Below are 57,671 nucleotides of genomic sequence, written 5' to 3' on the forward strand. Positions count from 1 at the left end.
GGTCGGGATGAGTTGTGCCTAGGGGTGAAAGGCCAATCAAACTCGGAGATAGCTGGTTCTCTGCGAAATCTATTTAGGTAGAGCGTCATCCGAATACCCCGGGGGGTAGAGCACTGGATGGGTAATGGGGCCCCACAGGCTTACTGATCCTAACCAAACTCCGAATACCCGGGAGTACTAGATGGCAGACACACTGCGGATGCTAACGTCCGTAGTGGAGAGGGAAACAACCCTGACCTACAGCTAAGGCCCCCAATTCATGGCTAAGTGGGAAAGCAGGTGGGACGACCAAAACAACCAGGAGGTTGGCTTAGAAGCAGCCATCCTTTAAAGATAGCGTAACAGCTCACTGGTCTAAATAAGTTGTCCTGCGGCGAAGATGTAACGGGGCTCAAGCCATGAGCCGAAGCTTAGGATGCCGTAAGGCATGGTAGCAGAGCGTAGTGTGACATAGTTTCATTCCTCCTTAGCGGCCTCGGCCGCATTGGAGGAGAGAAGCTTTCTGTGAAGCCGGCGCGTGAGCGATCCGGTGGAGAGATCACTAGCGAGAATGATGACATGAGTAGCGACAAACAGTGTGAGAGACACTGTCGCCGAAAGTCCAAGGGTTCCTGTTTAAAGCTAATCTGAACAGGGTAAGCCGACCCCTAAGGCGAGGCCGAAAGGCGTAGTCGATGGGAACCAGGTTAATATTCCTGGGCCAGATGGAAGTGACGGATCATGAAGGTTGTTCACCCTTACTGGATTGGGTGGGCCGCTAATTGGTTCCTGGAAATAGCTCCATCATTAGATCGTACCCTAAACCGACACAGGTGGACTGGTAGAGAATACCAAGGCGCTTGAGAGAACGATGTTGAAGGAACTCGGCAAAATACCTCCGTAAGTTCGCGAGAAGGAGGCCCGGTTCCTAGGCAACTAGGGGCTGGGGGCACAAACCAGGGGGTGGCGACTGTTTACTAAAAACACAGGGCTCTGCGAAGTCGCAAGACGACGTATAGGGTCTGACGCCTGCCCGGTGCCTGAAGGTTAAAAGGAGGGGTGCAAGCTCTGAATTGAAGCCCAGGTAAACGGCGGCCGTAACTATAACGGTCCTAAGGTAGCGAAATTCCTTGTCGGGTAAGTTCCGACCTGCACGAATGGCGTAACGACTTCCCCGCTGTCTCCAACATCGACTCAGCGAAATTGAATTGCCTGTCAAGATGCAGGCTTCCCGCGGTTAGACGGAAAGACCCCGTGCACCTTCACTACAGCTTCGCACTGGCATCAGGCACAACATGTGCAGGATAGGTGGTAGGCTTTGAACCAGAGACGCCAGTTTCTGGGGAGCCATCCTTGAGATACCACCCTTGTTCTGCTTGATGTCTAACCGCGGTCCGTTATCCGGATCCGGGACCCTGCGTGGCGGGTAGTTTGACTGGGGCGGTCGCCTCCTAAAGCGTAACGGAGGCGCGCGAAGGTTGGCTCAGAGCGGTCGGAAATCGCTCGTTGAGTGCAATGGCAGAAGCCAGCCTGACTGCGAGACTGACAAGTCGAGCAGAGACGAAAGTCGGCCATAGTGATCCGGTGGTCCCAAGTGGGAGGGCCATCGCTCAACGGATAAAAGGTACGCCGGGGATAACAGGCTGATACTGCCCAAGAGTCCATATCGACGGCAGTGTTTGGCACCTCGATGTCGGCTCATCTCATCCTGGGGCTGGAGCAGGTCCCAAGGGTATGGCTGTTCGCCATTTAAAGAGGTACGTGAGCTGGGTTTAGAACGTCGTGAGACAGTTCGGTCCCTATCTGCCGTGGGTGTAGGATACTTGAGAGGAGTTGCCCCTAGTACGAGAGGACCGGGGTGAACGATCCACTGGTGGACCTGTTGTTGCGCCAGCAGCAGTGCAGGGTAGCTATGATCGGACAGGATAACCGCTGAAGGCATCTAAGCGGGAAGCCCCCCTCAAAACAAGGTATCCCTGAGAGCCGTGGAAGACCACCACGTCGATAGGCCGGAGATGTAAGCATGGTAACATGTTCAGTTGACCGGTACTAATGGCTCGATAGGCTTGATTTGATCCAGTAATAGCCAGGCTATTCTGGACAAAAGCATACACCGTAAGTGTACGTGACTTGGATTTTGGTTCTTTCTTGGTTTGGTGGTCATAGCGAGAGCAAAACACCCGGCTCCATTCCGAACCCGGCCGTTAAGTGCCTTAGCGCCGATGGTACTGCATCTTAAGGTGTGGGAGAGTAGGTCACCGCCAAACCTAGTAAGAACCAAAAGTATCTCTCTGCGATGATCAATACGAAATGCCCGCCTTAGGCGGGCTTTTTTGTTTTTGGATTTCCAACAGATAAACGTTCCCGGGTTGCCAAATTGTTTGGCAGAAAAGTTGGAAAAACGTCGATTATCTTGGCGCAGGGCATTGAATATCCCCGGGGAATTCATTAGCTAGCTCGTACTGGCGCGGGGTGGAGCAGCCCGGTAGCTCGTCAGGCTCATAACCTGAAGGTCGTAGGTTCAAATCCTACCCCCGCAACCAGTCAAAATTCCCTCAAAATACAAGATCTAGCGCTAAAAAGCGCTGCTTGGCGTCATCGGAATTGACGGCCGCTGTCACGGTCCCGGAATAGGGCGCTACAGCTTGATGATAAAACACAGCGCGAACCAACGCGGTCGATTTTTATTCGACGCCTTGTTTGATGCGCTGGTTGATTGTTGCGGCAGGTAAACTTTATGACTGTGGTCTCCCGATGATCGTGTCGTTTGATCGTCGGGATCATTGCCGCCTGTGTCCAAGACACTGTGACTGGCACCAACCCCGGAATCCTTGACACGTTTGTACCAACTTGTGGGAAATCTATGCGAGTGAGCACCGTCAATTGTTGTGCTGTACCATTTCCCGTTCGTGAAAATCTGATGGGTGTGGCTGTCCGCCTCGCCCTTCTTGCCAGAGTTCTCAGGTGCGGCACCGACGACAAATCTGTCTATCATATCAGGCCGTCCGTCCTTGCCATCGCATAGTGCCCAGCCGAGCGGTATATCGTCAGTTTTCCCGTGCCACATCATGATCGCCCCTCTTGGCACAGGATGCGTGTCGATCCCGAAACTTTTTTCGATCGAGACGTATGGCGCATTAAAGCCGGAATCGGGCGCTGTTTTTACGGTGTATGTCTTCTGCGCGTTCCCGCTCGCTGGATATGCAACCTCACCCGGATTCTCGAGGCTATCCAGATTATCCAAAACCGCTTTGTGATTGGATTGCCAGCCGTAGCTTGAGTTGCCAGCAAGCCAGACGATCAAGGCTGCGTTTCTTTCGTGATTGGTGAACCCTCCCAGAAAGACACGGTATTTCACATTGCTTTTGGTGCGCCCACCCGATGGTGACCCCGATTGCCTCACTGTGATTGACCGATAATTCGAGCCATGACCCCAGTTGCTGCTATGCGCTTTGATTTGCGCCATCATGCTACCTTGCCATTGCTTGTCCGTGTGCGTCCGGCTTCGGAATATCTCGAGTTGGAATTCTCCGTTTTCCCAATCCAGGTCCCGGAAAAGAACGGGATAGTACCGGTTCAAAGCACCGCCCACCCGAAAGGTTTGGCTCTGTCTGGACAAATTGTAGGGGTGAACAAGCTTTCCCGGCACGTCCAAACCATGCGGGGCGTCGATCCGCAGCTGGCCAAGCCCTTCTCTGGTGCGGTTGACCTCCACGGTGGCGTCGACGGTTGAATTCTCATCCTCACCACGTGTGCCTGCAAAACTTTCAGCCGCATGAAATTCAATCTTACCGCCCGATCCGAAGAGATTGAGCGGTTTCGACAGAGCCAACGCTTCGCCAGTCGCGGAAATAGGGCCAAGATCCACAAGAACGACAAGGTCGCCGTCGTCGAAATCCGGCAGGTTCTCATAACTCAGACGCAACTGCGCCTGACCCGTTTCGGCCTGACTATGAACGACAAGAAAAAGATCAATGTAGTCCCCATCCCCAAGCGCAGAACCAGAGGTACATCGCAGAGTATGACCGTCGATTTGCCATCCCTTATCCGCCATACGAGCCAGCTCTTGTACTTCCGGATCGTCAGACTCCTTTTCTTGGGGTGACGACAGTGACAGCGTCAAATGATCTCCGTTGGACGACAGCAGTCCCCACTGCCCATCTGGACGTCCGATCTCCCATCCAAGGTGAAGCCGAGTCGCCTCATCGCCGTGCGAATTTAGCCGCAGAGGTTTGCCCGAGACGTTCATAACTCGCAAATGCAGCGGGTTCGGCGACTTACCGTCATTCAAAGCCGCGTTTCCACCAACAAAGCCAGCCACCAGCGGGCCTGAGCGGGCGGCTGATCCTCCGCGGATTTCGGTCATCGGCAGGGGATCGGGGCCATGGCGTCTGAGAATGGGCAGATGCAACAGATGTGATCCGCTGATCTCTGGGCCTTCTGCGTGGAAAAACCGATCAAAGCTCAACTCAACGCGTGTGGCCCGCGAACCGCCCTCTGCAGCGGCGCTGACACCTGTTAATCTGATTACACGCGCCTCGCCCGGCGCAAATGAGCCCCGATGGGCGCTGTCAAAGGTCAGTCGAATGTCATGATCTTCGCTGTCCAGTTTACTCATGGCCATAGACCAATTGGCTTCGCTTTGCGGAGCAAGGGCAATCTCTTCGACTTCGGTCAGAACACCGGGGCGCACGACGAGCGATATTCGCGCGACATCACTGAAAACCGGGTAGGGCGTCCGGTTTGTCAAAACGATCTCGACCAGTTGGGGCGAGCCCGTAATGCTAAGGGCCGGCCAGCCGTCGGCATGCCGGATATCGGCCTCCAATCCGGCAGCTTCGGGATTGTTACGGGTCGCGTGACGAGGACTGATTACGGTCATCTAGCTCTCCGATTTCTCGTCAGTGGTCGGTTGCGGAACAGGCCTTAACTGCAGCCAGCCATCGCGGGCCTCGACCCGCTTGTTCAGTCTGGCTTCATGATGGGCTTCGCCAATCCCATGTGCGAGTTGATGAAGTCCGCGTTCAACACCTTCGGGCGTAAGCCCAAGATCGTCGAAACGGGTCGGATCTGCTTCGGGATCCACAGACCGTAACTCAGCGGATTGCCCGTGATCGCTGACCGCGATCCTGCCCAACATGATCAACCGATGCCACAGTGCTGGACCTTCCTGTCCAAACCCCTCAACGAATTCGTCGTAGCGCAATGTTGGATGGTGCGGAGTTTCGCGCCAATCCGCGCCCTGCTTTTCAAGCCACGACCACGCGTACCCGGCCTCTGCGGGAAGCGGGACTTCCATACGTTCAGTTGGTGTTAGGATCGGCGCCGTGGAGAACGTGACGCGCAAGGCATCCATCTGGTCTTTGAGCTGATCAGCCGGCAATCCGATCGATTTGGTGGGTAGGATTCCCGTTGTCGCGTGAACAACACTCAGCGGGTCCATCAGCATTGTGACCTGCACGGGCGCGCCACCGAAACTGACTTTCACGGGGAACGCCCCCAGTTCTTTTCCATTCAGATTTTTGATTGAGGGATGCTCGATCTTGGAAAATGCCATGGGCGTGAAAAGTGTTTGCTCCGCCAGCCCGTCCTGTCCGTCGAGCCAATAGCCGCAAAGCCCGTCATTGAGTTGATTGCTCTCGCCAAGGCGAACGCCGACCTGAAGCCGCTCGACCGAATGCGTATCCTCGGAACCGTCGTTCATTCGCTTTCGCAAGGCTCGCCATGATTGATTCTGCGCAACGTGATGCCGTGCGTTGAGATCAATCTGCGCGCGCACCAAAGCAAGCGGCCGTGAAATCAACATGGCACGCGCCTGTTGCGTGGCCGCCTTCACTGGATCAATCTGATCCAGTGCAACCTCAATCGTGTCGAGAAACGCATCGACAAGATCCTCGGCTTTGTCAGCCTCTGTGAGCCATCGAACGAAACGGCCCAGATGTTTGTCTTTTATTTCACGCGGTGTGCGCGGTGCGCTGGGATCGCCCTGCGCCCCATGCCAGACGGCATCCGTGTCGACCGAGCCCAAAAGCTGCCCGTCGTTCGCGTAGACTACGATTTCACGGTCCAGTTCATTCGCGAGCACCCACCCGCAAACTGGTGTGCTTGCGGGGTGGTCGTTTGCTTCCAGCGCGTTGTCCACCGCCGAGATCCATCTGAACTCCAGCCGGGACGCCTGCGAAAACCGGGCTGGCATGACGGCGCGATCGGCGATGTTGCCTTCTGTGCGCATTCTCTTCGTTTTGAACAGGGTCTCGGGTCGCCATTCGCGAGTGCGACCAAAGCTGTCGATCACCCGGAGACGCTGAACCAGAATGTCGCCAGCGCGCACAGGATGGAACGGACTTTGGGGTTTCGGCGTCAACGGGTGCAATCCACCAACCGCAGCCGAGACACGCTCGGCCAGTTCACGCTGTACGGGCAGGCCAACCGGATCAGCGATTGGCAATTGCAAGTCACTGTCCCGCATCAGGAGTTGGTCGTGAAAGCCGCCCAGCGGCAGGATCATCGGCATGTCTTGGTCAGAGTGTTGCGCAACACCGGACTTGACCGAAGCGGGCAGTGCTTTGATGCGTTCTGCCATTAACCGTGTGACCGACGGGTTTAAAATGGACCGACCACTGAGGTATTCATAGGTCGGTGCCAGCTCTCGTTTGCGGCGCACGATTTCAGGACGAGTGTCGGACAGCCTGTGGCGGCTTTCCAAAAAATCGCTCGCAATTTGGTTTCCGGCTTTGTTGGCGGTGCGGTTCTGATCTCCTTGCAGAGGTTGAAGCTCGGCCTGCCATTCCAGCAAAAGCGGATGCCAGTCAGCCGGACGGGATAGGGTCAACCAGGGCATGGTACCAAAGCTGAAAAACTGCATTGTCCCAACGCCCTTGGGGACTCGGTAATTCCGGGCAAATTTTGCGCTGTTATTGGTCCAGCCACCTCGCAGATCGAGGGTCGCTGTTTGCAAGAATGGTCTGCTGGATTTGCGATCTTTTGAGCTGAGCCCGTCTTCTTCCGTCAGGCCATCATGTCCATGCCGTTTGGTCGCGCGGGCTGACTTGCCGCCGAGTGCGATGATGGGATCGTTGGGGCGGAAATACCGCTGCCCGGGCGTTCGTCCAAGGACCAGATCAACACTGCCGTGCTTAGCCAGGGTTTGCAGGACGGTGGCGTGTTGCCCAACAACCTGTCGTGCCAGCGTGATCCTTCCAAATTCGGGCTCGTGTTCCCGTGCGTGCGGATTGGCATAGAGCAGCCCAAGCTGCGCGATTTGCCCAGTGCTATGCCCACGCAAACCCACAATCCGCATATCCGGGGGCATCTCGAAACGGAAGGGCTCCAAACCCGTTTCGGCTTGTCCAAAGGGGCCAAGACGGCGGGCGTGGCTGGTCTCAACCATGACCTGAGCAAAAACATGTTGGCCTTGTGCCCTACCGGTCAAACCCTGAATGGCCACAATGCGTTCGCCGTGGCGCAGCTTTATTCGCGTCAGTTTGCCAACATCGCCCATTGGCCCATACGCACCGCTGTCTGAAACCAATTGCAAACCGTGCAATACCATGTCGGCGCGGATGTTCAGGCCTGTTGCGAATTCTCCGGGCGGCAGGCGCATCGCAAAGGGAGATCCATCGTCCTGTCCCAGAATTGGACCGGGCAAGGCATGGCGATCCACGACGACCTGATTGCCGTGATCATCCTCACCAAAGTAAAGATGCCCCGTTCTGCGCTGATGTTGTTCAAGCGGTTCAAGCCGTGTGCGTTCGATTGTATATCTGAGCTGATCCAGATCTACCCGGAACGGGTCTGTGTCGCCTTCTGGATAAGCGGCCCGCATGTAGTGGACCCAATCGCTATACAGTTCTTGCCGCAGGCCATCGATCTGGTCGACGGCCTTGTCATAGCGACGCTGCATCGTGTTCAGCAGGTTTAGTTCATGTGCGATGTCATCGGGAAGCGTGACGCCTGCCGCGGTCTCGGCGCCGCCCTCACGTGGGCGCAGGACCCAGACCGCATGCCCGGGCATGGCGTGAAACTGTTCGTTGTGACGGGCCTCGGCCAGTTTGGCGCTCAGATCCAAACCATGCGACGACAGATCCGTTGCCGCGAGGGACTGAACAAGCTGATCCTGAAAGTCCGCGCTCACCGCGTGATCTTTCTTGCCGCGCATCAAATACGCTGCGCACGCCTCGGCTGGGCTGGCACCGATGGCGACGTGGCCCGGAGAATCGTCTTCTTCCTCCTCGTTGTCCCACGAGATCAGATTTGTGCGCGCATGGCACAGGATTGAATCTGGAAAAACTGGGTCTTCAGTCAGAAAGGTTTCCCAACCAAACCGACGTTTCAGTGCTCGGTCCTTTGCGGCAAGCCAATCAATCGCCCGCAAAGTATCAGGCTGTTCACGCAAAAAATCCTGCGCCCACGCGTCGTCGCTTCTAAGGATCAAGGCGCGCGCTTCTTCGGGGTCCGCTTCGACAGCGGCGACCATCGCGGCAAGTGGATCGAGTTCAAGATCGCTGTACCAGCCGAAAACGTCATAAAAGCACGACTGAACTGAACCGTCTTCGTTCTTGGCTGGTTGGTCGTCATACAGACCAAAGACAGATCGACATGTTGGATAGTGCGCTGCAAAGCTTGGATCACCATGACCCAGCGCCGTCAGCGGCGCTGTGTAATGAGAGAGCGCGTTTGCAGCCGTACCGATCGGAGTATTGCTGTCCTCAGGAAGCAAGGTTTTGGGGTTCAGCTCAATCTGGCGGCCCAGATACAGATAGGGGGCCTGCCCATGTTTTCCGAGCGCGTAGGGGTATGCAATTGCCCTTTGATTGGGCCGATCCACCATGGGCCGGGGTTTGCCTGTATCGGGGTCGATGTCTGTATGCACGTAGTCGCTTTCGACCAGCCACACCCGGCTGGGCGTTTTGGTCGTTTGATCTGCGCGACGCCAGATCAGCCATCTGTTTGGCGCCGGAGCGAACCACAGATTGTCGACAGCAACAGGACGTTCGGCAGACCGATGTGTTGAGCCCCGTGTCAGACCGTCTGGTAGTGTCCAGTGCAGGTGCACACCGGGTTCCAGCCAATAGCTGTGGTCGGCAAATGGAGCCGCGTTAATTGCACCCGATAGAAAGGGAACGTTGCTGTAGTGGTCGCGATGACCGTCAAACCACGGCAGAATTTCATGGTCGGCCATCGGGCCAGTGACCACCTGCGGTTTGTCGACGTACAACGCGTCTGCCCGTGTCGGGACCAGCAGTTCAGACATCAGGCAGCTCCGTATGAAAACGAATACGTGGAACGGCTTCGATCATGGCAAGCGCAAAACTGTGGGCCGTAGTGGCCCCGATGTCGGCTGCCAACCCACTGCCCAAACGATCCAATATATCCAGCGTTCTGGAATTGTGCCGAAGCTTCAACCCAACCGGGGAGCCGGATCCATTCGCGCGTGGTTTGGTCAATCCACTGGCACGGGTCCCATCGAAACCAAAGTGCATTGCCTGCGGATGCAGGTGGATCACGGCATCCGCGATCTTGCCCTCAAACAGAACCAGCAAAACGCCGTTGCCCAATCGCTCGAACCGGATCGGAGCACCCAGTTCCTTGCCGCTTTCATCAAGACCATCGACGATCAGATCAGGCCAGCCGTCAACCGCGCGGGATCGTAGCAGAAACCCTGACCGCGTGGGGACGGATTGCGCGCTGTCTGGTATCCTTGCCCTGTGCAACGCATCCAGAACTTGCTGCTTTTGACCGGTTCGCCCAATGCTGAACGCACCGTCCGCCAGCGCGCGCATCCATGCCTTGTCCAAAGTGAAGAAAGCGATTGTTTCAGGCTCAAGGATTGATGGGTCGGGGACCAGATAGTCAAAGGGAACAGAGGCCAGTTTCCCAAGCGCGTTTTCAAACCATTGAGTAAGCGGAAATTCAGGTACTTCAGGGGCGGATAGTTCGACGCCCGGGTTGTCGTCCTTCACGGTGTCAATCCGTGCCGCATGCTGAACGCGCCGTTTCCACTGATACAAAACCGGCCCTACCTTGGGATCCTTGAGGGCCAGCAGCCGCCCCAATTGCCAAGCGGCCGCATAGGATATGTCGACCAATCCGGTTTCGCTGTCGGTCTTCAATAAGTCCCAAGCATGCCGCGCTGGCAAACCCAGGTCGACGTCATGATGTGCGATGGCAAGGGGGCCGTGATACCAGCTGGCGGTCATGTCGCCGGTGTCCCTGAGATGGCGAAGGGGAATGGCGCCCGCCGAAACAGCGTTTTGTGCCGCCCCCAGGTCTTTGTCAGGAAGAGCAAGCTGGCTTGGTGTTACATTGGACAGGATCTGATGAAAGTCGCCGACACTCTCAGAGCAGTGAAAGGTCCACTGCGCCAGACTAATCAGCCTGACGCTATGCGAAGACCCGTGTGCCCAATGCTCAAAATCATGCGCGACGTTTCCGGTCGGGGCACCCTTCTTTCGGTATTGCCCTTCGAGCGATACAAGATGCGCGATGTGGCGGGCGCCGGGTTTGCATAGGCGGTTGCCGACAATGACAGCCTTGCTTTCATCGCCATTTACCACTCGGACGCTGGTCAGCAGGGATAGTTCTGCTGCGGTCGGCATAACGGATTGGGCGAGCCTGCTGGGCAGGTCCAGAACAAGGACTTGCTGTTCCGGATCGTCCGCCGTTTCATTTGGCAATGCTGTCCAACCGGCGTGCCTTGCCCCGCCCAACAGGTCGTTGGCCGGCAGGATCTTTGTACGTTTGTCGATTTCGTCATCGGTAAAGACGAGCAGCGCGAGCCAAGGCAAACGGTCTTCCGGATCAACGCCGCTTGCATGGGGCAGGGCCGTCCGTTCCCAAGGCAAACTGGCCCGTTCGAGGATCACATGCGGCAGCACGGCCTCAAAAGCACCGCTGGCATTCTTTGGCGGAAAGGTCGACGCGATTTCGGTGTTGGGCAGCGCAAATCGAGGACCGGTGACAACGAAATTCAATTCCTGCTTTGCTGAAAATTCGTGATCTTCCAGACGATGGTTCAGTGTGACGGTATAATCGCCATCAGGCAGGGCAGGCCTGTGCGCATCAACAAAGCGGACCTTGTCAGTGCGATCCAGCTTTGGGCCCAGTTCTACTTCAGGCATTCGCAAACCCTCCCGGTTTGAGGGCTATGGTCTGACGCGTGTTTCGAAGTGGCGCGATAACGATGTCTTCCACATCCAGGTTCAGGGATTTCAGATCAGAAAGAGGAATTTTGTCAGGCAATGGTATAGAGGGCGTGGCCTTGGGTTTTTGCGGGATAAGGTCGATTATTGCGCCCACCTCATCGAACCTTTTCTGGACATCAAGCGCGTCACTGGCTGGCAGGTCGGGCAATGAAAAGGTGTTACCCTCAACCATGTCCTTTGCCTCTTTAAGGCCAAACCCGGTAATCTCGCGCACCAACTTGATCGTTGCAATTTTGTTGTCAGTACTAACCAGAACGGCGTTGAATTGACCGGGATTCCCGGCCTGAACAATCAGGGGCGCACCTGATGACGTGCCTTCCAGGCGGACCGCCGCACCTATGCGTTCGAGTTTTGCGGCGAATTTCTTGGCGTCTGCCGCGGTCAGTTCATCAAGGATCTCACCGCCACTTTCGGTCAAATTTTTGGCTTGCTTAAGGCCGAGGCCGGTCATGCCTCTGATCTCTTTGATCACGTCGATTTTTTTGTCGCCGTGCTTCACCAAAATCAGTTTGAACGTTTCGTCGGCAGTTGGACGCGTCGCCGTGGATGAAGGAGCCGCCATCATACGGCGCGCTGCAGGCGCTTGCACAACCGGATGGGGCGTGGCCAACCAGAAGTCTTCAGCCGAGACTTCTTTGGACTTTCCTTCATGGAAATGAACGTCAGGGCTCAGCGTGATGCCGGTCGCTGCTTGTATGGGCGGGGCGTTTTCCTTGGCATCGAATGACGTTCCCCAAAGAGCGGCGGGCACCCCGCTGGTCAGCGGTGTTTTGTCGATCTTGAAGAGCTTTGCCGCGGCGGGATCTCCGTCTCGGGTTATCGTAATCTCATGCACGGCTGAACCGAGCGCCCCGCCGCCTGTCGGCGCAATACCGAGGTTTTGAGGCGCCCTGACTCCAGCTCCTTTGTCGCCCAGCGTTGCTTTGGTCAAAGGTACTTTGCTGGAGGTGGTGATCTTGAGTTTGGAACCGGCAACAACCGCGACGTCGTCGATGTGTCCGATTGTTCCGTCTGCGATCACCAGACCCAAGGTTGCGTCCAGCGATTCCTGCGTTTTGTCCCAGCCGAGGAAAGCCGTTTTGAAACGGTCGAACGAGATGGGCAAAGGCAGGTGCGCCTGTCTTGGACCAAATTCGACATCAAAGGAAAATACCGACCATTCCACATGGGCTGAGCCACTGAATTTGGGGCCCCAGATATGCAGGTCGGCCGAGGCGGTGGTGTGGAAGCATTTCCATTTCGCGCCAATTCCGATGTGCATCCAAGCGTCATAGTGGAACGGTTCCCACCGAACGATCATGTCGATCGTAAAGTCAGCCCAGGCATGCAGGCTGTCAATTTCCACATTCGCATGTAGCCCGCCACCCGCCATCATCGCAGACGGGGTCATCGCAAAATATCCGTCACCCTTGATATAGACGCCGTCGGCGATCTGGTATTTCAGGGCGACCCGTGGAACGTCCGGGTAGTGCGCTGGCTTTTTGAACTGAGGGGCGTAGCCACCGACCGAAAGAACGAAGTCCCCGGCATGATCACCCTTGAACCAGGCCTTGTAGGCAAAGCCGCCCGACAGATGGCACAGGGGGCTGTAGACATAGGATTTGGGGTTAAGTTGGGCTTCGACCGCAATGATGCCTTCGTCCGGCGCGATGCGCGCAACCAGATCCAGCTCGACTCGTGCCAATGCCGGCACGTTTTTCGGCAGGTCTGGCGGTGTTGTGAAGTTTGCGGTGCCAACCACGTCAATTTCGAAGTCGCGGCCAAAGCTCGCGATGGCAACCAGTGTCCCGTGCAGTAGTCGGAACGAGTTGAATTTGATCCCGGCGGCAAAAAAGTACTGACCCAATTCTGGTTCAATGTACGCGCTCAGGGATCGCAGCTGCGCCGTGGGATCAGGATCGGGTTTGCTGCCGACAGCCGTTTCATTGGCCGCCGCAATCAACGGGAACTTGCGAACCTCCGAGATTTTTGGCGCTTTGATCCTGCGATGTACACCAAAGCCCGCGGCCAAACCTTCAACAAAGAAGAAAACAGGACCGCCCAGTGGCATCCCAAGGACACCGAAGACGAACATGGATGGCGTGCCTTCGAGCATCGTGAACGCGCCGAGCGCAGACAGAGAGAATTGTTTGGTGCCGATCAGGACTTTGCCCGCAAAATCGCCGTCGTTGTTCAGAAAGCCGCCGCCAATCGAAAGAGGGCCTTTGCGGAAATCGAGACCAAGCCCCTGAAGGTGGGGCACAACACTTTGGTTGGAGAATGTATATTTGGCGCCCAGCCCGATCAGGGACAGCGTCAGTCCCGCGACTGAAAGATCGCCGTCAAATGCGATGTCTATGCTGTCCTTGTCATCGCTCAGGGCCCAGCCGACACGTTCAATCTTGACCGGTCCCATTGAATGATTGACGTCAATCCAATCCAGCCCCGCATGTGGGGGCTGCGCGCTCGTTGCGGTGTTGGACGTGTCTTTTGGTGGTGCAATCTCTTGTGGACTGGACAGCTCTACGTCTGGCAGCGGCATGGCGCTCGTGCCTAAATCCAGTTTGGCTGACAGGTTAAAGCCGGGTGAGAGCGTGCCTTCGCCCAAACCCAGAGCATCAGGCAAAAGGTCTTTGGCCGTTTCGTCCGCGTCGAATTGCTTGGACTTGTAGTAGGGCTGCAAGGTGACGCCGATTTTTCCGGCGTCGGGCAACAAAGGGCCCAATACAGGCAGTTCACCCAGTTTTGACAAATCAACGCCTGCTTCGACATCAGCCGCCAGCAGGATTTTGTCCTTGCCTTGAAAGGCCACGCCAACCGCTTTGGCATCCAGCGAAATGCCACTGCCACCCGGCCCAAAGGCTGCGGCCGTATCAACGCCGGCAGCGGCCAGCATTTCGTCCAGCGTCAGTCCCTTGGAACCCGCAGCATCATAGCTGGCGACCAGCACAGCATTCGCAGCCTTATCAAAGATCATGCGGAATACGACATTGCCGAGAGTGAGAGTGCCGGATACCTGCAGCGCGTCCGAACTCTTTTCGATGCGAATGGCCAGATCTGCATCATCCCCTTGCCAGTCGAGGGCGCATTCGAACACGAACTGATCGGCAAATGTGTCGATCTCGATCCCGAGATGGGAAAGAGACACATCCGCGATAATGGAAGGAAGCGCCGGAGCGGTCTGCCCGTTTGGTGTGGCTTTCGCCAGTAGATCGCCAATCGAGTGGCCCCGACCACTCAGATCAAGCGCACCGGACACGCGCCAGCCGTGTGAATCGACAAAGCCCTCCGCCTCTACCGTCAATGTTGTCGTATCAGACAAATCAACATCCAGAACGGCGTGGGCCCCGAATTGGATATCGGAAGTGGACCGCCCCAGAACCAGTTCTGCATCTGCATTGCGCAGGCGCACCGGCCCGATCTCGAACAGGTCCCTGAGTTCGATCCGCATCGTGAAATGACGATAGGGGATAGACCCCGAGACAAAGAACCGTTCGAGAGTGTGACTACCGCCTTCGTTGACCAATCCCTTGTTGGCCAAATAGGGCGCGGCTTTGTCTGCCTCGGCGGGCGATAGATCAAGCGTGACGATCTGGCTGGGCAGCTCCAACCGCGCGTCGAGCACCATGTCTTCGATTTGCAGAACGACGTCCAGATCCGCAAACAGCCGTCCGCCTGTCCATTCGAATTCAGCCGATACCGCGCGTAGCGGATTGGACGACGCCGTGTGCAGCGATAGTCCGTCCGCAACCGTGATCTCAGTTGCGGCCCAGTCGATCACGAAACTCAGCGAAAACGCATCATCGTCATCCGGAGTGCGTTCAAGAACGAGATCGCGCAGCGTGACATCGCGCAAAGGAAAACCGTCAGGCACAAATGACCGGTGGCCTGTCAGATCAGCCAGCATGTCAGACACATCGCCGACGCTCACACCGCGTTCGTCGATCCTGAGGCTGTTGGGCGTCACGGAAATGGGCCCATCGGCAATGACACGCGGCAGATGGTCAAGAAGCAAGTCGCGAATTTCAGCGAAAACCATCCCTGTACTCATTGCGAAAACAGCATGGCTGGGGACACGGAAATTTCGGCCATTTCTTTGAGGTTGAGCAATTCGATTTGCTTGCGGCGTTCCGGATTTTTGATTGATTTACTGAATGGCTCAGGGAAGTGCTTTACGTGCAGATCGAAAAGACCTTCGGTCCCAATTTGGGACATCCGCCGATATTTGAAACCCAAGCTTGGCATTAGTGCACGCAGCTTTTGGAACTTTGACTGGCTTGGGTCAAACCCGATTAGCTTTTCCCAGAAACTCATTTTTTCCTTAACTTCTTTCGGCGTTGCGAAAGGGTCTGAGCCGGCAATCTGTGTGGCGGGCGACATGGAAACGCCGAGCGATATTTTGTCATGACCGTTGTCATCCTTGGCCGCGATGCGATGGCGCAGCCGGATCGCGCTTAGCCGCATCGTGCCGCGATTGCCCATGACATCGTTTGTCCGTACGTTCCGGTGCTTGTTCAACTCAGGAATGCCTGAGCCGTGTTCGCCCCCGCTTAATTCTTCGACTTGGCCGTTGATCAGTCTGCAGTGAGAAACACGCGTCAGAGCAAAGTTTGATTCAATGATGATTGATTTTTTCGCGGTCAGCCCACCAGACTTGACCCGTTCGCGGCGACCGGTTGGATCATCGATCGCGCCGATGTCGGCGTTGGGATCTTCACCGACCAACCCCGCAGCGGATGCCATAAAGCCGCGCAATTCCGTTTCGGTCACGCGCAGGATCTTCATCATCGCTTCTTCCAACTTGATCGAGTCTTCCGAGAGCTGTGGTCGCAAGGTCAGCGGGCCAAGCGCGGCCTTGCAGGCTTGGGCGTATTCCTCAAATCTGCCAGCCAGAACAGAAAGCCCAAAGCACTGCCCACTTCCGTTGGGCAACGCGGCAATGCTGCTATCACTCGGGGAACCAAGCTGCCATACAGCTGTATCAACCTGATAGGTCATAGTGGCCCATTGGCGTGACGTGTGGCTCTTTTCGCCTTCCTTCCAACCTCGGGCTAGTTCGGCTGATGCTTTGGCCTCAAAAACCGTCAGATTGTACCGGATCGTGGCGTCCTGTGTGGTCACCATAGTCGTCCGTTTCCCGCCGCTTCGCCCTTGGGCGAAGGATTGATAGCGGAAGGCAATGAAGCGCGACCCCCACCGTTTCATAATTGCGGCACGCGCGCCGGCGAGGCTGAATGGCAAAGTCATGTTGCCGCCGCCTGACACCTTACCCCAGCGCTGATTGGCGTGCAGAGACAGATGACAAAGGGGATGCGGCCAAGGCGCATTGGTCGGAGGAACGTCCTGTTGCTGATTTCCGATTCCGTACTGTTTGGCACGGGCGATCGTCTTGAGCAGGGTTGCAGATTGTGCTTTCTGGAACTTCAGTAGTTCCAGCTTGTTTTTTATGAACTCATCTGAGAATTTTGCTTCTCTTTGATCCATGGCGAGCGAGCCATTGCGAGTCCAAAAGGCCAAGTCGTTGTCGAGGATCGCGGCCACATCTTTGACACGGGTTTCCATGTCGTCGACGCTTAGACCTGACTTTTTCAGGTGCTTTTTCGATTTGTAGTCGCTGATCATATCCTTGGTAATTCGCGACATTTTCTGCGCCAGGGAAGCCGCCGCACCGCTGGGCAGCCATTCGGGCAATCGGTCTCCCTGACCGCTTTCTTCAATGGCCTTTATGTTGGCTTTCGCCAGTTCGATGACTTTGGCTTTGCCCAACCCTTCGAGTTTGCCCATGGCAAGCCCAGCGAAGGTTTCATATTCAGCGACCTTGTCAGCAAGCGTCCCGGGAATATCGAGAAATTTGAAGGTCTCGGGGGTACCCACGATGGACAAAATCCAAATAGCCACGCGTTGTTTCAGATCGCGTGCGATGATGTCGTCGACATAACCCGCCAGCTTACTGTCATAGGCGCTGGGCCCGAAGTGCCGAACGTTTGGGTCGTAGAGTTTTGTCGTTTCCCAATCAGCTTCGCCTTCGCCGCCCACGCCGATCGATAGGCCTGTTTCGTCATCATCAAAATTTTTCGTCAGGCCAACGTAAGCTTTCGCCGCAACATTCAGATTGTGTCGCCGCGTTTTTCCTTCGAGTTGCGCGAACATCAAAGGTTTTTTCGTGGTCCAGGTTGGTGGGCTCAGTTCAGAAATGGCTGTGAGCGCTGACGTCGTGCTGCCACCGTACAAGAGTGGATAAGCCTTGGCTCCAGCGGGCGGCGCGGGAATTTCGACGTTTTTTGACCAAACCCGCGAAGCAAAGCGTTGAATGACCAGCAGAGCATGTGACGTTCGTTCGTGTTTGTAGCCGCCACCGAAGGTGACATGACAAAACGGGATGAGGATTTTGTTGAAATCCACAGACGCATTGACCGCAAGGCTCGTTCCATGTTCGGCATACGCCGTGCTGATCTGGCCCTTGTAGTCCAGGCCAGCCATATTCATGCGTTGAAAATAGCCCAAAACCCGGGCTTCATCGCTTTTGCGTTTATCAAAATGCTTATCGACACCCTCAAGGGTATCTAAATTATCGTCAGGCATGTGACCCCTTAAACTAGAATCAGCGTAGGATGATTCCCGTTAAGAGTCATTAATTCCTTTGCCTGTCCGGGGCTCCGGATCCTTGTTGCGCCCAAGCCAAGCCGATAAGCTACAGAAAATATGTATGTTTTGCAGTTACTTGCTCAGGAGGCGGGCGCCGGTCGGATTTTGGTCGCGCGTTCCAAAATGTCGACGCCTTGCGTTTTCCAGAAGTGGAGCAGGTCTATGAAGATCCAGTTTTCAGCCAGCTTGTCACCGCTGCGCCGGTAGATGTCGATTACTCGAAACTCGCCGACTTCGTTCGTTGCCGGCATACCCATGAAGCCGCCGGTGTGCCGTGCTGTAAAGTTCGGCCAGCCCATGAACCCACCATAGTTTCCTTCGGCCAGCCGCGCGATATGACCTGTGCCTGATCTGTCGGCAAAGCTGGCACGAAAGGGGCCGGCATGTTGTTTGGCGTAGCGCTCGATCGTGTAGCTGGCGCCGATCCCTTCGGGTCCCCACCAGATCATGTCGTCGTGCCATGTCAGGGCCAGTTCTTCTTCGAGAGGTAACCCCGATTGCCATTGGCCCAGGTCCGAAATCATCTTGTTGATTACGGCCAGAGTCTTTCGGCCTTCGTTTTTTGGCTGTTCATCGTAGAGCAGGCCATCGTGGGTGATTGGGCCGGGTTGCACCAAGTGGGCTGCGGTTTGCGGACCAAATGGGTTTTGTCCCGCCTGCACCATCAAATGGGGGATGTCGAAGTACATTGAGGTTTCGGCAATCACGCCGTCCTGCACTTTGTAAAATGCGCAATACCTGAGGAGCGCCATTTTGCCGGTTGGCTGAATGTTGAGCCAGGGCTGATCAAACAGCCCCATCAGATGACCCATGGAAACAACCCATGTGCTTTTGCAATCGTCCATGTGGTTGGACCCTGCAAAGAAGATGTCCTCGCGCCTTTGCATAGGTCGCAACGCCTGTTTGAGCGGGGCCCAGAAACGCGTGGCAATCTGCGAAACATCTGCAATTTCGCCGAATGGGTGATAGCCGCGCCAAAGGTGTCCGGGCGCAAGATGCTGCTGAACAACGGTTTCCAAGGCCTCGCCAGACGCCGCATCCAATGCCTTGTGAAAGGCGCGAACCGCTTGTTTTTCAGACTGATAGTTTGTCATCCACGAACCTCGGGATCGAATATTTGCATACGTTTGCAAAAATATCTTGCCAAGGAAACCCATCCGAGTCTAGCGTTATTGCAAGCGTATGCAAAATGCGATTCTGGGAGGAAGACTTGGCCGAGATACAACTGCGCAATGTTTCCAAGCGCTGGGGCAGCTTTGTTGGTGTCGAAGACTTTACGTTGACGATCCCCGATCGGGAGTTTCTCGTTCTGCTTGGGCCTTCGGGCTGCGGCAAGACAACGACCATGCGAATGATCGCTGGCCTTGAAGACCCGTCCAAAGGCGAAATCCTGATCGACGGGAAAGTCGTCAATGATCTGGAACCGAAAGACCGCGATGTGGCGATGGTCTTTCAGAGCTATGCGCTCTACCCGAACATGAACGTCTATGAGAACATCCGGTTCCCTCTGCGTGTACGCGGTGAGAACCCCGCTGGTCACAAGGAAAAGGTCATGCGCGCCAGCGCGATGGTCGAACTGGATGAGTTTCTGCACCGTAAGCCGGCGGAATTGTCTGGTGGCCAACGCCAGCGTGTGGCGCTCGCACGAGCGATCGTTCGTGAGCCCAACGTCTTTTTGATGGACGAACCCCTGTCAAACCTTGATGCCAAGCTGAGGGTTTCCACCCGCGCCCAGATCAAGAACCTCAGCCATGAGCTGTCTGTGACGACGATCTATGTGACGCACGATCAGATCGAAGCCATGACACTCGCAGACCGGGTTGTGGTCATGGAAAAGGGCGTCGTTCAGCAGGTGGGCAGTCCGACAGAGATCTACGACAAGCCCGCCAATACGTTTGTGGCCAGCTTTATCGGCAATCCCGCGATGAACCTCATCGACGGCGTTGTGCAGGGCGGTACGTTTACCGCCGACAGCGTTTCGGTCGAAGGTCTGAACGTCAAAGATGGACCGATCACGCTGGGCTTTCGTGCCGAAGACGCTGAGGTGTCGCAAGAGGGCGGTCAGATCACAGCGCCCATCTACACACTGGAACTGCTTGGCGACGCGACAATGGTCAGCGTCCGGATCGGTGGTGCACTGGTTAGCGCCCGGTCTGACAAAACCTTCCGCGCCGAAATCGGCGATCCGATCTCAATCCGAATTCCCCAGGAAATCTGCCATCTGTTCGATGCGGAAACCGGGGCGCGTCTGGACGGCTAGCCGTCTTTCATATTCGGCCAATCAAGGCCGGACAATCAATGGATGCGTGATTGCAAGGCGCATCCGGACAACAGAAACAGGGAGGAATAAATGTTTCTGAGAACTCTCGCCGCGGCCGGCGCAATGGCCGTTTTGACCACATCCACGGCCATGGCCTGCGAAATTGGCGCACGCGTCAGCATCGTTGGCAATGAATTCCCGGCGATCCAAACAGTTGGTGCCGAAGCCAAAGGCTGCACCGGCGCCGAGGTTGCCACCAACCTCACAGCGGATCATCAGAAGATCAACCTGCCCGGCATGCAGGGTAACCCGGCCGAGTACACATCCGCGATTGTCGCGAACTCGTCTATCGTGGCTCTGATGAACGAAGATGTCATTCGTCCGCTCGATGACCTTCTTGCCAAGCACGGTGAGGGTCTGGCGAAAAACCAGCTGATCACCATCGGCGGCAAGACAATGGCGGTCGCGTTCATGGCGAACGCACAGCACCTCGTGTACCGTGCTGACGTTCTGGAAGAGATCGGTGTTGAGCCGCCCAAGACCTACGAAGAAATGCTGGCTGCAGCCAAAATGATCCGTGAAAAGGGCATGATGGAAAACCCGATCGGTGGCGCCTATGCCGCTGGCTGGAACCTCGCACAAGAATTCAACAACATGTTCCTGGGCATGGGTGGCGAGCACTTCAAATCCGGCACAGCCGAGCCAAACGTGAACTCCGAAGCGGGTGTCAAAGCGCTGGAAATGATGAAAGCGTTGTCGGAATACATGAACCCCGACTTCCTGACACATGACTCGAACGCGACCAATGCCGAGTTCCGTGCGGGCAACGTGGCGATCATGAACATGTGGGGCAGCCGTGCTGCAACCATGACCGATGCCGAAGGCGTTCCGCAGGAAGTTGTCGATGGTTTCGCGATCGCCGGTCCGATGACGGTTGGTGGCGGTGATGTCCCTGCGTCCACATTGTGGTGGGACGGCTGGACCGTTGCCAAGAACATCAGCGACGAAGAGGCAGAAGCCACTTTTATCGCGATGATGAATGGTATTCGCCCGGAAATCCTGTCCGATGCTGATGTTGCCAAGCAGGCGGTCTGGCTGATCCCCGGCTATGAGCCGACCGAAGCCGCCGTTGGTGTTTTCGCAGCTGCGAATGCGGGCACGATCCCCTACCCAATGCTGCCTTACATGGGCCTGATGCACACTGCGCTGGGTAATGAACTGGCGGACTTCATGCAGGGCAAGGAAAGCGCTGAGCAAGCGCTGGCCGATGTTGAAGCGGCCTACACCGCCGCTGCCAAGGAAAACGGCTTCCTTCAGTAAAACCTTTGGCGAAGGCGGGTCGCCCGCCTTCGCCCTCGGCCTTTCATAAACGCACTGATCTGAACGACGAGCGCCATGAAACATCGCACCTTCTTTTGGTTCTTTCTGCCCACCGGTCTGGCGATGCTGCTGTTTATCGCAGCCCCGATTGTGTCGGTTGTGATGCAGTCCGTCTTTGCCCCGCACGAGGCGGTTTTCGAGACGGTTGAGAACTGTGGACCATTTGGCTGCAAAGAGGAAACGGTGATCAATCAGGACGCCACCCGCGCGCTGCGAGAGGCGGAACCACTGGGCCGTTTCGTTGGTCTGGATATCTATTTCGACCGGGGCCATCTGGCGATCGCCGAAGTTGGCGAGGCATGGCGTGGATCAGATAGCATGGGCGCCTTCTTTGACCGATTGGGCAACCTGCCGTTCTATCGTGCCATCGGATTTACGCTCACTTACACATTTGTCACCGTGCCGCTCTTGATCCTGTTGGGATTGATGATCGCGCTCGCGGTGAATTCTCTACACCGCCATCTCAAGGGGCTGGTGATCTTCTTTTCGCTGTTGCCGATGATCGTCACTCCCATCATCGGTGCGCTGATCTTGTTCTGGATGATCGACAGTCGCGGGATCATCGGGAACCTGATCATATATCTCTCGGGCGATCCGACTTTGTCGCTCAAGGCGTCCACGTCACTAATGTGGATTTCGATCATCATATACGGGATCTGGCACTCTGCCCCCTTTGCCTTTGTGGTATTCTATGCGGGTCTCCAAACATTGCCGAAAGATCAGATCGAAGCGGCCCAAATTGATGGCGCATCCCGCTTTCAGCAACTGCGCTTTGTAGTGGTGCCGCATCTGATGCCGCTTGTGACCTTTGTCACTCTGATCAAGCTTATGGATAATTTCAGGGTCTTCGAAGAGATCGTCGGCTTTAACGCGCAGGCGCATGCCACCAGCCTAAGCTGGATCATCTTCAATGACCTGAGCGGCGAGACACAGCAGTTGTCCTCAGCGGCGACCACCTCGGTGCTGACGATTCTTGGGGTCGCGATCCTCTTGTCACCCGTTCTTGTGCGCACATGGCGCGACTTCAGAGGGAGAGCGCACTGATGGCTTCCAAAGCACAAACCATGCCTGCAGGGCTGCGCCTTTTGACGTCGGCCTTTATCGTGATCTGGCTGATCATGGCCGCTTTTCCATTCCTGTGGACGCTCTGGGGGTCTTTCAAGGTCGAGTTGGATTTCTTTTCCATCGCCGATTGGACCAATGCACTGACCGGTGCAAACACCAAAGACACCTATGGCGTGCCCTTCACGGGGGCGGGCTATGAAGGCGCGTGGGTGGAAAACCATTTCTGGCGTAACGTCATCAACACCTTCATCATTTGCTTTTTCGTGGTTTGCACATCGCTGACCATTGGCACGCTTGGCGGTTACGCGTTGTCTCGTTCGGGCTTCAAGTATGTCTTCTGGTTGCTGATCATCGCGCTGATCTTTCGCGCGATGCCGCCAATCACTCTGGTCGCTGGTTATATGCTGCCGTTCTTTGAATGGAACGTCTGGGGTATCTTACCGACTGCGATCATCGTGCTCGTCGCGATCAACCAGCCCTTTACGCTTTGGATGCTGCATTCGTTCTTCCAGAACATCCCCAAGGAACTGGACGAGTCCGCCAAGGTTGATGGCTGCACACAGTTTCAGGCGTTCCGGCATGTCATCATCCCAGTGATGTGGCCTGGGGTTATCACAACGGGTCTGTTCAGCTTCCTGCTGGCGTACAATGACTTTGCGGTTACGGCGATGCTGCTGTCTGAATCCAACCGCACCATGGTGCCACAGATCGCAGCTTTCCTTGGGACGACCTATACCGAGGGCAACGTGATGTTTGCCGTGGCCGCCGTGGTCTCGGCCACAGCGCCCTTGTTCGTGCTGGTGATGTTCTTCCAGCGCCAGATCGTGTCTGGCCTGACCGCGGGGGCGGTGAAGGGATGACACGCGCCCCACGACCGCCGATGGGCATCGCTACACAGCAAAGCGCGGAGAACAAGCGGGTGTACCTGCGTTTTCTGGATGCGTTTGCAAACGGTGACTTGCCCGGCGTTACCGAAGCGGCGCAGGCAATCTTTGCACCCGATGCAGCAGTGAATGCCAGCCACCCAGTCAATGAGGCGCGCGCGGGTGATGGCTATACTGCTGACGTGATCAGACCGATCATGAATGCCTTTTCTGGGTGCACGCGGCAGAACTACACGGTCCTTGGCGGTGAATATCTGGGGACGGAGTGGGTGACATCGACAGGCTATTTTCACGGCCATTTCCATCGTTCTTTGTTCGGGATTCCACCCAGCAACAAACTGGCCTTTCTGCGGTTCGGCGAATTTCATCGGATGGAAGGCGGTAAGATCGTGGAAAGCCATGTCTACCTCGGGTTGGCTGAATTGATTATCGCGCTGGGCCGTTGGCCGTTGGCGCCAAGTCAAGGTTATGAAGGCGTGGTGCCGGGCCCTGCGACACACGATGGCATCTGGTCTGATCCTTCCGAGTCTGCCCAATCGCGGGAAACCGCAGACTTGGTTGAGGCGATGTTGATGGGGTTGGCCTCGGACGATGAAGCATGGCGCCCGTATTGGCACGATAGAATGGTTTGGTACGGTCCGGGCGGGCTCGGCTCATATGCGACTGTAGACGCCTTTGCCGCCTTCCAGCGCCCGTTTGAGCTGACGTTTGATGGTTGGGGCGATGGCAGCGAAGCAGGCTTTTCCGACGTTGGATCCAACTGCAAGGCGGGGGATGGCGCCTATGCCTTCCTTCATGGCTGGCGGCAACTGACTGGCGTGCACACCAAACCATTCCTTGGCCTCGCTCCGACGGGCAAGCGCGTATTCATGCGTGATTGTGATTGGTGGCGTGTCGAAAACGGCAAAATCATCGAAAACTGGTGCATGCTCGATATTCCGCATGTGCTCATGCAACTCGGCTACGATCTGTTCGCCGAAGTGGAGGCTGCGGCATGAAGGGATCACGCCCGGAACAGGCGGTGCTGAGCCGTGATACGGATATGTCCAAGACCGACGATACGCGCCGCGTGATCGAAGGCATGGTTGATGGTCTAAACGATCACCGCATCGACGACATTGGCCAGTTTTTCGCTGAAGGTTTCCGCTGGATGGGCAACACCGGTTGTGGCACCAAAACGGGTCTCAAGGAATTTCAGGATAACTGGCAACGCCCCTTTCAGGCGGCCTTTTCCGATAAGGTCTGTGTGGATGAAGCGCGACTTTACATGGGGGAATGGGCCGCGGCCTTTGGTCGGCAGGAGGCCACGCATTCGGGCGCCTTTATGGGGATCGAACCAACCGGAAAGCGCGTCGAGATCAGGTATATGGACTTTTGGAAGGTCGAAGACGGCAAGATCACCGACAATTGGGTGATGGTCGATTTTCCTCATGTCATGGCGCAACTGGGCGTTGACGTTTTCCAGGGAGAAGGCTGGGAAGCCTTTGACCGCGGTGAACGTACCGCACCCCGACCCGAGGGTGCTGAATGAACCGTGGGTATCAAATCCGCGCGCTGGGCGAAGTGGCAGTTCGATGCCGCGATCTGGAGACCATGCGCGTCTTCTATCGCGATGTTGTCGGGCTTACCCCTTTGGAGGGTGAGTATTCAGACCACATCGCGTTCTTTCAGATTGGCGAAGGCTACGGCGGTCATACCACCGTATTGGCGCTGTTTGGCGAAGGCGCGCCTGCGACGGGTCCGGCATCATCCTTGCACCATGTGGCGTTAACCGTGGACGCCGCAGAACAGGATGCCGCCGAGCAGTGGCTCAGTTCAAAGGGCCTGTCACCCCAATATCAGCAATTCCCATGGATCGGTTGGAGAGGGCTCTTCTTCAAGGATCCAGAAGGCAACACGATCGAGTTTGTCGCAAAGGTTGGACCGGCCGAGGCTGCCGGACCCCTGGCGCAGTAGGAAAAGAGGACGATATGGCGATTACTCATCTCAAGGTCAGCAAACCAGAAGCAGAAAAGGCAGAAGACGACGCCAAAGTGCGCGCGGTCGTTGAGGCGACGTTGGCGGATATCGAAAGCCGTGGTGACGCAGCAGTGCGTGATCTTTCAGCCAAGTTCGACGGCTACACACCGGATGCATTCAGACTGACGCAGTCCGAAATCGATGCTGCCATGCAAAAAGTCAGCACGCGGGACATGGAAGACATTCGTTTCGCGCAGGATCAGATCCGCAACTTTGCTCAAGCGCAGCGCGCATCGATGACGGATGTCGAAGTTGAAACTTTGCCCGGTGTGATCCTTGGCCATAAAAATATCCCGGTTCAATCTGTCGGGTGCTACGTGCCCGGGGGCAAGTTTCCCATGGTTGCCTCGGCTCATATGTCGGTCTTGACGGCTTCAGTTGCAGGCGTTCCACGGATTGTTTCATCGGCTCCTCCGGTCAATGGAGAGCCGCATCCAGCGATCGTTGCTGCGATGCATATGGGCGGCGCACATGAAATCCTGTGTCTTGGAGGAATTCAGGCCGTAGGCGCCATGGCTATCGGCACCGAGACGATTGATCCTGTTCATATGCTCGTCGGTCCGGGTAACGCGTTTGTCGCCGAGGCCAAGCGTCAGTTGTTTGGCCGGGTAGGGATCGACCTGTTTGCCGGTCCGACCGAAACCATGGTCATCGCTGATGACACCGTTGACGCTGAACTTTGTGCCACCGATCTGCTGGGGCAGGCCGAGCATGGGTACAACTCACCGGCTTGCATGATCACCAACAGCCGCAAACTGGCTGATGCCACGCTGGTGGAAATTGACCGGTTGCTTGAGATCCTTCCGACGGCTGAAACGGCACGGGCCAGCTGGGAAGATTACGGCGATATTGTCGTTTGCGATACTCATGAAGAGATGCTGCAGGTGGCCAATGACATGGCCTATGAGCATGTTCAGGTAATGACTGACCGGGATGACTGGTACCTCGAAAACATGCACAGCTACGGCGCATTGTTCCTGGGCCCCCGAACCAATGTCGCCAATGGTGACAAAGTGATCGGCACCAATCACACCCTGCCGACGAAAAAGGCTGGCCGCTATACTGGTGGGCTTTGGGTTGGCAAATTCCTCAAGACCCATTCCTACCAGAAGGTTTTGACCGACGAGGCGGCGACGCTGGTAGGTGAATACGGATCGCGGTTGTGCATGCTCGAAGGGTTTGTCGGCCACGCCGAACAGTGCAACATTCGCGTACGCCGCTATGGCGGCAAGAATGTCCCCTATGGCCAAGCCGCTGAATGAACGATCCGCACGGGCATAACAAAGCGGCGCTTGCGCCGCTGCGCGCTGCTCAGCGGGATTGGGATCAAGGCGCGATCCGGGCGGCATTGGATGCGACGTTCGCGCCGGATGCCGTTTTGCATCTATGTCACCCATTCGGGGATTTGACCGGTCCCGAAGCATTCAATGACACTGTGCTTGCGCCGCTCGTGGTTGCGATGCCGGATCTTGAGCGTCGGGACTGGATTGTCGTCGCAGGGGCTGATGAAGATGGCGCAGACTGGGTTGGTTGCGCCGGGCACTTCATGGGCAATTTTGTCGCCCCCCTGCTCGATATTCCTCCGACAGGTCAGGTGGCTCATATCCGCTTTCACGAGTTTTATCGATTTGAAGGCGGCCGCGTGGTCGAGATGCAGGCAATCTGGGATTTGCCGGAACTCATGATGCAGGCCAATGCCTGGCCCATGGTTCCGTCATTGGGCCGCGAATTCTGCATTCCGGCGCCGATGACACAGGATGGTCTGGCCGAACATGCGCGAGACGCAGAGCAAAGCGCCCAGACCTGCAAGCTGATCGTCGACATGTTGACCGCCATGACCCGTCATCCAAAGGATGGTGGTCCCGAAGTTATGGAGATGGAGCGGTTCTGGCATCCCCGGATGAACTGGTACGGTCCGGCAGGGATCGGCACAGGGCGCGGCATTACCGGATTCAGAAACTGGCATCAGATTCCGTTTTTGAAGGGCATGCCCGATCGGGGTCAGTATCCGGATGCGGTTAAACATCACTTCTTTGCAGAGAACGCTTATGCGGCGGTAACTGGCTGGCCTGACATGGCGCAGACCATAAGCGGCGATGGTTTTCTCGGGATTGCGCCGGCGGGCCAGAAAATCACCATGCGCAGTTTGGATTTCTGGCGGGTTGAAGCAGGCGTCATCCGCGAAAACTGGGTCTTGGTCGATCTTTTGGACGTCTATAATCAACTGGGTGTTGATGTCTTCGCGCGACTGCGCGAGTTCAACAAGGCCCGAGTTCCGGGCACAGTCCCCTTTCCCTACGGAGAACACTGATGGACCTGCCCAAAACCCCTTCATTCCGATTGGACGGACAGCGCGCATTGATCGCAGGCGCGTCTTCTGGAATTGGCCTTGGCTGCGCAACCGCTCTGGCTGAGGCTGGCGCAGAGGTCACTCTGATTGCACGTCGGGCGGATCGTCTTGATGCAATCACCGAGGAAATGCGGTCTCGTGGGTGGGCTGCGCAGTCCCTTCCCATGGACATCACGGATATGGCCGTTGTCGAACAGGCCGTTGCCGAGAATGGCCCATTTGACATCTTGCTCAACGCGGCTGGCTTGGCGCGGCATAGCCCTGCGGTGGACACCGAGCTCGCAGACTACGATGCCGTTATGGATATCAATGTACGGGCGGCATATTTTCTGACCCGGACGGTTGCCAAGGGTTTGATCGCCGCCGGGCGGCCGGGAAGCCTGATCAATATTTCCAGCCAGATGGGCCATGTGGGTGGCCCGGATCGTGCGGTGTACTGTGCGACCAAGCACGCGGTTGAAGGCATGACCAAGTCCATGGCGTTGGAGTGGGGACCAAAGGGGATTCGTGTGAACACGATTTGCCCCACGTTCATTTTGACAGAATTGACCCAGCCCACTTTCGACGATCCGGCCAAACGGGCCTGGATCGAGGACAAGATCAAATTGGGCCGTGTCGGCGCGGTCGCGGACATTATGGGTGCAGCGGTCTATCTGGCGTCTGAGGCGTCGTCACTCGTGACCGGAACATCGATCCTTGTTGATGGAGGCTGGACAGCAGACTGATGGCGCAGAGCAAGGTCACATCGGCAGAAGTTGCGCGTCTGGCTGGCGTTTCCCAGTCGGCGGTCAGCCGGGTGTTTACGCCCGGCGCATCGGCGTCGCCAAAGACCGTGGAAAAGGTCAAGGCGGCGGCGCAGCAGTTGGGGTACAGGCCAAATGTACTTGCACGCGCCATGGTCTCTGGCAAAAGCAGGATCATTGGGCTGGTGGTCGCGTATCTTGAGAACCAGTTCTATCCGGTGGCGCTTGAGCTGCTTTCAAACGCCTTGCAAAGCCGTGGCTATCACATCCTGATTTTTACTGCCCCGAACTCGATCGACGGGATCGACAGTGTGATGCAGGACCTGATGGACTATCAGGTGGACGGCATTGTTGCGGCGTCTGTTTCCATGAGCTCGGATTTGGCCGCTCGGGCAAAACAGGCTGGCATTCCCGTCGTTCTGTTCAATCGTGGCCAAGACGGAGAAGGGTTGTCGAACGTTACCTCTGCCAATCGGGATGGTGCTGAACGGGCAACAGATTTCCTGATCGCAGGGGGGCATGATCGCATTGCGCATATTGCCGGTTGGCAGGGCAGTTCGACGGGACGTGACCGTCAGGCAGGCTTTGAAGCGGCCTTGCGCAAGCACGGCATGGCACCCCATGCCATCGTGGACGGGCACTACAGCAGGGACGTGGCCTCGGCCGCCACGCGCGAGTTGCTGGGTCAAAGCAATCGGCCGGACGCATTGTTTGTCGGCAATGACCACATGGCCTTTGCCGTGATGGATACACTGCGGGAACTGGGGCTGACACCGGGGCGCGATATTTCTGTTGTTGGATATGACGACGTGCCGATGGCCGCGTGGGGTTCGTACAACCTGACAACATGGCGACAGCCGGTGAACCGTATGGTCGATGCTACGGTCGACACCCTGCTGGACCAGATCGAAGCGGGCGCGCACATGCCTCGTAGTCTTGAAATACCCGGAGAACTGATCCTGCGGGGATCGGCCCGAATTCCTGAAGGATGGACATCATGAAGGGTTTTGACCCGAAATTCAGCGACTTCCCTGACTATATTGTCGGGATTACCAAGGAAATCTGGGAAGATCGCGGCATTTCAACACTGCATGACTATTACGCGCCGGACATCGTCGTACGGTCGCCTGCCTCTGTGGTGATCGGCAACCAGTCTGTTATCGGTGCAACGATGGCCACGCTGGCAGAATTTCCCGACCGGCAGTTGTTGGGCGAAGACGTGATCTGGTCCGGAACACCCGAAGAAGGCATGCTCAGTTCGCATCGGATTTATTCGACGGCGACGCATGCCCATGACGGGGTCTACGGAGCCGCGAGCGGCAAGAAACTCGGATACCGAATTCTTGCTGACTGTCATGCCAAGAACAACATGATCGACGATGAATGGCTGATCCGCGACCAAACAGCGATTGTTCGCCAAATCGGATGGGACCCCAAGGATTATGCCCGCGACCTGATTGTCCGCGAGGGAGGGCCGGAAACCTGCGTGCGCCCGTTGTCCCCGGAAACGGATGTCGAAGGCCCCTACAAGAGCGCTGGCAACGAAAATGAATGGGGCGCGCGATACGCGCAGATCCTCAAGTCGATGATGGGTGCCGACATGGCGGCAGTGGAACGGGAATACGACCGCGCCGTACAGTCCGAATACCCCGGCGGCGAAACGGGTCATGGATGGACGCCGGTCGATGAGTTCTGGATGGGTTTGCGCGCTGCACTGCCTGACGCCACCTTTACCATTCATCACCAGATCGGCCGCAATGATCCGAAGATGCCTCCGCGCGCAGCACTTCGGTGGTCCTTGCATGGCAAGCATTCCGGGTGGGGCGCTTTTGGCGCGCCGACGGGCGCCGAAGTCTATGTTCTGGGGATTTCTCACGCAGAATTCGGAGAACTGATCGGCGGCAAGGTCACGCTTCGGCGTGAATGGACGCTTTTTGATGAAACCGCGGTCTGGAAACAGATCCTTTTGCATACGGGTGAAATATGACGCCGCAAGACATGGAAAACCGTATTGTTCGCTATGGCGATCTGCATCCCTGCAAGACCGCCTTCATCGATGCGCATACACCCGGCAGCGACCAAAAAGAGAATTTTACCATCATTGGTGGTGGCGTGTCTGAATCGCCTGATCAGCACGTCCATATCTCTATCCCGCATGGGTTCAACATCGGCGCTGCAGGGCAGCCACCCAAATGCCGAAACTCCTTGCATGACCACCATACAGCCGAAGCCTTTTTTGTTCTTTCCGGCCGCTGGCGGTTCTTTTGGGGGCGTTGGGGCGATGCAGGCGAGGTGGTTTTGGAGCCGGGTGATATCTTCAACATCCCAACTGGCATTTTCCGTGGCTTTGAGAACATTGGCACCGATTATGGGATGATCATGGCCATTCTGGGCGGCGACGATGCGGGCGGCGGCGTGATGTGGGCACCGCAAGTGATCGAAGATGCTGCAGATCATGGTCTGGTGCTGGGCGAAGATGGCAAGCTCTATGACACAAAGAAACAGCAGCGTTTGCCCGATGGTGTAAAGCCTATGCCAGTGATGTCGGATGAGGAACTCGCCAAACGCCCAGAGCCGACCACGGCAGAAGTGCTGCCCAACCACGTGGCCCGCTATTGGGATATGGTGGCCTTGGCTGACCGCAAACCCTGCAAAGTGATCGGTGAGGCGGGGATGCTGCGCGACAAGCCCGGTTTCGAAGTGGACTTCATCACGTGCCAATCCGCGACAGAAACCAAACACAAACATGCGGTGCCGTCGGTTCTGATGCCCGTCAAAGGTCATTGGAGAGTGGATTGGGACGGTGGCTCGACCACGCTGGCACCCGGCGATACCATGAGCGTTCCGGAAGGCGTCAAGCATTCCGCAGTTCCGTCGATGACCGGTGAGGCCGCTCTGTACCATGTGGTGGCAACGGGGGATCCGGCGGGACCGACCTGGAAAGGATGAAATGACTGACACGCCGATTGATCCAACACTGCCGGAACAAACACGCGCCGTTTATGAACGCAATGCAACCGGCTATGACCGCCGACGCAACCGAGCCCTGTTTGAGGCGCAGTGGTTGCGCCGCTTTGTGCGTGATTTGGTGCCGGGGGCATCCGTGCTGGATTTGGGCTGTGGCAGCGGTGAGCCGATTGCGGCATGGCTGATTGGCGAAGGGTTTCGCCTAACCGGGTTTGACTACTCTGATGCCATGCTCGACATCGCGCGTAGCCGTTGGCCCGAAGGCGACTGGCGTCAGGGTGACATGCGCGTATTGGAGCTTCCGGAGCGTTTCGACGGGATTATCGGCTGGAACAGCTTTTTCCATCTGACAGACGATGAACAACGGGCATGTCTGCCCCGGCTTGCTGCACATCTGAACCCCGGTGGCGTTCTGATGGTCACAGTTGGCCCCAGCGCAGGCGAGGTCACCGGCACTGTTGAAGGCGAGGTGGTTTATCATGCCAGCCTGTCGCCTGCCGAATACGCTCAGAGGCTTGAAGCTTGCGGCATGCGTGTCACCGGTTTTCTGGCAGATGATCCAGATTGTGCCGGCCACAGTGTGTTGATGGCCAGCAAGGAAATGTAACGAAAGGACTTCACCATGACCGTCAAGACAACGCACGTCGGCTCTCTCCCACGGACACAAGAGGTGGTGGATTTCATATTTGCCCGGGAACACGGCAAACCGTTCGACCAAGGCGAATTCGACGCCTGCATGACGGCCGCGGTTCATGAAACCGTTCGGCGGCAGCACGAGGCGGGGGTAGACATCGTCAGTGATGGAGAGACTTCGAAGATCAGCTATGCGACATACGTCAAGGATCGGTATACTGGTTTTGATGGTGACAGCCCACGCAACGCGCCTGCGGACCTGAAGCAATTCCCGACATTTCTGAAACGGCTGGCAGATAGCGGCGGAACTCCGCAATATGCGCGACCCATGTGCATGGGCGAAGTGAAGAGCAAAGGGCAGGGCGAGCTGCAAAAAGACATCGACAATCTCAAGGCGGCCATGGCCGCGCATGGGGTAGAGCGGGGCTTTATGAATGCGGCATCGCCGGGAGTCATTTCGCTGTTTCTGCAGAACGACTTTTACCCGACACGCGAGGCCTATCTGGCGGCTCTCGCGGATGCGATGAAGGAAGAGTATGAAACTATCGTTGGTGCCGGGCTCGACCTGCAGCTCGATTGTCCCGATCTGGCGCTCTCACGGCATATGCTGTTTAACGATCTGAGTGACGAAGAGTTTGTCAAAATCGCCGCAAGTCATGTCGAGGCGCTGAATCATGCTTTGCGTGATGTGCCCGAGGAAAAGGTGCGTATTCACATCTGCTGGGGCAATTATGAAGGGCCACATGTCTGCGACATACCCATGGCCAAGATGTTTGACACATTGATGTCGGCCAAGGCGCGATATGTCCTGTTCGAAACGTCGAACCCGCGCCATGGGCATGAATGGGCGGTGTTCCGTGACCGCAAAGCCGATATTCCGGATGGCAAGGTGCTGGTGCCGGGGGTTGTGGATACAACCACCAACTTTGTCGAACATCCCGAACTGGTCGCACAGCGGATCGCGCGGTTTGTCGATATTGTCGGCGAGGACCGGGTGATTGCGGGCAGCGATTGCGGCTTTGGTACATTTGCAGGTTTTGGTGCTGTGGATCCTGAAATCGCCTACGCCAAGTTGGCAGCGCTCAGTGCCGGAGCAGCGCAGGCCTGATGTCTCTTCCTGTACTGCTTTTGCCGGGCATGATGTGCGATGCCCGTCTCTTCGGTCCTCAAATCGCGGCTCTTGAGCCAGACCGGCCTGTTGCTGTGCCGATGCTGACAGGGGCGGATACGGTTGAGGGGCTCGCGGCGCGCATCCTGAGCGAGGCACCCGAGCGCTTTGCGCTGGGCGGATTGTCGATGGGTGGCATTGTGGCCATGGAGATTCTATCCCAAGCAGCCGATCGGGTCGCCGGGATTGCATTGATGGACACCAATCCTCTGGCTGAGATGGATGCCGTCAAGGCACGACGTGCCCCTCAGATCACTAAGGCACAAGCTGGCCGGATGGCCGAGGTCATGCGCGATGAAATGAAACCGAACTACCTGACTGACGGACCGAACCGTCAGGACATTCTGGATCTGTGCATGGACATGGCCATAGGTCTTGGAGCCGAAGTCTTTGTTGATCAGTCGCTGGCTTTGCGAGATAGACCAGACCAGAGCGAAACGTTGCGCGGCTATAAAGGCCCTGCGCTTGTGCTTTGCGGTATTGATGATGCGCTCTGTCCGGTGTCACGTCACAAGCTGATGCATGATCTGATGCCTCAAAGTACGCTGACAATCATCAATGGGGCGGGCCACTTGCCAACACTTGAGCAGCCGGACGAAACAACCAATGCCCTACGAAACTGGCTGGACAGTATTCCCGGCTGAGGTCAGGCTGAACGAAATCAACAAGGATGAGACCCATGATCGAACGGATGGAAACTGGCGCCCGCATGAGCAAGATCGTCAAGCACAATGGCGTTGCCTATCTATGCGGCCAAGTGGGTAGCGGTGAAACCGTGGCGGACCAAACGCGGGACTGCATTTCGCGCGTTGAAGGATTGCTGGCACAGGCGGGTTCGTCGCCAGAGCGTATGTTGCAGGCCATCATCTGGCTGTCGGACATGAAGGACTTTGCCGAGATGAACGCGGTTTGGGATGCGTGGGTTCCGGAAGGACACGCGCCCGCCCGTGCCTGCGGAGAAGCGGCGCTTGCCCGCCCCGAGCTTAAGGTTGAAATCATCGTAACCGCTGCTTGCGATTGACGCCCAAGACGGCCGTGATCAGCTTTTGATCCGGTACCCGGTCTTAAAGAACACCCAAGCCAAACCGCAAACGGCGACAGTGGACAAGCTGGCGATGCCGAACCCAAGGTATGGGCTGCTGTCAGATACGCCGATCATGCCAAATCGGGCCCCGTCGATCAGATAGAATACGGGGTTCACATGTGTGATTTGATACAATCCCGGTGGCAGGGCCTCGACCGAGTAGAAGGTCCCTGAGAGAAACGCCAATGGTGTTATGACAAAGTTCGTGATGGCCGCCATCTGATCGAACTTATTTGCAAATATTCCGGCGATCATGCCGAGCGCGGCCAAGAACGCGGCGCCCATCAGCACGAACCCCAACAGTATGATTGGATGTGCCGGCGCCAATCCCAAAACCAGCCAGAAGGCCACCGTGATCGCGGTGGCGACCACCAACCCGCGCGCGACGCCGCCTGCCAGATATCCTAGGACCAGCTCTAGGGGTGCCAGCGGTGGCATGAGTGTGTCAACGATATTGCCTTGTACCTTTGAGATGACGATTGAACTGGAGGTGTTTGCAAAAGCATTTTGAATAACGGTCATCATCAGGATGCCGGGCGCGATAAACATCACGAAATCGACGCCCATCACATCGCCACGGCGCGGGCCGATCGCGATGGTGAAAATCACCATGAAAAGCCCGGCCGTCACGAGAGGGGCAAGCAGGGTTTGGGTCCAAACCGATGCGAAACGCAGGATTTCACGGCGGCCCAGTGTATAGAGGCCAAGCCAATTCACCCGCCCAAACCGACGCGTGCCATGTGCAATGTGTGTCGAATGATCCATGTTTGCTCCTGACTGCGCCGTTGGGTCCCTTGTAAACCGGAATGTGATGATTAAAATAGGGCCCTGAGATAAATGGACAGGCGGCTGCTCTCGCGGCCGCTTTTCCAATGCAGACAACCCAAAAGGAATGTCCCATGTCCTGGACCGATGAACGTGTCGAGCTGCTGAAAAAGATGTGGTCCGAAGGCCAGTCTGCCAGCCAGATCGCCAAGGAATTGGGCGGCGTGACCCGCAATGCCGTTATCGGCAAGGTTCATCGTCTGGGCCTGTCGAACCGCGCCGGTGGTGGTGGTTCGTCAAAGGCTGACGCAAAACCCAAGGCCGAGGCAAAACCCAAGGCCAAGGCGCAGCCCAAACAGCCCGCTGCAGCGCCACAGCCGAAAACCGAACCCGCGGTCAAGCCGGTACCGGCCTCTGCTTCGCCAGCGCGCAAGCAAATCATTCCGGCGGGGCAACCCCTGCCGCCGCAGCCTTCGGCAAACGAAATCAGCCCTGAGGCATTGGCCAAGGTCAACGAGGTCGAAAAGAAGGCCAAGAAAATCAGCCTTATGGAATTGACCGAGCGGACCTGCAAATGGCCTGTGGGCGATCCCGCGACCGAAGACTTCTGGTTCTGCGGATTGCCGACGCAAACGGGAAAACCTTACTGCGAAGCCCATGTGGGCGTGGCTTTCCAGCCCATGTCTTCGCGACGGGACCGCCGCCGCTAAGCTACCGCACCAAGCAATTGAAAAAGGGCGATCCATTTGGATCGCCCTTTTGTTTTCCGTCAGGCAGATGGGTTTATTTGTCCAGTAGGTTCAGAAGGCCCTTCTTAGCTTCTTCTTCGAGCTTGTTTTGAAGAACGTCCTGCAGGTTCTCGCCCTCTTCCACGGTTACGCCCAGCCGCTCTTCCAAGGCATCGTTGACCTTGGCGCGGGCTTTTTCTTCGAGTTGTTTCCGCTCTTCTGCAAAGTTCTGTTCAATCGCGGCACCCAGATCGACGTTGATCGCAGGGCCCGTCCACGGCCCTTTGACCCGGACAGGCACCGCCAGACCACGCCCGTCCCGCGCGTTTGGGGCAAAAACGGTCAGCAGGTAATCCAGCGACCGTTTGCCCAGATCCACACGACCTTCGCCCTTGGCCTGAAAAACAGGCATGTCCATGAACAGATCATCGTTGCGCATAACGCCGCTCTTGATTGTGAAGGTGCCGGTGGCCTGTTCAAAAATCGTGGTGCCCCCGGCTGCCTGGCCGCTTAGAACTTGGTCCAGATCGATGCCGTTGACCCGACCGGGGCCGGCACGCAGCGCGCCATCTCCGGACAGTGAGGCCATGATTGCAGCCGTGCTTTGACCCGACCCCAGAAGTGACAGGCTGCCATCTGCGGGGCCTTCCATCCGTTCAAGGCCCATGGCATCGCGCAAGATAGGTTGCAGCGCCACACCGCCGAATGCCAGATCGGCTCGCACAGACAGCCCAGATCGATTGTTCGCCACAAAATTACCGGTCATCACACCATCATAGCCTGACAGTTCGCGCAGTTCGAAAACGGCGCGCGAATTGTCGACGCTCATCAAGGCTCGTGTCTTGCCAAAGCTGAGATCACCAACTGTCAATGCATCGGAAATCAGGGCTATTTCTCCGTCAAAGGCCGCCAGCCCGGAGGCATCGATGGGTGCGTCTGACCAGCCGTCGCTGGCCGGTGCGTCCTGTGACGTTCCGGTCAGGCCGGACAGATCCAGTGCTTTGGCGCGGATTTGCGCGTTCACATGCGGCTTGTTGGCAAGTTTGATGTCAGCCGCGGCCTCAATGGCGTTGCCGTCTAGTTGCAAATTGGCGTCGCGAATGGCGAGCAACCCATCGCGCGTCAGAGTCACGGCCAACGTTCCCGACAGCGATCGTCCCAAGCCCTCGGGCAGGTCAACGCCAATCTGGCCCATGACAGCAGCTATTTGCGCAGTCTGAGGAAGGTCGAGTGTGAGCGTCCCCTTGGCTTCGGGTGCCGGGCCAGCCAGACCATCAAATCCGATCGTGCCGCCACCTGCCTTCAGCGTGGCATCCACCGGACCCGCGCCGCCAGACAGCGCGGCAAGAGGCCTTTGAATGTTTGCTGTTACTGCAATTGAACCGTTGCCCGGGTCCAGATTGGCCGAGATGAGCATCGGGCCATTCATGTCAGGCCAGCGCAAGGTCAGATCGGTATCATCCACACGCGTTGTGCCATCCGGGCTTTGAAAGACGAATGTCCCGTTTGTGATGCTTAACCTGTCCAGCGTGAAGCTTGGGATACCAGAGGATTGTTCTGCGCTGCCCTGATCTGCCGAGAAATCCCAATTGGCCTTCCCAGAACCATCAGAGATCAAGCGCAGTGTCGGAGAGGCCGCGGTCAGGCTCTTGATCTCGATCCGGCCTCGAATGGCCGCCATTGCGTCCAGACCAATCCCTGCGCTTTGCGCGGTAAACATTGGTTCAGGGCCTGCCCAATCCGGATTGCCGATTTGCAATCCACCGGCCTGCAGACCCAAAACAGGCCAGATTGAAAGGGCTGCGTCACTGAGAACAACCGGACGGTCGAGTTGCCGCGACAGTTGATCAGACGCGATTTTGCCCAGCCGGTCTGCGGGCAAAAAGGCGATACCCATCACGGCAATGACCAACAAGACGGCCAGGAAACCCAAGGCCTTCCAAATCAGTTTCATGTTCTATCCTGTCTGCTTCTTATTGTGGCCATGGGTTTCATGCACGGCCTCGGCGTGCAACCAACAGATCGTGGAATGGCCGTTTTTCCGCCGATGCAGCGTCCGGCCGCTCTGCGGGTTCAGCCGATCTTGTTTCCGCGGCTCCAGACGCCTTGCAGCAACGGGGTGCGGTCATATTGCCGAACCCGCAGGACATCGCCGCGCAAACCTGCCCTAAGCGTGCCGCGATCGGGCAGGCGTGCGGCCTTGGCCGGGTTGCGGGTCACGGTTGCCACAGCCCTTGGCAAATCATCCCATAGCGCCGCGAGATGAAAGGCCGACAGCAATAGCGCGGAAGGCACGTAGTCAGAAGACACGATATCCAGAAGGTCCGAGCGGGCCAGATCTTCTGCCGCAACATTGCCGGAGTGGGACCCGCCGCGGATCAGATTGGGTGCGCCCATCATGATCGCGATGCCGTTTTCACGGCAGGCCTTGGCGGCTTCGGCCGTTGTCGGGAATTCGGCAAATCCAACGCCGTTTCTGGCGGAGATCGAAACATGCTCAGCGGTTGTGTCATCGTGGCTGGCCAGCACAGCCCCCAATCGGCGGGCTTCTTGCACCGCGCCGTTCTCATGTGCGACCGCGTAACGTTTCTGCAGCTCCAGAAGGTTTTCAACGTGTTCGGCGAACTGTTCGTCCGTCATGCCGCGCTTTTTGGTAACGTAGGTGCGCATTGTGTCGAGATCCCGGAACTGGCGTTGTCCTGGGGTGTGGTCCATCAGGCTGACGATACCAACGCGGTCATCGGGTCCAAATGCAGCCAGTTCCTGCAGCAGGGTTTCCGAGCAGATTTCGGCCCGTAAATGCAAATAGTGACTGATCTTGAACACCCCGGCGGCCCTTGCTGCCAACAGTTCATCGGCGAGCTTGCGGGCATAGTCCCGGTAACGGCCGGCGTTGCCATGTATCGAACCGGCGCGCATGGCGTCGAACACAGTCGTGATCCCGGTCGAGGCGAGTTCTGCATCATGGGCGATCAGTGCTGGCAGATGTGGCCAATCCACCTGAGGGCGGGGTTCTATGTGCCGTTCCAAGTTGTCGGTGTGCAGTTCGATCAGCCCGGGCATAACCAAATCGCCCTCGCAGTCTATGGCCTGTGCCGGGACGTGGTCGCCTTCGGTGATTTCGGCAATCACACCCTTTTCGATCGCGATCGTGCCGAGTACAACCTGATCGGCCAGTACGAGCCGAGCGTTCGAGAGACAAAGATCACCAGACATGTCGCTTCCTCGACCTTTGCCAAATTGAATGCGATGAGAGAAAGAAACACATGTCATACTCTCGATTTGCACTCTACTACGTTTTTCCTGACGGTGCGCTGGCAGAATTTGGATCAGCTTGGTTGGGCTGGGATATTGCGCAAGGCAGGCAGGCCAATCAGTTTGATTTGGCCGGTTTGCCGGATGCTACGACAGCGCCGCGCAAGTATGGGTTCCATGGAACATTGAAGCCGCCGTTTCGGTTGGTAAATGGCTGCACGGCTCAAGACCTGCAGGCTGCCGTTGCGGAATTGGCCGAGCGATGCCCTATGGCAGAATGCGAGGGCCTTCAGCTTTCTGTTTTGGGGCGGTTTCTGGCGCTCACCCCATTGGGTGACACAGCTGCGGTGCAGCGGGTTGCAGAGACCTGCGTTCGGGACCTTGATCATTTCCGGGCGCCTGCAACCGAACACGAGATTGCACGGCGTATGAAGGCCGGGCTTTCAGAACGTCAGCGGTCGCAGCTCCTGCAATGGGGGTATCCCTATGTGATGGAAGACTTCCGGTTTCACATCACGCTAACTGCGCGCCTGCCCAAGAAAGAGATCGCCACATGGGTTGAAGCGGTGGAACACCATCTGCCGAAACTGCCTGCGCCCTTCACGCTGAGCGAGATCGCTCTTTGCGGGGAACGTGAGGACGGCCGATTTGAAGTGATCCAACGTTACGCATTGGGTGGATAGATCAAGGCGTGGTTGGTGACCGCCAATCAGAGATTGTTCGCCGCTTTGGCCCGCCCCCTTTCCCCGTCGCGCGCCATGGCCTATACGCGCGGAATGCAGAACCCTCCGAACCTTCGCCCTGATATCGCCCAGCCCCGTCTTGCATCTGATCGACGTGAGGGCCAGCCCAGCATCGGTATGGTCAGCCTTGGTTGCCCCAAGGCTCTTGTCGATAGTGAACGTATTCTCACGCGGTTGAGGGCCGAAGGGTATGGGATCAGTCCTGATTACAGTGGCGCGGATGCGGTCATCGTGAACACCTGCGGCTTTCTGGACAGCGCCAAGGCTGAAAGCCTTGAGGCGATTGGCGAAGCCCTGTCTGAAAACGGACGTGTGATCGTGACCGGCTGTTTGGGCGCAGAGCCTGAGTACATCACCGGCGCACACCCCAAGGTTCTGGCGGTGACGGGCCCTCATCAATACGAACAGGTTCTGGATGCTGTTCACGCAGCCGTTCCGCCCAGCCCCGATCCTTTTGTGGATTTGCTGCCGGCGCGCGGCATCAGCCTGACCCCGCGGCACTACAGCTACCTGAAGATTTCCGAAGGCTGCAATCATAGCTGCAAGTTCTGCATCATCCCCGACATGCGCGGCAAACTGGCTTCGCGACCGCACAAGGCGGTGATGCGCGAGGCGGAAAAACTGGTCGATGCCGGCGTGCGCGAACTGTTGGTTATTTCGCAAGATACCAGTGCATACGGAACCGACTGGAAAGACCGCGAAATCAAATTTCCCTTTCTCGATCTTGCGAGGGATCTTGGAACCTTGGGCGCGTGGGTTCGTCTACACTACGTCTACCCATATCCGCATGTTGCGCAGGTCATTGATGCGATGGCCGATGCGGGTAATGGATTGCTGCCTTATCTTGATATTCCGTTTCAGCATGCGCACCCGGATGTTCTGCGCCGTATGGCCCGGCCAGCCGCCGCAGAGAAGACCCTGGACCGTATTGCAGAGTGGCGTTCGATCTGTCCGGATATCACCCTGCGCAGCACCTTCATTGTTGGGTACCCCGGAGAGACCGAAGCCGAGTTCCAAACCCTTCTGGATTGGATGGATGAAGCACAATTGGATCGCGTTGGATGCTTTCAGTACGAAAATGTAGAAGGTGCGCGTTCGAACGCTCTGCCTGATCACGTTCCGGACGACGTAAAGCAGGATCGGTGGGATCGCTTTATGCAAAAGGCGCAAGCCATTTCCGAGGCCAAACTGGAAGCCAAAGTCGGCCGAGTGTTGCCGGTTATTGTCGACGATGTGGACGAGGACGGCATCGCCACCTGCCGCACAATGGCGGATGCCCCGGAAATCGACGGTAATCTGTTTATCGACGAAGGAACCGAGGGACTGAACCCCGGTGATATTGTTCAGGTCGAAGTTGATGAGGCCGGAGAATATGACCTTTGGGGGCAACGGATCTGACGGGTCAGGACGCCGGGTAGACCTCCCATTTTGCCTTCATACCTCTGTATTGCCGTTTCATCAGTTTATCTGCCCGGGTCTTGGTGAAGGTCATGGCAATGTCCATTTGCGCTTTGGCTTCGCAGTCCAGGCTGAGTTCCAGCCAGTCTTCGATGTTGAATGGAATCGAGAGTGACAGTCCATCGCCCTTTTCGATTTTTCGGGTTGTAGGTTCTGCCAAGGCATCGTTGTTCAGAAACTCGGCTTCCAGAGGCACCGGGTTTTTCGGCGGCTCAACTTTTACGTAGGAAGCATCACCCGCTGGTGTGTCTGGCGGTCGCTGCGTTCTGGGCGGATCGGCATCAATGGCCCGGGCAGTATAGGCGTAGATGGATTGCATCGGGCCCTGGTATTCTGTCAGCTCAAGGTAGACAGGCACCACAACTTGGAAACTGTGATCGCGCGCCTCACCATCAAGCGAGTCTGTAATCTTGAATTGCGTGGAACCAGACAGCCCGACGCCACGAACCTTGAGTTTGAAAGACGTCTTGCCACTTGTTTCTTGAGAGGCGTCCACTTCGACAGTCAGAGATTTCTCGACCATCGGTTCGACCACATAGTCAAAGATTGGAACAGGTACGGCGACAGGTTTACCCATGTCGCGGCCCGTTGGGGTGAACGCGCCGAACCATGCCGTCCAAATTGAGATCAGCTTGCCAAGACGCGGGTCTTCTTGGGTGTCTGCGCCACCGTCCCGCATAGCCAACGGCCGTGTGTCCAATCCATCTGCGAGGTCGAAGACCTCAGGAAGGTTTTCGAGAAATTCAAACGCCTCTTGAGCGTCATTTTGCAATTGGCGCATTCCGGGCAGTTCCGTGGCGCCGGCGGGTACAAAGCGGGACAGATCGATGGGGACCTGTCGCATAATGTCACGCATGGCGTAGAGCATGGGCAGCCCCTGCGACTTGATCCTGCTGCGCAGCTCAGCCGGGTTGGTTGAAAAAGGATGTTGCGCCAAAGGCAACGCGACTGGATCGGGCTCTGGGCCCGTTTGAAAATCGTCTTGCATAAAATGTCCTCTTCTCAATGTCCCAAGGGTGCCATCACCTTAAGGTTGCATCAAGGGTAATGAGGATCGTTATGGTGCCGGGGACCACCCCGCGCTTCTTTAGAACCCAAAGCGGCGTGCAAGGCGTTTTAGTGGGCTCATTGCGGTATGTGCTTTGGCAACGCTGGCATCGAACAGACGCTGTTTGCGATCAGCGTCTACAGCACAGAAATCTTCGACATTGACCCAGCCGGAAAACGCCTTCTGCGCCTCTTCGGGTGTCATTGCGATTTGCTCTGTGTTCGGGAAGCGGACACCCAAGGTTGCGTTCAACCACTGAAGGTCTGTTGCCCGCGCTTCGACTATCGCATGCCTGTCCTTGAATAGGCTCGGCCGGGTGAAGCCGGGAATGTCTGAATCAGTTGCGACCAATGCCTTGCGAAACGCTTTTCGATCGTCGCCAAGCGCGGCCGGCAATGGGAGCGTTCCACGAAACACGTCCTGAAGAACCGCCATGCCTTCGGGTGAAATCGAAGTGTTAGCCTCGGCTTCGCCTCGATCCAAATCAACGACATCAATTTGAGGCAAGGTCGTTGCAAAAAAATCCTGAACCACGTCCCCGCCGATCAACGCATTTTTGGCGAAGAGACGCGCGGTCAATGGCCCCGGGCCAGCGGTTTCAAAGGGCTCCAGCGTGTCACGATAAAAACTCTGTGAAGGCGCGCGAAATTCCGCTCTTTTTTTTACCTCTTGCTGCATCCACGACAAAAAATACGACGCAGGATCGCGCAAGTAGGCGATAACTTCGGTTGTTTCGGCGATCTCAGCGCATCTGGCACGCAGCTGAGCCATTGCGTCCGGACCGAACGGTCGAAACTGATTCTCACAACTCAGGACAATCGTTTCGGGCTTTTGTTCTGAGATTTCGCCCTTCAGAGCAGTCCAGAGGTGTGCAGCATTTTCATAGGCTTTGGCGCTTGTGGGCGCGAGCGAAGCCATTTGCACGGGATCATCAGGCAAGACGCCGTGAACGTGTGGAAAAATCAATTGATGATTGTCGTGTCTGCCCGGATCCGGGAACAGGACACCGGCTTGTGACAGGGCTTCGCTGGACGCGCGCAGGCAGCGTTGGATCGAGGTCGAGCCGGTTTTGCCATGCCCGATATGCAGGATCAGCCGCTTTGCCTTCATTTCAGGCTACGCATCCTTTGGTGAAGTGATCCGTCAGGTTTGTTCGTCTTCCAGATGAAGCTTCATATCGATCAGAACTTGTTGAATCGCCAACGTTTCTTTCAGCAAACGCTTTGCTTCATTGGCCGTGATGATGCCGTCTTCGATCGATTGATGGTATTCCGCCATCAGCATTCCAAAGCGCTGCGACAGGGCGATGACATCGGAGTTCACGCCGCCTTCGGACTTCGAATTCCTGCGCCGTTCATCAAAGCTGAGGGAAATGCCCTTCAACTCGGCCAATGCGGCGGTCACATGCGGATAGGAAGACGCTTCTTCCAAAGCAGCAACCGCATCGATCGGCATAAAGCGATCTGCGTGTTCCGGATAGTCGGAGTAATATCGACCGAGGGTCGCCTTTGATTTTCCAGTCAGTTCGCATGCGGGTTCGATACCCACATCCTTGACCAGCGCCTCGGTGTGTTTCTTTAGATAGCGGCCAACACTAGACATCTCATACCCTCTGTCCCGCATATTGCGGGGAGTTCCCCAAGTCTTTTCCCATTATCTATATTGAACGAGCCTGTCATTAACAATCCAAGTCCCATTCTAGGGACACTGTGTTGCCGTAGGGCGTCGCCTTTTTGTGTTTGCTTGGTGTGCGTCGGATGATTTGCTAACCCCAGTTTGTCCGACGTGGTGTTTGAGGCGCGTCCCTATTCGCACGATCTTGGCGCGGTTTGGTCTCGACCCCCGGGGATTTCCCCAAGGCCAGCCGCGCCTCTTTCCTCTCTTGCCAAACGTGCCACCCTTGGGGCAATCAGCGATCTATGGCAAAACTGCATTTCCATTACTCAACCATGAACGCCGGCAAGTCGACCTTGCTGCTGCAAGCGGCCCACAACTACAACGAAGGCGGCATGCAGACCTATTTGCTGACGGCTGCTTTTGATGATCGAGCGGGCAAAGGGCGCATAGGCTCCCGCATTGGTCTGGGCCGAGAGGCCGACAACTTTGTGCCGGGCGAGGATCTCTTTGCCAAAGTCGAAAAGCGGCTGGCCGAAGGGGAAATAGCCTGCGTTTTCGTGGATGAGGCCCAATTCCTGAGCCATGATCAGGTGTGGCAACTGGCGCGGGTCGTTGATGATCTGGGTGTCCCGGTTATGGCCTACGGGCTGCGTGTGGACTTTCGCGGTGAATTGTTCCCGGGCTCAGCCGCCCTGTTGGCGCTGTCAGACGAGATGCGCGAAGTGCGCACGATATGTCACTGCGGCCGCAAGGCCACGATGGTCGTGCGCCGCGATGGGCAAGGCAATGTCGTCACCGATGGAGCGCAGGTTCAGATCGGGGGCAACGAAACCTACGAAAGCCTATGCCGCCGCCACTGGCGTGAGGCCGTCGGGGATCGTTAGCGCGTGATCAGCGCGCTGTGGATGGCTTTCAAGCACTCAGCATGCACCGTTTCACGGGCGACGCCGGGAAATTCAGTGAATAATGGGTCACGACGCAAAAGCGATCGGTCGGCCGGCATGTCCAAAAATGTGTAGTGCCCGACATCCTTGCCCATATTGATGGCCTTGAATCGCGAATTGTATCGAGCGAGCCATTGAACGCATTGATTGAACGGCGCTTCGGCATCGGCCTCGACACCGATTAAAGTCACAGGCCGTCTGATCATCTGAACAGACGCTTCGGTGAAGCCCCGCACCGTAGGCGCCGGGGCTATCGCGACTATGGATTTCACCAGAGGATTGCTGAAGTCATCGCCGTGCCGCTCCCAGGATTGTCGAAAGACGTGTGAGTTTTTGAGCAAGGTCGGAATTTCGCTGGCGGCGTTTGGAAACTCTCTCGGGCCATCTTGTTTGATGTTGTTCTTACGTCGCCATTGATCGAAAGCCTGCAGAGACGTGCGGGCACCTGCCAAGGCAAGAACGGTGTATCCGCCAAGCGAAAACCCAACGGCCGAAACCTTGTTTTTGTCGATGGCGGCATCTGGTAGTCCAACGTCCGGCGTGCGGGACAACAGCAAGTTCAAGTCCTGCGCCCTTTCCCACCAGCACAGAAAGCCTTCTGCGCAGTAAGGTTCCAAACCGGTGTTGCCGTGATGATTTGCAGCAAGAACCACGAACCCTTTTTTGACCAATCCGCGGGCGATCCAGCCGAGGCTTTGTGCGGTGCCTCCGGTTCCGTGCGACAAGAGAACAATTGGGGACGCGCGTGTTCTGACCGGTCGGGCGTTTGCAACAACGGCGCCTGTTTCAAAAAATGGATAGACGGGTGAACTGGCCGTCTTCACGTCTTCGGTTGGATACCACGTCGCCCAATGAATTGGCCGAGGCCCGGTGTCTTGCCAGTTGCGTCGCGCGGAATCCTCAATAACACCAGACCGAAAGCCGCAGTTATACACATTCATTGGTCCAATCACCTTTGTCTTCAGCACACCTTACACAGCAAGCCGTGCTCATGAATGACAGGGGCTTTGGGTAGGACGATTCTTCTAAGCCAATTTCGTCGAATGTTCGCAGCACTGGGAAAGGTCCATCTTTTAATTATCGAAACGGCCCAGTTGGCCAAATCATAGGAGAAAGAAAATGGTATTTCGCAAAATCTTTGGAAACAAGCAGACCCGCATGCAACGCCGCGCTGACCGCAAGCGTCGCAAGGCTCTGAAAAAGGAACTCAAGGCACGGGCGGCCATGGCGAATGGTGACTATCGCAAGGCAACACGCAAACTGATTGCGGCGCATAAAAAGAACCAAAAGGCGGGGCGGGTCGAAGATCGCACAGCGAACCTGGATGACACTATGATTGCCAACATGATCGCCGCTGGCGTACTTCCAGCCGATTTCATTCTGGACGGAATGGAAGACGAAGAAGCATAAATGCTGAACCGAAGGGCACCCCTTGGGGTGTCCTTCCGGAATTCCCTACTGGCGGGCGTGTGTCGTTGTCTTATTCTACAACTATAGATTTAACGACTTGTTGTAGATTGGATTTTGTCGTGTTTACCGCCGCTAATCAGCCGCAGTCGAGTTCGATCGACTACGCTCGAATAAATTTCACGTTGCTTGCATCCGTTGCAGCTTGGGCTGTCTCCGATCGAGAGATGGATCATTTGACAGATGAATTGACCGGAACACAAAGCGCAAAGATGCGTACCCAGTTGAATCGAGATTCTGTGCGAGTGGCTATGTTGGTTTTGGCGCATCGTGCATTGAACGGAGGTGTAGCGCAGGTATTCAGCCTCAGACAGCTTGCCCTCAGTCTGGATGAGCCACGGGTTGAATCGATGCAGAGAAGCCTGCGCAACTGGATGTTGCCCATGTTGACGCAGATTGGATGGATCGAAGGCTTCGTCACCACAGACGATTGGTCCACTCAGCCGCATGAAATTGAAATCACAGAACGCGGCCTCGCCGCGGTCAAAAGCTACCTCGGGCGCGTATCTGAGAATGCAGTCGCCCTGACCAATGCACATGAAAAGGAACTTTGCGCATGATCCGATTTACATTTGCGCTGATGCTGATCTCGGCATTGACGGCTGGAACACTGCAGACATTGAGAACCGCAGTGGACCAAAGCCCGCAGATCATTGCCGTCGACACGGAGAGCCTCAAGAAGTTCCTTGAAAGCGAAAAGCCAAAATCTGGCCAGCTTCGATCGTCTTCAAAGATACTGTTGGTGAGTGGCTAAGCCCGCTCAACCAGCACCGATCCGACCGAGTAGCCTGCACCAAATGAGCAGATGACGCCTTTGTCGCCGGGGGTCATATCGTCTGAGTGTTTGGAAAACGCGATGATTGAACCGGCGGATGAGGTGTTGGCGTAGTCCTGAAGAATGTTGGGCTGCTCGCCCGCTTCCGGAGTGCGTCCGAGGACTTTTTTGCCGATGAAGTCGTTCATCGTTTTGTTGGCCTGATGCAGCCAAAGCCGGGCAAGGTCGTCAGCGGACCAGCCTTCGTCCTGCATGTGACCGAGGATATGGGCCGATACCATGGGCAGGACTTCTTTGAAGACTTTGCGCCCGTTCTGCATGAACTGCATGTCGCGGCGGTCTTCCATCTGGTCATGGGTGCGCCGCAGGAAGCCGTTATTGTTGCGGATGTTGTTAGAAAACTCGGTTGCGCACCGGGTGCCATGCACGATGAAATGCGCGCCCTTTGCATCTTCGGCTCTTTCGATCACCACGGCTGTGGCAACATCGCCAAAGATGAAATGGCAGTCGCGATCTCGCCATTCCAAGTGGCCTGAACAGATCTCGGGGCACACAACCAGTGCGCGCCGGACGGAACCGGACCGAACCATATCCGCCGCGGCCTGAATGCCGAAGGTTGCGGATGAGCACGCCACGTTCATATCAAAAGCAAAGCCACCGGCGCCCAACAGCTTTTGGATTTCGATTGCGATGGCGGGATAAGCGCGTTCGTGGTTTGAAGCGGCGCAGATCACAAGATCGATATCCGCGCCCGTCAGGCCAGCCATCTCCAACGCTTTGCCGCAGGCATCCATGCCCATTTCGGCCATGATGCCCGGCTCGTCATCGGCGCGTGCAGGCAAGTCTGGGAACATCCGGTCAGGATCGAGTACACCGCTTTTGTTCATCACGAACCGCTGCTCGATCCCCGAAGCCGAGTGAATGAATTCGGGGCTGGACAGGCCCATCGCCTCTAATTCGCCCGAAGCAATTTGATCCGCGTGCGCCGCGTTCCACCGTTCGGCATAGCTGTTGAATGCCTGAACGAGTTCTTCGTTGGTTATGATCTCTTCGGGCGTAAAGACGCCGTGTCCGGAAATGGCCGGTTGGTACATGGACGCGCTCCTTGGTTGGCAAGAGAGAGCCCAAAGCCGAAGCAAAGGTCAAGCGTGGCCGTCGCGTCCACTGTCGTGATTTTTGCGATTAAACCGGGTTTGGAACTGGCTGACCGTCAAAAAATGCCTTGAGATTGGCGATGGCCATACGCCCCATGTCTTCGCGGACTTCAAGTGCGGCGGTGCCCAGATGTGGCAGCAGAACCGCGTTGTCCAGGGCCAGCAAGCGGGCTGGGACGTCGGGTTCGAATTCATAAACATCCAACCCGGCCCCACCGATGGATCCGGCCTCCAATGCTTTGACAAGGGCTGCTTCGTCTACAACGTCGCCTCTTGCGATATTGATAAAGTGGGCGTGCGGCTGCATGGCATCAAAGACAGATGTTCCGATCAGATGGTGTGTCTCGGCGCCGCCGGGAACCGCCACCACCAAAACGTCTACATCAGCGCTGAGTTTCTCAATCGTGTCGTAACGTACAGCGGGAAAATCCAGCGTCTTTTCCGAGCGGGACGCGTAGGCTACGGACATGCCAAAGCCAAAATGGCACCGTCTTGCGATGGCTTGTCCAATGCGGCCCATGCCAACAACGCCAAGCCGTTTGCCCGTCAGATGTAGTCCTAGCATTTGAACTGGATGCCAGCCTTTCCATTCGCCCGACCTGACGAGCCTTTCGCCTTCGGCAGCGCGGCGGCACGACATCAGCATCAGGGTCATTGCCGTGTCTGCCGTGGCATCGGTTACAGCACCGGGCGTGTTCGTGACCGTGACGCCAACAGATTGCGCGGCTGCGACGTCAATGTGATTATAGCCAACACCAAAGTTGGCGAGGATCTTACAGCGCGGGTTGGGCACGTCGGCAAACACTTTGGCGGAAAATGCATCCCCCAAGGTGGGCAGAACGCCATCAAAGTCGCGCAATGCCTTGCGCATTTCATCGCCTGTCATGGGCTGAGTTTCGTCGCGGTACGTGACATCAAACAGGGCCCGGGCGGCCTCTATATTGCTGTCGGGCAGATTTCGGGCGATCAAAACGCTTGGCATGGAATTCTCCGTTTGGTCAGCACGACGCGCATCCGCACTGTGCAATCTTCGATGGTCCACAGATAGTCTAAGGCCGCAAGCTGGCCAGATGTGACGCCAAATCCGGGTCAGCCATCAGCACATTCGGCCGCCATTGGGCACTTGTTTGTCAGGGGACAGCAAGACCACAGCACCATTGCTATCGTAGATGCCGAGAACCAGCACCTCTGACATCATTGGTCCAATCTGGCGTGGCGGAAAATTGACAACCGCCATGACCTGACGCCCGATCAGTTCGGCCGGATTGTAGTGCTGGGTAATTTGGGCCGAGCTTTTCTTTTCGCCAAGCTCGGGTCCAAAATCGACCCACAGTTTGATGGCAGGTTTGCGTGCTTCCGGGAATGGTTCGGCGTGGGTGATGGTGCCAGCGCGGATATCGACCGCCATAAAGTCATCAAAACCGATTGTCTCAGCCACGCGCGAGCTCCCTTGAGCGATCAGATGCCGCTGCAACTGTTTTGTCGATCAGGGGCCCCAACCCGTTGTCTTCGTTCATCAGCACTTCGAGACCGGCCTGGGTCGTCCCATTTGGCGAGGTGACGTTGACCCGCAGCTGCGCGGGGTCTTCCGAAGCGCTCATGGCTAATGCGCCTGCACCGGATACCGTCGCCTTTGCGAGTTGCATCGCAAGTTCAGCTGACAGGCCCTGAGCCTGACCAGCCTGGGCGAGACATTCGATCATGTGAAAGACATAGGCGGGACCAGAGCCCGACACACCGGTCACGGCGTCAATCTGGGCTTCGGTTTCGAGGCGAACCACTTGGCCGATCCCGCTCAGCAAGTCTTCGGTGCTGTCCAGGTGGGCAGGGGTTGCGTGCGCGTTTCCGATGATTGCGGTGATGCCTTTACCGATGGCGGCTGGCGTGTTGGGCATGGATCGGATGATCGGTGAGCGATCACCGAGCGTTGTTTCGAGCGTCTGGAGTGTCGTACCGGCCGCGATTGACACAAACAGCGTGTCGCTGTTGCCAAGAGCCTGAAGGCTCGGAAGCGCTTCGCCCATCATTTGCGGTTTGACGGCTATCAGAACCACCGCTGGATTTGGCGGCAAAGGCGCATTCAGATGTGTGTGCTGGTTTTTTACCCATTCGCTTGGGTTTGGGTCCAAAACCCAGACCGAGGATGCGGGCAGTCCCCGTGCCAGCCAACCTTCGAGCATGGCGGAGCCCATCTTGCCGCAGCCCAAGAGTACAAGACCGCGGTGGGCCAATTCTTCGTTCGTCATGTCGCGCTCATTAGTTTTGTCTCGGGCTACTTTGGCCCAAGGAGCATTGCGCTGCAATCCGGCATTGCAGTGGGTTTGGTCAGGCGCGACCGTAGGCTTCGGCGATGGCAATCTGCATGGATTCATGCGCGGTCTTTTCCGTCCAGCTCATCAGCTGGAATGCCGGGTAGTACCGTTCAGCAGACATGACCGCTGCGTTGATCATCGTGTCGATCTGTTCAGGCGAGGCATCGTTACCGCCAGCCAGAATGAGGCCGTATTTGTAGACCATCAGCTTTTGATCCGCCCAATAGCTGAACGCACCGGCCCAGCATTGGTCATTGACCATGTTTAGCCCTTCGTGAAGCACATCCATTCGGGCCTCTGGAGGATCCATTTCAAATGTACAGATCATCCGGAGCGTTTCGTCAAAACTGCACCACGCCAAGGTGATCGAATATGTGCGCCATTGGCCCTCGACAGCCATGGCGATTTGATCATCCGCCAGCCGGTCGAATTCCCATTCGTTGTGCGCTGCGATGTGTTCGACTATGTCGATCGGGTGAACGTCATCTGTTAGATACTGCTCGCTCAGGGCCATGGCGCCACCTCATTTTTTGCGCGTTGTGCTTGGGGTGGGAAAAGACCCCAGCAATCGCTTGCTGCTCAAGGGTCTGGGGGCTTGCCCCGCGCCCTTACTAGATATGGTGCATGTGTCATGGGCATTCTGTAAAGCTATATTTTTGGGATAACCGCAATAAGTTGTGGAAAGAGTTCTGGGTAAGTCTGCATATTGGGCATTCGGATGCGCTGGAAGCCAACCCCAATCCACGGTATCGCTTGGCGTATCAGCCAAAAGAAGGCAGTTGGCCATGACAAAACCATGCATCATCTGTGTTGCGATCACGGGGTCGGTTCCACGCAAGTCTGACAACCCAGCGGTTCCGGTCACGATCGAAGAGCAAGTCGAAAGCACGCATGCTTCTTTTGAGGCAGGTGCAAGCATTGCGCATTGTCATGTGCGAGACGAAACCGAAACACCCACCTCTGATCCCGAACGGTTCGCCCGTTTGGTGGAGGGTTTGAAGAAACATTGCCCCGGCATGATCATCCAGCTGTCGACCGGCGGACGATCCGGTGCCGGGCGGGAACGGGGCGGCATGCTCTCGTTGCGACCTGACATGGCGTCTTTGTCGGTCGGGTCCAACAACTTCCCAACCCGGGTCTATGAAAACCCGCCTGACTTGGTGGAATGGTTGGCTGGTGAAATGCGGACCTACGAAGTGAAACCGGAAATCGAAGCCTTCGATCTTAGCCATATCTTTAAGGCAGCCGAAATGAACCGAGACGGCCGCATCGCGGGGCAGCTCTATGTGCAATTTGTCATGGGCGTGAAAAACGCGATGCCATGTGACAAGCGGACCTTCGATTTTTACATTGAGACGGTTAAACGGCTGGTTCCGGATGCGCAGTGGTGTGGCGCCGGTATCGGCCGCCACCAGATCGAAGTGAATGAATGGTGCATCGCCGCAGGTGGCCACACGCGGACTGGTCTGGAAGACAACGTGCGGTGGGACAAGCACAGCCTCGCGCCGTCCAACGCGGCATTGGTGACACGCGCAGCTGAGCTTTGCGACAAGTACGAGCGCCCGGTGGCAACTTGGCAGCAGGCGCGCGAAATACTGGGGCTTCGCCCGTCCTGAAGGTGCCGCAAAGCTGGCCTGTTTTTTGGTGCATCAGGATGTCACGGCAGCCGGGAAGCAGGCATCTTGCACGGCGGCAGCCGCGTATTTGTCGACGACATCGAATTCTTGTGAAAGAGCGATGCCCTGCGCGCCGATGATCTGAAACATCCAGCGACCTTCTACCAACTCGTATGCGTGCTCAAAGGTGAACAGGTTCAGGGACACATCGCCCGCGTTCAGCCATATTGGCCAGCTTTGGGTTGTGACACGCGCCGCGCCAAGCGGAGGGTGATGCACCACCACCCGCGCGTCAGCGAGGGCAGTTCCTGTTTCCAAAGTTACGCGGATGCCAAAGCTGAGGCCGAGACGGGCGGGCACGGTGGCCGTGGTCACGTCTATGGTGCGGTCTTGATCGACCAGATTGAGTTGCCCGCTTTCCGTTAGAGGAGCGTCTTGTTGTCCGGTGATCAGAACATCGCAAACAACGCCGTGATCGAGCAGGACGACGGGGGAGGGTCCAAGGGCATCAACGGATGCGCTCCAGACCAGCATACTCAAAACGATGATTTTGTTCATGGCGCCTCCTGATGCTGGCATGCTGCGCTCTTTGACAGGCGATTGCAAAGCGGGCAGCACGTTTCAGCCGATCCAATTGAAAACGCCCCCGAAGCAGTGTTCGAGGGCGTTTGCCTATTCGGATTTGTTTAACGGATCTAGCCGATTGCGGCGGCCTTTACGTCATCGTCGATGAACGGAACGTACTGCGCGAAGTTGTCTGCAAACATCTGAACCAGTTTATCTGCCTGCGCGTCATATGCCTCTTTGTCGTCCCATGTCTTGCGTGGGTCGAGCAGCAGTTCCGGCACGCCTTCCACATGGACAGGCACTTCGAAGCCAAAGTTTGGATCCTTGCGGAAATCGGCGCCTGCCAGTTTGCCGGACAGTGCCGCACTGAGAAGCGCGCGCGTCGCCTTGATCGGCATGCGCGATCCGGTGCCATACGCGCCGCCGGTCCAGCCGGTGTTGACCAGCCAGCATGTCGCGCCGTGCTTGGCGATCTTTTCGCGCAGCAGGTTGCCATAAGCTTCGGGGCGGCGTGGCATGAAGGGAGCGCCAAAGCAGGTCGAGAATGTTGGTTCTGGTTCTGTCACACCGCGTTCTGTTCCGGCCACCTTGGACGTGAAGCCGGAAAGGAAATGGTACATCGCCTGTGCCGGCGTAAGCCGCGAAATCGGAGGCAGAACACCAAATGCGTCACAAGTCAGCATGATGATGTTTTTCGGATGGCCGCCGAGCGCCGTTCTGGATGCATTGGCAATGTAGTGCAGCGGGTAGGCGCAACGCATGTTCGCGGTCAGGCTGTCGTCTTCGAAATCAAGGTCAAAGGTCTCTGGGTCGTAGACCATGTTCTCGATCACGGTTCCGAACTTTTCGGTAGTGGCATAGATTTCCGGCTCGGCTTCTGCAGACAGGTTGATTGTCTTGGCGTAGCAGCCACCTTCAAAGTTGAACGTGCCGCGATCCGACCAGCCGTGTTCGTCGTCGCCAATCAAGGTGCGGTCCGGGTCGGCGGACAGGGTCGTCTTGCCCGTGCCGGAGAGGCCAAAGAAAACAGCCGTGTCGACCGGGTTGCCGTTGGCATGGTTGGCCGAGCAGTGCATCGGCATGATGCCTTTTTCTGGCAACAGGTAGTTCAGCAAGGTGAAAACGGATTTCTTGTTCTCGCCTGCGTATTCTGTGTTTGCGATCAGGATGAGCTTGCGATCGAAGTTCATCGTGATGACCGTTTCCGAACGGCAATCATGCTTGGCCGGATCAGCTTTGAATGTGGGGCAGTTGATGATCGTCCAGTCCGCCGTGAAGCTGTCCAGATCTTCGCGATCGGGGCGACGCAGCATGTGCCGGATGAACAGGTTGTGCCAGGCCAGTTCTGAAACAACACGGACATCGATTGCGTTGGCCGGGTCAGCACCGCCGACCAGATCCTGCACGTAATATTCGCCGCCCTTCATGTGCTCCAGCATATCGTCATACAGCGCATCAAAACCTTCGGGGCTCTGTGCGGCGTTGTTTTCCCACCAGATGGTGTCGGCAACGCTATCGGTTTTGACGATGTGCTTGTCCTTGGGGGAACGCCCGGTGAATTGGCCCGTGGTTACCAGAAAAGCGCCACCTTTGCCGAGCGCGCCTTCCCCGCGTTTGAGCGCGGCTTCGATCAGCGCGGGCTCCATGAGGTTGTAATAGACATTGCCAAGCCCTTCGATCCCTTGATCCTCAAGCTTGAACTGCGGGTTTACCCGTCCGAATGTCATATGCCTTGCTCCAGTGGCTGCGCGCAATATTGCTGCGTGTTGATGCTCGGTGGTGTAACTTTCACCACATCCGGCCTTTTTTATGGCCCGATGGTTTCCCTTTAACACGACGGTTTTCGCCGTGAACAGGACGCAAGCGCGCAGTTAGCGCAACCACTCAAAGTTTAGCGATATCATGGCCAAAGCCTGCGCAAACCACTGAGGCTTTTTAGCCATTCCTTTGCGAAATTCGCGCCAAATGAGGTGATATGGCTTGCCTGATTCGCGGTTGTGGATTGTTTTGAGGCGTAAAAAAGCCCATAGTGGCGAAAAAAACAGGCAAACCAGAGCAGAATAAGGAAAAGATCAATGTCAAAGATCGCCCTTGTGGACGATGACAGGAATATCCTGACATCGGTTTCGATGACTCTTGAGGCAGAGGGTTTCGAAGTCGAGACATATAACGACGGTCAAGCTGCGCTTGATGCGTTCAACAAGAAGATGCCGGACATGGCTGTGTTCGATATCAAGATGCCGCGTATGGATGGCATGGACCTGCTTCAGCGGGTTCGCCAGAAGTCGAAAATGCCGGTCATCTTTCTGACGTCCAAAGACGATGAGATCGACGAAGTGCTCGGTCTGCGCATGGGCGCTGACGATTATGTCAAAAAACCTTTCAGCCAGCGACTTCTGGTCGAACGGATCCGCGCGCTTCTGCGTCGGCAGGAAGCCGTGGCCGGTGACGTTGTTGGTGAGACTGAAGAAACCAAGCTGATGACCCGCGGATCACTGACCATGGATCCACTGCGTCATGCCGTATCCTGGAAGGGCCGCGATGTATCGCTGACCGTTACAGAATTCCTGCTGCTTCAGGCCCTGGCTCAGCGTCCGGGTTTCGTGAAGTCGCGTGATCAGCTGATGGACGTGGCCTATGACGATCAGGTCTACGTGGATGACCGCACCATCGACAGCCATATCAAACGCCTGCGCAAGAAGATGCGCACCGTTGACGATGAATTCTCCGCTATCGAGACACTCTACGGTATCGGATACCGTTACAACGAAGAGTAATGGATGGCTCTGGCCGAGCGAATATCGATGCACGACGATCAGGGTGATCGCCGAGATGCGGATGTTGTTTTGGGCGACGATTGGGTCGCCCCTGACAGCATTGCAGAAAAGGAACTGCGCGACAGCCGTGCGCGCCGGGGCCTTTTCAGTCTCAATGGATCACCCCTGACGCGTAAGATCATCACGTTCAACCTGATTGCGTTGAACGTTTTGGTTGCCGGTATTCTTTGGCTGAATTCTTCGCGTGATACACTTGCCGTTCAGCGGGCAAATGCCCTGCAGTCCGAAGTAGAGCTGATCGCTGACATTTTCGAAGCGCAGCTGGCGCTGTCTGCAAACCCCGCGCTTGCCGGGGCTGGTGGGCTTGATGTGGCCACAACGGTTCAGGGCATCGATTTGCGGGAAGGTGTCCAGCTGCTTGTCTATGACAGCGGCAACTTCCTCGTTGGGGAAGGGCTGGGCAATATGACGCCTGCTGTCAGCATGCAGGCGGACGATGATCGCACCACACTGATTTCTGATTTCCTTGGCAATGTCTGGAATGGCATTGCCGGGGTGTTCAGCTATTTCTCGGCTGAACCGGAACTGGTTCTGGAAGACAAGATACGCCGCATGATCGAAAGCGGTGATCCCTCGGCAACCAGAATTGAGGCTGGTAAGGGGCCGGATGGGAACACGCTTTTCCACGCCCTTTCGCCGATACGAAACGGTGCCGAAGTTGTTGGCACTGTGGCGATCGTGTCCACAGCCAAGGAAATCGATGATGCCGTGGGGGCCGAACGGGAACGCGTCTTGCAGATGTTCGTAATCGCCACGCTGGTCTCTATCGGGCTGAGTCTGGTTCTGGCTTCTACAATTGCAAACCCGATTTCTGATCTCGCTGACGCCGCAGAAATTGGCCGGGATCGCAGTAAACGCAATGTTGCACCGGGCCGAATTCGGATTCCCGACCTGACAGCACGCCCTGATGAAATCGGACGATTGTCCGGGGCATTGCGCGGCATGGTCGGCGCGCTTTATGACCGGATCGATAGCAACGAACAGTTTGCTGCCGATGTTGCGCATGAAATCAAGAACCCGCTGGCCAGCCTGCGGTCTTCGGTGGACAGCCTTCGCATGGTGCGCAAGGAAGACCACCGCGCAAAACTGCTGGACGTCATTGAACATGATGTGCGTCGCCTCGACCGTCTGGTCAGCGATATTTCGAACGCGTCGCGGCTCGACTCGGAACTGGTCAAGGAAGAAGAGCAGGAATTCAACCTGCTGGGCATGATCGGAAACATATCGGAGTTTCTGGGCGAAGACGCGCGCAAGAAGGGCATCGAGTTTATCTCGGACCTGCCGCCGCGCCCAATCACGATCACCGGGTTGGAGCCAAGATTGGCGCAGGTCTTTGTGAACCTCATCACCAACGCGATCAGCTTTTGTGAAGATGGGGATGCAATCCGGGTTTGGGCGCGACGCCGAGAAAACCGGGTGTTGGTGGTGGTCGAAGACACGGGCCCCGGCATCCCCGAAGAGGCCTTGGCCAAGATCTTCAAACGGTTCTACACGTCTCGCCCGCAAAGCGACTTTGGCAACAACTCTGGTCTTGGTCTGGCGATTTCCAAACAGATCGTCGAAGCCCATGGTGGTGTGATTTGGGCCGAAAACATCCGTCCAACCGAGGCCGATGTCACGTCAGAGCCACTTGGCGCCCGCTTTGTCGTGGGTCTGCCGATCTGATCTTATGGACCGCCCCGAGACAATCGATGGCGATCCGCTGACCTTGCATTCCAGTTCGGTTGCCGTGGGTGGGCGGGGGCTATTGATCCTTGGGCGCTCGGGATCCGGAAAATCGTCATTGGCTCTGCGACTGATGGCCCTCGGTGCTGATTTGGTGTCCGACGATCAGACAACGGTAACACGTGAAGAGGAGGGTCGGCTTTTGCTGTCTGCGCCCTCAGCCATTCAGGGAATGATCGAAGCGCGCGGATTGGGGCTGCTGGGTGCCGATAGCCGACGCCCGGTTCCACTCTATGCCGTTGTCGATCTTGATCGCATGGAAACTGAGCGTTTGCCGCCATTTCGCACAACCGAGGTTCT

Annotated in this window: 48 protein-coding genes, 1 tRNA gene and 2 rRNA genes (2 of these 51 only partly in view); 31 read left to right on the top strand and 20 right to left on the bottom strand. The window is 56.7% G+C overall.

Annotation, left to right across the window (positions count from 1 at the left end; all coding sequences use genetic code 11):
* From PFY00_RS03025 to PFY00_RS03035, 3 genes are all read left to right on the top strand, one after another.
* Positions 1–2,053, top strand: a 23S ribosomal RNA gene (locus tag PFY00_RS03025); it begins 1,368 nt to the left of the window's first position.
* Positions 2,054–2,131: 78 nt separating this feature from the next.
* Positions 2,132–2,246 (top strand): 5S ribosomal RNA (gene rrf, locus PFY00_RS03030).
* A gap of 199 nt (positions 2,247–2,445) precedes the next feature.
* Positions 2,446–2,522, top strand: a tRNA-Met gene (locus tag PFY00_RS03035).
* A gap of 95 nt (positions 2,523–2,617) precedes the next feature.
* Here PFY00_RS03035 and PFY00_RS03040 read toward each other — a convergent pair.
* From PFY00_RS03040 to PFY00_RS03070, 6 genes are all read right to left on the bottom strand, one after another.
* The gene (locus PFY00_RS03040; RefSeq protein ID WP_271431029.1) at positions 2,618–4,861 is read right to left on the bottom strand and encodes a hypothetical protein; all 2,244 of its coding nucleotides are present in this window, start codon (positions 4,859–4,861) and stop codon (positions 2,618–2,620) included.
* Positions 4,862–9,232 (bottom strand): jacalin-like lectin, encoded by a 4,371-nt coding sequence (locus PFY00_RS03045; protein WP_271431030.1) that lies wholly within the window; start codon positions 9,230–9,232, stop codon positions 4,862–4,864.
* Positions 9,225–11,099, bottom strand: a complete 1,875-nt coding sequence (locus PFY00_RS03050) for a hypothetical protein (protein WP_271431031.1) — start codon at positions 11,097–11,099, stop codon at positions 9,225–9,227. The genes PFY00_RS03045 and PFY00_RS03050 overlap by 8 nt, the downstream gene beginning before the upstream one ends.
* The gene (locus tag PFY00_RS18960) at positions 11,092–15,201 is read right to left on the bottom strand and encodes a ribosomal protein L7/L12 (protein WP_408648433.1); all 4,110 of its coding nucleotides are present in this window, start codon (positions 15,199–15,201) and stop codon (positions 11,092–11,094) included. The genes PFY00_RS03050 and PFY00_RS18960 overlap by 8 nt, the downstream gene beginning before the upstream one ends.
* Before the next feature lie 8 nt (positions 15,202–15,209).
* Positions 15,210–17,744, bottom strand: coding sequence for a hypothetical protein (locus PFY00_RS03065; RefSeq protein WP_271431032.1), 2,535 nt, complete (start codon positions 17,742–17,744; stop codon positions 15,210–15,212).
* A 143-nt stretch (positions 17,745–17,887) separates the two neighbouring features.
* Positions 17,888–18,901 carry an ester cyclase gene (locus PFY00_RS03070; RefSeq protein ID WP_271431033.1) on the bottom strand — a complete coding sequence of 338 codons (1,014 nt, stop codon included), beginning with the start codon at positions 18,899–18,901 and terminating at the stop codon, positions 17,888–17,890.
* A gap of 116 nt (positions 18,902–19,017) precedes the next feature.
* Between PFY00_RS03070 and PFY00_RS03075 the strand changes: the two genes are divergently transcribed.
* The 17 genes from PFY00_RS03075 to PFY00_RS03155 all read left to right on the top strand — a co-directional run bounded on the left by PFY00_RS03075 (position 19,018) and on the right by PFY00_RS03155 (position 34,297).
* On the top strand, positions 19,018–20,067 hold the full coding sequence (locus PFY00_RS03075; protein ID WP_271431451.1) for an ABC transporter ATP-binding protein: 1,050 nt from the start codon (positions 19,018–19,020) through the stop codon (positions 20,065–20,067).
* 90 nt (positions 20,068–20,157) lie between these two features.
* Complete coding sequence (locus PFY00_RS03080; protein ID WP_271431034.1) at positions 20,158–21,387, top strand: extracellular solute-binding protein; 1,230 nt, start codon at positions 20,158–20,160, stop codon at positions 21,385–21,387.
* A 75-nt stretch (positions 21,388–21,462) separates the two neighbouring features.
* Positions 21,463–22,491 (top strand): carbohydrate ABC transporter permease, encoded by a 1,029-nt coding sequence (locus PFY00_RS03085; RefSeq protein ID WP_271431035.1) that lies wholly within the window; start codon positions 21,463–21,465, stop codon positions 22,489–22,491.
* Positions 22,491–23,372, top strand: coding sequence for a carbohydrate ABC transporter permease (locus tag PFY00_RS03090; RefSeq protein WP_271431036.1), 882 nt, complete (start codon positions 22,491–22,493; stop codon positions 23,370–23,372). The genes PFY00_RS03085 and PFY00_RS03090 overlap by 1 nt, the downstream gene beginning before the upstream one ends.
* Positions 23,369–24,394, top strand: coding sequence for a nuclear transport factor 2 family protein (locus PFY00_RS03095; RefSeq protein ID WP_271431037.1), 1,026 nt, complete (start codon positions 23,369–23,371; stop codon positions 24,392–24,394). The genes PFY00_RS03090 and PFY00_RS03095 overlap by 4 nt, the downstream gene beginning before the upstream one ends.
* On the top strand, positions 24,391–24,927 hold the full coding sequence (locus PFY00_RS03100; RefSeq protein ID WP_271431038.1) for an ester cyclase: 537 nt from the start codon (positions 24,391–24,393) through the stop codon (positions 24,925–24,927). Before PFY00_RS03095 ends, PFY00_RS03100 begins: the two co-directional genes overlap by 4 nt.
* Positions 24,924–25,352 (top strand): VOC family protein, encoded by a 429-nt coding sequence (locus PFY00_RS03105; RefSeq protein ID WP_271431039.1) that lies wholly within the window; start codon positions 24,924–24,926, stop codon positions 25,350–25,352. Before PFY00_RS03100 ends, PFY00_RS03105 begins: the two co-directional genes overlap by 4 nt.
* A 14-nt stretch (positions 25,353–25,366) precedes the next feature.
* Complete coding sequence (hisD, locus tag PFY00_RS03110) at positions 25,367–26,677, top strand: histidinol dehydrogenase (protein WP_271431040.1); 1,311 nt, start codon at positions 25,367–25,369, stop codon at positions 26,675–26,677.
* The gene (locus tag PFY00_RS03115) at positions 26,674–27,726 is read left to right on the top strand and encodes a nuclear transport factor 2 family protein (RefSeq protein WP_271431041.1); all 1,053 of its coding nucleotides are present in this window, start codon (positions 26,674–26,676) and stop codon (positions 27,724–27,726) included. Before hisD ends, PFY00_RS03115 begins: the two co-directional genes overlap by 4 nt.
* Positions 27,726–28,490, top strand: coding sequence for an SDR family NAD(P)-dependent oxidoreductase (locus tag PFY00_RS03120; RefSeq protein WP_271431042.1), 765 nt, complete (start codon positions 27,726–27,728; stop codon positions 28,488–28,490). The genes PFY00_RS03115 and PFY00_RS03120 overlap by 1 nt, the downstream gene beginning before the upstream one ends.
* Entirely contained in the window at positions 28,490–29,509 is a 1,020-nt protein-coding gene (locus PFY00_RS03125; RefSeq protein WP_271431043.1) for a LacI family DNA-binding transcriptional regulator, read from the top strand. Before PFY00_RS03120 ends, PFY00_RS03125 begins: the two co-directional genes overlap by 1 nt.
* Positions 29,506–30,495, top strand: a complete 990-nt coding sequence (locus PFY00_RS03130) for a nuclear transport factor 2 family protein (RefSeq protein ID WP_271431044.1) — start codon at positions 29,506–29,508, stop codon at positions 30,493–30,495. Before PFY00_RS03125 ends, PFY00_RS03130 begins: the two co-directional genes overlap by 4 nt.
* The gene (locus PFY00_RS03135; protein WP_271431045.1) at positions 30,492–31,457 is read left to right on the top strand and encodes a cupin domain-containing protein; all 966 of its coding nucleotides are present in this window, start codon (positions 30,492–30,494) and stop codon (positions 31,455–31,457) included. Before PFY00_RS03130 ends, PFY00_RS03135 begins: the two co-directional genes overlap by 4 nt.
* A gap of 1 nt (position 31,458) precedes the next feature.
* Positions 31,459–32,082, top strand: a complete 624-nt coding sequence (locus tag PFY00_RS03140) for a class I SAM-dependent DNA methyltransferase (RefSeq protein WP_271431046.1) — start codon at positions 31,459–31,461, stop codon at positions 32,080–32,082.
* Between the two features lie 15 nt (positions 32,083–32,097).
* Complete coding sequence (locus tag PFY00_RS03145) at positions 32,098–33,216, top strand: cobalamin-independent methionine synthase II family protein (RefSeq protein ID WP_271431047.1); 1,119 nt, start codon at positions 32,098–32,100, stop codon at positions 33,214–33,216.
* Entirely contained in the window at positions 33,216–33,920 is a 705-nt protein-coding gene (locus PFY00_RS03150) for an alpha/beta fold hydrolase (protein WP_271431048.1), read from the top strand. Before PFY00_RS03145 ends, PFY00_RS03150 begins: the two co-directional genes overlap by 1 nt.
* 35 nt (positions 33,921–33,955) lie before the next feature.
* Complete coding sequence (locus PFY00_RS03155; protein WP_271431049.1) at positions 33,956–34,297, top strand: RidA family protein; 342 nt, start codon at positions 33,956–33,958, stop codon at positions 34,295–34,297.
* Positions 34,298–34,315: 18 nt separating this feature from the next.
* Here PFY00_RS03155 and PFY00_RS03160 read toward each other — a convergent pair whose 3' ends face one another.
* Positions 34,316–35,125 carry an ABC transporter permease gene (locus PFY00_RS03160; RefSeq protein ID WP_271431050.1) on the bottom strand — a complete coding sequence of 270 codons (810 nt, stop codon included), beginning with the start codon at positions 35,123–35,125 and terminating at the stop codon, positions 34,316–34,318.
* 134 nt (positions 35,126–35,259) lie between these two features.
* Between PFY00_RS03160 and PFY00_RS03165 the strand changes: the two genes are divergently transcribed.
* Complete coding sequence (locus PFY00_RS03165) at positions 35,260–35,835, top strand: GcrA family cell cycle regulator (protein WP_271431051.1); 576 nt, start codon at positions 35,260–35,262, stop codon at positions 35,833–35,835.
* Positions 35,836–35,908: 73 nt separating this feature from the next.
* Here the strand turns inward: PFY00_RS03165 and PFY00_RS03170 are convergent, their stop codons facing one another.
* Both PFY00_RS03170 and PFY00_RS03175 read right to left on the bottom strand, forming a co-directional pair.
* Positions 35,909–37,807 carry an AsmA family protein gene (locus PFY00_RS03170; RefSeq protein ID WP_271431052.1) on the bottom strand — a complete coding sequence of 633 codons (1,899 nt, stop codon included), beginning with the start codon at positions 37,805–37,807 and terminating at the stop codon, positions 35,909–35,911.
* Positions 37,808–37,926: 119 nt separating this feature from the next.
* Positions 37,927–39,069: an alpha-D-ribose 1-methylphosphonate 5-triphosphate diphosphatase gene (locus PFY00_RS03175; RefSeq protein WP_271431053.1), complete on the bottom strand. Its 1,143-nt coding sequence runs from the start codon at positions 39,067–39,069 to the stop codon at positions 37,927–37,929.
* A gap of 50 nt (positions 39,070–39,119) precedes the next feature.
* Between PFY00_RS03175 and PFY00_RS03180 the strand changes: the two genes are divergently transcribed.
* Complete coding sequence (locus tag PFY00_RS03180; protein ID WP_271431054.1) at positions 39,120–39,791, top strand: DUF1045 domain-containing protein; 672 nt, start codon at positions 39,120–39,122, stop codon at positions 39,789–39,791.
* A gap of 75 nt (positions 39,792–39,866) precedes the next feature.
* Positions 39,867–41,249 (top strand): 30S ribosomal protein S12 methylthiotransferase RimO, encoded by a 1,383-nt coding sequence (rimO, locus tag PFY00_RS03185; RefSeq protein ID WP_271431055.1) that lies wholly within the window; start codon positions 39,867–39,869, stop codon positions 41,247–41,249.
* A gap of 4 nt (positions 41,250–41,253) precedes the next feature.
* Here the strand turns inward: rimO and PFY00_RS03190 are convergent, their stop codons facing one another.
* The 3 genes from PFY00_RS03190 to PFY00_RS03200 all read right to left on the bottom strand — a co-directional run bounded on the left by PFY00_RS03190 (position 41,254) and on the right by PFY00_RS03200 (position 43,959).
* Positions 41,254–42,297: a hypothetical protein gene (locus tag PFY00_RS03190; protein ID WP_271431056.1), complete on the bottom strand. Its 1,044-nt coding sequence runs from the start codon at positions 42,295–42,297 to the stop codon at positions 41,254–41,256.
* 99 nt (positions 42,298–42,396) lie between these two features.
* Positions 42,397–43,467, bottom strand: coding sequence for a hypothetical protein (locus PFY00_RS03195; protein WP_271431057.1), 1,071 nt, complete (start codon positions 43,465–43,467; stop codon positions 42,397–42,399).
* 33 nt (positions 43,468–43,500) lie between these two features.
* Complete coding sequence (locus PFY00_RS03200) at positions 43,501–43,959, bottom strand: hypothetical protein (protein ID WP_271431058.1); 459 nt, start codon at positions 43,957–43,959, stop codon at positions 43,501–43,503.
* 317 nt (positions 43,960–44,276) lie between these two features.
* Between PFY00_RS03200 and PFY00_RS03205 the strand changes: the two genes are divergently transcribed.
* Entirely contained in the window at positions 44,277–44,858 is a 582-nt protein-coding gene (locus PFY00_RS03205) for a thymidine kinase (RefSeq protein WP_271431059.1), read from the top strand.
* Here PFY00_RS03205 and PFY00_RS03210 read toward each other — a convergent pair.
* Positions 44,855–45,859: an alpha/beta hydrolase family protein gene (locus tag PFY00_RS03210; protein ID WP_271431060.1), complete on the bottom strand. Its 1,005-nt coding sequence runs from the start codon at positions 45,857–45,859 to the stop codon at positions 44,855–44,857. The two genes, PFY00_RS03205 and PFY00_RS03210, sit on opposite strands and share 4 nt — an antisense overlap.
* A gap of 178 nt (positions 45,860–46,037) precedes the next feature.
* On the opposite strand from PFY00_RS03210, the gene PFY00_RS03215 reads away from it, so the two are divergent.
* From PFY00_RS03215 to PFY00_RS03225, 3 genes are all read left to right on the top strand, one after another.
* Positions 46,038–46,328, top strand: a complete 291-nt coding sequence (locus PFY00_RS03215) for a hypothetical protein (RefSeq protein WP_271431061.1) — start codon at positions 46,038–46,040, stop codon at positions 46,326–46,328.
* Between the two features lie 107 nt (positions 46,329–46,435).
* Positions 46,436–46,945, top strand: a complete 510-nt coding sequence (locus PFY00_RS03220) for a hypothetical protein (protein ID WP_271431062.1) — start codon at positions 46,436–46,438, stop codon at positions 46,943–46,945.
* The gene (locus tag PFY00_RS03225) at positions 46,942–47,139 is read left to right on the top strand and encodes a hypothetical protein (RefSeq protein ID WP_271431063.1); all 198 of its coding nucleotides are present in this window, start codon (positions 46,942–46,944) and stop codon (positions 47,137–47,139) included. Before PFY00_RS03220 ends, PFY00_RS03225 begins: the two co-directional genes overlap by 4 nt.
* Here the strand turns inward: PFY00_RS03225 and PFY00_RS03230 are convergent.
* The 5 genes from PFY00_RS03230 to PFY00_RS03250 all read right to left on the bottom strand — a co-directional run bounded on the left by PFY00_RS03230 (position 47,136) and on the right by PFY00_RS03250 (position 51,140).
* The gene (locus PFY00_RS03230; RefSeq protein ID WP_271431064.1) at positions 47,136–48,254 is read right to left on the bottom strand and encodes a beta-ketoacyl-ACP synthase III; all 1,119 of its coding nucleotides are present in this window, start codon (positions 48,252–48,254) and stop codon (positions 47,136–47,138) included. The two genes, PFY00_RS03225 and PFY00_RS03230, sit on opposite strands and share 4 nt — an antisense overlap.
* 88 nt (positions 48,255–48,342) lie before the next feature.
* Positions 48,343–49,296 (bottom strand): 2-hydroxyacid dehydrogenase, encoded by a 954-nt coding sequence (locus PFY00_RS03235; RefSeq protein ID WP_271431065.1) that lies wholly within the window; start codon positions 49,294–49,296, stop codon positions 48,343–48,345.
* A gap of 114 nt (positions 49,297–49,410) precedes the next feature.
* Positions 49,411–49,752: a tRNA-binding protein gene (locus PFY00_RS03240; protein WP_271431066.1), complete on the bottom strand. Its 342-nt coding sequence runs from the start codon at positions 49,750–49,752 to the stop codon at positions 49,411–49,413.
* Positions 49,745–50,560 carry a pyrroline-5-carboxylate reductase gene (proC, locus tag PFY00_RS03245; protein ID WP_271431067.1) on the bottom strand — a complete coding sequence of 272 codons (816 nt, stop codon included), beginning with the start codon at positions 50,558–50,560 and terminating at the stop codon, positions 49,745–49,747. The genes PFY00_RS03240 and proC overlap by 8 nt, the downstream gene beginning before the upstream one ends.
* Positions 50,561–50,639: 79 nt before the next feature.
* Positions 50,640–51,140 (bottom strand): type III secretion system chaperone family protein, encoded by a 501-nt coding sequence (locus tag PFY00_RS03250; protein ID WP_271431068.1) that lies wholly within the window; start codon positions 51,138–51,140, stop codon positions 50,640–50,642.
* A gap of 271 nt (positions 51,141–51,411) precedes the next feature.
* Between PFY00_RS03250 and PFY00_RS03255 the strand changes: the two genes are divergently transcribed.
* The gene (locus tag PFY00_RS03255; protein WP_271431069.1) at positions 51,412–52,242 is read left to right on the top strand and encodes a BKACE family enzyme; all 831 of its coding nucleotides are present in this window, start codon (positions 51,412–51,414) and stop codon (positions 52,240–52,242) included.
* 33 nt (positions 52,243–52,275) lie between these two features.
* Here PFY00_RS03255 and PFY00_RS03260 read toward each other — a convergent pair whose 3' ends face one another.
* Both PFY00_RS03260 and PFY00_RS03265 read right to left on the bottom strand, forming a co-directional pair.
* Positions 52,276–52,800, bottom strand: a complete 525-nt coding sequence (locus tag PFY00_RS03260; protein WP_271431070.1) for a DUF3859 domain-containing protein — start codon at positions 52,798–52,800, stop codon at positions 52,276–52,278.
* Between the two features lie 137 nt (positions 52,801–52,937).
* Positions 52,938–54,536 (bottom strand): phosphoenolpyruvate carboxykinase, encoded by a 1,599-nt coding sequence (locus PFY00_RS03265; protein WP_271431071.1) that lies wholly within the window; start codon positions 54,534–54,536, stop codon positions 52,938–52,940.
* A gap of 348 nt (positions 54,537–54,884) precedes the next feature.
* Here PFY00_RS03265 and PFY00_RS03270 point away from each other — a divergent pair, with 348 nt between their 5' ends.
* The 3 genes in view from PFY00_RS03270 to PFY00_RS03280 are tightly spaced (at most 4 nt apart) and all read left to right on the top strand, a layout consistent with a single transcriptional unit that may run on beyond the window.
* On the top strand, positions 54,885–55,586 hold the full coding sequence (locus PFY00_RS03270; RefSeq protein ID WP_271431072.1) for a response regulator transcription factor: 702 nt from the start codon (positions 54,885–54,887) through the stop codon (positions 55,584–55,586).
* A 3-nt stretch (positions 55,587–55,589) separates the two neighbouring features.
* Complete coding sequence (locus PFY00_RS03275) at positions 55,590–57,311, top strand: sensor histidine kinase (RefSeq protein WP_271431073.1); 1,722 nt, start codon at positions 55,590–55,592, stop codon at positions 57,309–57,311.
* A gap of 4 nt (positions 57,312–57,315) precedes the next feature.
* Positions 57,316–57,671: the 5' portion of an HPr kinase/phosphorylase gene (locus tag PFY00_RS03280; RefSeq protein ID WP_271431074.1), read on the top strand. It continues 91 nt past the right edge of the window; only the first 356 of its 447 coding nucleotides appear in the window; it begins with the start codon at positions 57,316–57,318; its stop codon lies off the right edge, out of view.

The organism is Thalassococcus lentus (assembly GCF_028023555.1).
GTDB classification, from domain to species: Bacteria; Pseudomonadota; Alphaproteobacteria; order Rhodobacterales; family Rhodobacteraceae; genus Thalassococcus_A; species Thalassococcus_A lentus.

Excerpts from the sequence above, each read along its gene's own strand:
- PFY00_RS03040 (WP_271431029.1), bottom strand. The coding sequence starts at position 4,861 with ATGACCGTAATCAGTCCTCGTCACGCGACCCGTAACAATCCCGAAGCT.
- PFY00_RS03045 (WP_271431030.1), bottom strand. The coding sequence starts at position 9,232 with ATGTCTGAACTGCTGGTCCCGACACGGGCAGACGCGTTGTACGTCGAC.
- PFY00_RS03050 (WP_271431031.1), bottom strand. The coding sequence starts at position 11,099 with ATGCCTGAAGTAGAACTGGGCCCAAAGCTGGATCGCACTGACAAGGTC.
- PFY00_RS18960 (WP_408648433.1), bottom strand. The coding sequence starts at position 15,201 with ATGGTTTTCGCTGAAATTCGCGACTTGCTTCTTGACCATCTGCCGCGT.
- PFY00_RS03065 (WP_271431032.1), bottom strand. The coding sequence starts at position 17,744 with ATGCCTGACGATAATTTAGATACCCTTGAGGGTGTCGATAAGCATTTT.
- PFY00_RS03070 (WP_271431033.1), bottom strand. The coding sequence starts at position 18,901 with ATGACAAACTATCAGTCTGAAAAACAAGCGGTTCGCGCCTTTCACAAG.
- PFY00_RS03080 (WP_271431034.1), top strand. The coding sequence starts at position 20,158 with ATGTTTCTGAGAACTCTCGCCGCGGCCGGCGCAATGGCCGTTTTGACC.
- PFY00_RS03085 (WP_271431035.1), top strand. The coding sequence starts at position 21,463 with ATGAAACATCGCACCTTCTTTTGGTTCTTTCTGCCCACCGGTCTGGCG.
- PFY00_RS03090 (WP_271431036.1), top strand. The coding sequence starts at position 22,491 with ATGGCTTCCAAAGCACAAACCATGCCTGCAGGGCTGCGCCTTTTGACG.
- PFY00_RS03095 (WP_271431037.1), top strand. The coding sequence starts at position 23,369 with ATGACACGCGCCCCACGACCGCCGATGGGCATCGCTACACAGCAAAGC.
- PFY00_RS03100 (WP_271431038.1), top strand. The coding sequence starts at position 24,391 with ATGAAGGGATCACGCCCGGAACAGGCGGTGCTGAGCCGTGATACGGAT.
- PFY00_RS03105 (WP_271431039.1), top strand. The coding sequence starts at position 24,924 with ATGAACCGTGGGTATCAAATCCGCGCGCTGGGCGAAGTGGCAGTTCGA.
- hisD (WP_271431040.1), top strand. The coding sequence starts at position 25,367 with ATGGCGATTACTCATCTCAAGGTCAGCAAACCAGAAGCAGAAAAGGCA.
- PFY00_RS03115 (WP_271431041.1), top strand. The coding sequence starts at position 26,674 with ATGAACGATCCGCACGGGCATAACAAAGCGGCGCTTGCGCCGCTGCGC.
- PFY00_RS03120 (WP_271431042.1), top strand. The coding sequence starts at position 27,726 with ATGGACCTGCCCAAAACCCCTTCATTCCGATTGGACGGACAGCGCGCA.
- PFY00_RS03125 (WP_271431043.1), top strand. The coding sequence starts at position 28,490 with ATGGCGCAGAGCAAGGTCACATCGGCAGAAGTTGCGCGTCTGGCTGGC.
- PFY00_RS03130 (WP_271431044.1), top strand. The coding sequence starts at position 29,506 with ATGAAGGGTTTTGACCCGAAATTCAGCGACTTCCCTGACTATATTGTC.
- PFY00_RS03135 (WP_271431045.1), top strand. The coding sequence starts at position 30,492 with ATGACGCCGCAAGACATGGAAAACCGTATTGTTCGCTATGGCGATCTG.
- PFY00_RS03140 (WP_271431046.1), top strand. The coding sequence starts at position 31,459 with ATGACTGACACGCCGATTGATCCAACACTGCCGGAACAAACACGCGCC.
- PFY00_RS03145 (WP_271431047.1), top strand. The coding sequence starts at position 32,098 with ATGACCGTCAAGACAACGCACGTCGGCTCTCTCCCACGGACACAAGAG.
- PFY00_RS03150 (WP_271431048.1), top strand. The coding sequence starts at position 33,216 with ATGTCTCTTCCTGTACTGCTTTTGCCGGGCATGATGTGCGATGCCCGT.
- PFY00_RS03155 (WP_271431049.1), top strand. The coding sequence starts at position 33,956 with ATGATCGAACGGATGGAAACTGGCGCCCGCATGAGCAAGATCGTCAAG.
- PFY00_RS03160 (WP_271431050.1), bottom strand. The coding sequence starts at position 35,125 with ATGGATCATTCGACACACATTGCACATGGCACGCGTCGGTTTGGGCGG.
- PFY00_RS03165 (WP_271431051.1), top strand. The coding sequence starts at position 35,260 with ATGTCCTGGACCGATGAACGTGTCGAGCTGCTGAAAAAGATGTGGTCC.
- PFY00_RS03170 (WP_271431052.1), bottom strand. The coding sequence starts at position 37,807 with ATGAAACTGATTTGGAAGGCCTTGGGTTTCCTGGCCGTCTTGTTGGTC.
- PFY00_RS03175 (WP_271431053.1), bottom strand. The coding sequence starts at position 39,069 with ATGTCTGGTGATCTTTGTCTCTCGAACGCTCGGCTCGTACTGGCCGAT.
- PFY00_RS03180 (WP_271431054.1), top strand. The coding sequence starts at position 39,120 with ATGTCATACTCTCGATTTGCACTCTACTACGTTTTTCCTGACGGTGCG.
- rimO (WP_271431055.1), top strand. The coding sequence starts at position 39,867 with ATGGCCTATACGCGCGGAATGCAGAACCCTCCGAACCTTCGCCCTGAT.
- PFY00_RS03190 (WP_271431056.1), bottom strand. The coding sequence starts at position 42,297 with ATGCAAGACGATTTTCAAACGGGCCCAGAGCCCGATCCAGTCGCGTTG.
- PFY00_RS03195 (WP_271431057.1), bottom strand. The coding sequence starts at position 43,467 with ATGAAGGCAAAGCGGCTGATCCTGCATATCGGGCATGGCAAAACCGGC.
- PFY00_RS03200 (WP_271431058.1), bottom strand. The coding sequence starts at position 43,959 with ATGTCTAGTGTTGGCCGCTATCTAAAGAAACACACCGAGGCGCTGGTC.
- PFY00_RS03205 (WP_271431059.1), top strand. The coding sequence starts at position 44,277 with ATGGCAAAACTGCATTTCCATTACTCAACCATGAACGCCGGCAAGTCG.
- PFY00_RS03210 (WP_271431060.1), bottom strand. The coding sequence starts at position 45,859 with ATGAATGTGTATAACTGCGGCTTTCGGTCTGGTGTTATTGAGGATTCC.
- PFY00_RS03215 (WP_271431061.1), top strand. The coding sequence starts at position 46,038 with ATGGTATTTCGCAAAATCTTTGGAAACAAGCAGACCCGCATGCAACGC.
- PFY00_RS03225 (WP_271431063.1), top strand. The coding sequence starts at position 46,942 with ATGATCCGATTTACATTTGCGCTGATGCTGATCTCGGCATTGACGGCT.
- PFY00_RS03230 (WP_271431064.1), bottom strand. The coding sequence starts at position 48,254 with ATGTACCAACCGGCCATTTCCGGACACGGCGTCTTTACGCCCGAAGAG.
- PFY00_RS03235 (WP_271431065.1), bottom strand. The coding sequence starts at position 49,296 with ATGCCAAGCGTTTTGATCGCCCGAAATCTGCCCGACAGCAATATAGAG.
- proC (WP_271431067.1), bottom strand. The coding sequence starts at position 50,560 with ATGACGAACGAAGAATTGGCCCACCGCGGTCTTGTACTCTTGGGCTGC.
- PFY00_RS03250 (WP_271431068.1), bottom strand. The coding sequence starts at position 51,140 with ATGGCCCTGAGCGAGCAGTATCTAACAGATGACGTTCACCCGATCGAC.
- PFY00_RS03255 (WP_271431069.1), top strand. The coding sequence starts at position 51,412 with ATGACAAAACCATGCATCATCTGTGTTGCGATCACGGGGTCGGTTCCA.
- PFY00_RS03260 (WP_271431070.1), bottom strand. The coding sequence starts at position 52,800 with ATGAACAAAATCATCGTTTTGAGTATGCTGGTCTGGAGCGCATCCGTT.
- PFY00_RS03265 (WP_271431071.1), bottom strand. The coding sequence starts at position 54,536 with ATGACATTCGGACGGGTAAACCCGCAGTTCAAGCTTGAGGATCAAGGG.
- PFY00_RS03270 (WP_271431072.1), top strand. The coding sequence starts at position 54,885 with ATGTCAAAGATCGCCCTTGTGGACGATGACAGGAATATCCTGACATCG.
- PFY00_RS03275 (WP_271431073.1), top strand. The coding sequence starts at position 55,590 with ATGGCTCTGGCCGAGCGAATATCGATGCACGACGATCAGGGTGATCGC.